This is a genomic window from Myxococcus eversor (genome assembly GCF_010894455.1).
In the GTDB taxonomy this organism is placed as follows: Bacteria; Myxococcota; Myxococcia; order Myxococcales; family Myxococcaceae; genus Myxococcus; species Myxococcus eversor.
The window spans coordinates 1-57671 of record NZ_JAAIXY010000003.1 but is presented as its reverse complement, the minus strand read 5'-3'; the positions used below and the strand labels follow the sequence as shown (position 1 = coordinate 57671).

Annotated in this window: 47 protein-coding genes (1 of these 47 running past the window's edge); 26 read left to right on the top strand and 21 right to left on the bottom strand. The window is 69.1% G+C overall.

Annotated elements, in window-relative coordinates; genetic code table 11:
- Positions 1-434 carry the 3' portion of a thiol peroxidase gene (gene tpx, locus G4D83_RS07025; RefSeq protein WP_163863905.1) on the top strand. The gene continues 85 nt to the left of window position 1, outside the view, so only the last 434 of its 519 coding nucleotides appear in the window; the start codon falls outside the window, past its left edge; its stop codon occupies positions 432-434.
- Positions 435-483: 49 nt separating this feature from the next.
- On the opposite strand, the gene G4D83_RS07020 is transcribed toward tpx, so the two are convergent.
- Positions 484-888: a hypothetical protein gene (locus tag G4D83_RS07020; protein ID WP_163863904.1), complete on the bottom strand. Its 405-nt coding sequence runs from the start codon at positions 886-888 to the stop codon at positions 484-486.
- Positions 889-1021: 133 nt separating this feature from the next.
- On the opposite strand from G4D83_RS07020, the gene G4D83_RS07015 reads away from it, so the two are divergent.
- Positions 1022-1828 (top strand): helix-turn-helix domain-containing protein, encoded by an 807-nt coding sequence (locus tag G4D83_RS07015; protein ID WP_240356198.1) that lies wholly within the window; start codon positions 1022-1024, stop codon positions 1826-1828.
- 36 nt (positions 1829-1864) lie between these two features.
- On the opposite strand, the gene G4D83_RS07010 is transcribed toward G4D83_RS07015, so the two are convergent.
- The 3 genes from G4D83_RS07010 to G4D83_RS07000 are packed head-to-tail and all read right to left on the bottom strand — an operon-like array spanning position 1865 to position 6856.
- Complete coding sequence (locus tag G4D83_RS07010) at positions 1865-3199, bottom strand: hypothetical protein (RefSeq protein WP_163863903.1); 1335 nt, start codon at positions 3197-3199, stop codon at positions 1865-1867.
- Positions 3196-5418 (bottom strand): hypothetical protein, encoded by a 2223-nt coding sequence (locus tag G4D83_RS07005; RefSeq protein WP_163863902.1) that lies wholly within the window; start codon positions 5416-5418, stop codon positions 3196-3198. The genes G4D83_RS07010 and G4D83_RS07005 overlap by 4 nt, the downstream gene beginning before the upstream one ends.
- Positions 5408-6856 (bottom strand): hypothetical protein, encoded by a 1449-nt coding sequence (locus G4D83_RS07000; protein ID WP_163863901.1) that lies wholly within the window; start codon positions 6854-6856, stop codon positions 5408-5410. The genes G4D83_RS07005 and G4D83_RS07000 overlap by 11 nt, the downstream gene beginning before the upstream one ends.
- Before the next feature lie 170 nt (positions 6857-7026).
- Between G4D83_RS07000 and G4D83_RS06995 the strand changes: the two genes are divergently transcribed.
- Positions 7027-7248, top strand: coding sequence for a hypothetical protein (locus tag G4D83_RS06995; protein WP_240356197.1), 222 nt, complete (start codon positions 7027-7029; stop codon positions 7246-7248).
- Positions 7249-7313: 65 nt separating this feature from the next.
- Here G4D83_RS06995 and G4D83_RS06990 read toward each other — a convergent pair whose 3' ends face one another.
- The 3 genes from G4D83_RS06990 to G4D83_RS06980 are packed head-to-tail and all read right to left on the bottom strand — an operon-like array spanning position 7314 to position 10065.
- Complete coding sequence (locus G4D83_RS06990) at positions 7314-7862, bottom strand: M23 family metallopeptidase (RefSeq protein ID WP_176435197.1); 549 nt, start codon at positions 7860-7862, stop codon at positions 7314-7316.
- Between the two features lie 50 nt (positions 7863-7912).
- Positions 7913-8899, bottom strand: a complete 987-nt coding sequence (locus tag G4D83_RS06985) for a HEAT repeat domain-containing protein (protein WP_163863898.1) — start codon at positions 8897-8899, stop codon at positions 7913-7915.
- Positions 8899-10065 (bottom strand): HEAT repeat domain-containing protein, encoded by a 1167-nt coding sequence (locus G4D83_RS06980; protein ID WP_163863897.1) that lies wholly within the window; start codon positions 10063-10065, stop codon positions 8899-8901. The genes G4D83_RS06985 and G4D83_RS06980 overlap by 1 nt, the downstream gene beginning before the upstream one ends.
- A 207-nt stretch (positions 10066-10272) precedes the next feature.
- On the opposite strand from G4D83_RS06980, the gene G4D83_RS06975 reads away from it, so the two are divergent.
- Positions 10273-13122: a cation-translocating P-type ATPase gene (locus G4D83_RS06975; protein ID WP_163863896.1), complete on the top strand. Its 2850-nt coding sequence runs from the start codon at positions 10273-10275 to the stop codon at positions 13120-13122.
- A 6-nt stretch (positions 13123-13128) separates the two neighbouring features.
- Here the strand turns inward: G4D83_RS06975 and G4D83_RS06970 are convergent, their stop codons facing one another.
- On the bottom strand, positions 13129-13965 hold the full coding sequence (locus tag G4D83_RS06970) for a DUF547 domain-containing protein (protein ID WP_420826626.1): 837 nt from the start codon (positions 13963-13965) through the stop codon (positions 13129-13131).
- A gap of 414 nt (positions 13966-14379) precedes the next feature.
- Here G4D83_RS06970 and G4D83_RS06965 point away from each other — a divergent pair, with 414 nt between their 5' ends.
- Both G4D83_RS06965 and G4D83_RS06960 read left to right on the top strand, forming a co-directional pair.
- On the top strand, positions 14380-17577 hold the full coding sequence (locus G4D83_RS06965; protein WP_163863895.1) for a TonB-dependent receptor: 3198 nt from the start codon (positions 14380-14382) through the stop codon (positions 17575-17577).
- A gap of 27 nt (positions 17578-17604) precedes the next feature.
- Positions 17605-18357, top strand: a complete 753-nt coding sequence (locus tag G4D83_RS06960) for a hypothetical protein (protein ID WP_163863894.1) — start codon at positions 17605-17607, stop codon at positions 18355-18357.
- A 55-nt stretch (positions 18358-18412) separates the two neighbouring features.
- Here the strand turns inward: G4D83_RS06960 and G4D83_RS06955 are convergent, their stop codons facing one another.
- Both G4D83_RS06955 and G4D83_RS06950 read right to left on the bottom strand, forming a co-directional pair.
- A complete protein-coding gene (locus G4D83_RS06955) occupies positions 18413-19621 on the bottom strand; it encodes a right-handed parallel beta-helix repeat-containing protein (RefSeq protein WP_163863893.1) in 1209 nt (402 codons plus the stop codon).
- Between the two features lie 275 nt (positions 19622-19896).
- The gene (locus G4D83_RS06950; RefSeq protein ID WP_163863892.1) at positions 19897-21090 is read right to left on the bottom strand and encodes an LLM class flavin-dependent oxidoreductase; all 1194 of its coding nucleotides are present in this window, start codon (positions 21088-21090) and stop codon (positions 19897-19899) included.
- 293 nt (positions 21091-21383) lie between these two features.
- Here G4D83_RS06950 and G4D83_RS06945 point away from each other — a divergent pair, with 293 nt between their 5' ends.
- From G4D83_RS06945 to G4D83_RS06915, 7 genes are all read left to right on the top strand, one after another.
- Positions 21384-23711 carry a Kelch repeat-containing protein gene (locus G4D83_RS06945; protein WP_163863891.1) on the top strand — a complete coding sequence of 776 codons (2328 nt, stop codon included), beginning with the start codon at positions 21384-21386 and terminating at the stop codon, positions 23709-23711.
- Positions 23712-24084: 373 nt separating this feature from the next.
- The gene (locus tag G4D83_RS06940) at positions 24085-24819 is read left to right on the top strand and encodes a DUF6310 domain-containing protein (RefSeq protein WP_338041910.1); all 735 of its coding nucleotides are present in this window, start codon (positions 24085-24087) and stop codon (positions 24817-24819) included.
- A 5-nt stretch (positions 24820-24824) separates the two neighbouring features.
- A complete protein-coding gene (locus G4D83_RS06935) occupies positions 24825-25592 on the top strand; it encodes a DUF5953 family protein (RefSeq protein WP_163863890.1) in 768 nt (255 codons plus the stop codon).
- Between the two features lie 103 nt (positions 25593-25695).
- Positions 25696-26340, top strand: coding sequence for an HAD family hydrolase (locus G4D83_RS06930; protein ID WP_163863889.1), 645 nt, complete (start codon positions 25696-25698; stop codon positions 26338-26340).
- Between the two features lie 23 nt (positions 26341-26363).
- Positions 26364-27419 (top strand): Rieske 2Fe-2S domain-containing protein, encoded by a 1056-nt coding sequence (locus G4D83_RS06925; protein ID WP_163863888.1) that lies wholly within the window; start codon positions 26364-26366, stop codon positions 27417-27419.
- Positions 27420-27426: 7 nt separating this feature from the next.
- Positions 27427-27996, top strand: coding sequence for an RNA polymerase sigma factor (locus G4D83_RS06920; RefSeq protein WP_163863887.1), 570 nt, complete (start codon positions 27427-27429; stop codon positions 27994-27996).
- Between the two features lie 88 nt (positions 27997-28084).
- Positions 28085-28720 (top strand): methyltransferase family protein, encoded by a 636-nt coding sequence (locus G4D83_RS06915; RefSeq protein WP_163863886.1) that lies wholly within the window; start codon positions 28085-28087, stop codon positions 28718-28720.
- Positions 28721-28784: 64 nt separating this feature from the next.
- Here the strand turns inward: G4D83_RS06915 and G4D83_RS06910 are convergent, their stop codons facing one another.
- The gene (locus G4D83_RS06910) at positions 28785-28997 is read right to left on the bottom strand and encodes a hypothetical protein (protein ID WP_163863885.1); all 213 of its coding nucleotides are present in this window, start codon (positions 28995-28997) and stop codon (positions 28785-28787) included.
- A 141-nt stretch (positions 28998-29138) separates the two neighbouring features.
- A complete protein-coding gene (locus tag G4D83_RS06905; protein WP_163863884.1) occupies positions 29139-30566 on the bottom strand; it encodes a TolC family protein in 1428 nt (475 codons plus the stop codon).
- A 309-nt stretch (positions 30567-30875) separates the two neighbouring features.
- Here G4D83_RS06905 and G4D83_RS06900 point away from each other — a divergent pair, with 309 nt between their 5' ends.
- Entirely contained in the window at positions 30876-31373 is a 498-nt protein-coding gene (locus G4D83_RS06900) for a MarR family winged helix-turn-helix transcriptional regulator (protein WP_163863883.1), read from the top strand.
- Between the two features lie 51 nt (positions 31374-31424).
- On the opposite strand, the gene G4D83_RS06895 is transcribed toward G4D83_RS06900, so the two are convergent.
- The 5 genes from G4D83_RS06895 to G4D83_RS06875 form a co-directional block, all read right to left on the bottom strand.
- Positions 31425-32228 carry an energy transducer TonB gene (locus G4D83_RS06895; RefSeq protein ID WP_163863882.1) on the bottom strand — a complete coding sequence of 268 codons (804 nt, stop codon included), beginning with the start codon at positions 32226-32228 and terminating at the stop codon, positions 31425-31427.
- Between the two features lie 15 nt (positions 32229-32243).
- On the bottom strand, positions 32244-32678 hold the full coding sequence (locus G4D83_RS06890) for an ExbD/TolR family protein (protein WP_163863881.1): 435 nt from the start codon (positions 32676-32678) through the stop codon (positions 32244-32246).
- Between the two features lie 3 nt (positions 32679-32681).
- Entirely contained in the window at positions 32682-33392 is a 711-nt protein-coding gene (locus G4D83_RS06885; RefSeq protein ID WP_163863880.1) for a MotA/TolQ/ExbB proton channel family protein, read from the bottom strand.
- A 210-nt stretch (positions 33393-33602) separates the two neighbouring features.
- On the bottom strand, positions 33603-34802 hold the full coding sequence (locus tag G4D83_RS06880; protein ID WP_163863879.1) for a PQQ-dependent sugar dehydrogenase: 1200 nt from the start codon (positions 34800-34802) through the stop codon (positions 33603-33605).
- Between the two features lie 178 nt (positions 34803-34980).
- A complete protein-coding gene (locus tag G4D83_RS06875) occupies positions 34981-35985 on the bottom strand; it encodes a hypothetical protein (RefSeq protein WP_163863878.1) in 1005 nt (334 codons plus the stop codon).
- 102 nt (positions 35986-36087) lie between these two features.
- On the opposite strand from G4D83_RS06875, the gene G4D83_RS06870 reads away from it, so the two are divergent.
- Positions 36088-36564 (top strand): hypothetical protein, encoded by a 477-nt coding sequence (locus tag G4D83_RS06870; protein WP_163863877.1) that lies wholly within the window; start codon positions 36088-36090, stop codon positions 36562-36564.
- A gap of 63 nt (positions 36565-36627) precedes the next feature.
- Here the strand turns inward: G4D83_RS06870 and G4D83_RS06865 are convergent, their stop codons facing one another.
- From G4D83_RS06865 to G4D83_RS06855, 3 genes are all read right to left on the bottom strand, one after another.
- Positions 36628-36855 (bottom strand): hypothetical protein, encoded by a 228-nt coding sequence (locus G4D83_RS06865; protein ID WP_163863876.1) that lies wholly within the window; start codon positions 36853-36855, stop codon positions 36628-36630.
- A 158-nt stretch (positions 36856-37013) separates the two neighbouring features.
- The gene (locus tag G4D83_RS06860; RefSeq protein ID WP_163863875.1) at positions 37014-38009 is read right to left on the bottom strand and encodes an aldo/keto reductase family protein; all 996 of its coding nucleotides are present in this window, start codon (positions 38007-38009) and stop codon (positions 37014-37016) included.
- An 11-nt stretch (positions 38010-38020) separates the two neighbouring features.
- Positions 38021-39988 carry an alpha-amylase family glycosyl hydrolase gene (locus G4D83_RS06855; RefSeq protein ID WP_163863874.1) on the bottom strand — a complete coding sequence of 656 codons (1968 nt, stop codon included), beginning with the start codon at positions 39986-39988 and terminating at the stop codon, positions 38021-38023.
- Positions 39989-40247: 259 nt separating this feature from the next.
- Between G4D83_RS06855 and G4D83_RS06850 the strand changes: the two genes are divergently transcribed.
- From G4D83_RS06850 to G4D83_RS06805, 10 genes are all read left to right on the top strand, one after another.
- The gene (locus tag G4D83_RS06850; RefSeq protein ID WP_163863873.1) at positions 40248-41501 is read left to right on the top strand and encodes a zinc metalloprotease; all 1254 of its coding nucleotides are present in this window, start codon (positions 40248-40250) and stop codon (positions 41499-41501) included.
- Positions 41502-41750: 249 nt separating this feature from the next.
- Complete coding sequence (locus G4D83_RS06845) at positions 41751-42992, top strand: zinc metalloprotease (protein ID WP_163863872.1); 1242 nt, start codon at positions 41751-41753, stop codon at positions 42990-42992.
- Positions 42993-43105: 113 nt separating this feature from the next.
- Positions 43106-44692, top strand: a complete 1587-nt coding sequence (locus G4D83_RS06840; protein ID WP_163863871.1) for a hypothetical protein — start codon at positions 43106-43108, stop codon at positions 44690-44692.
- 19 nt (positions 44693-44711) lie between these two features.
- Entirely contained in the window at positions 44712-45710 is a 999-nt protein-coding gene (locus tag G4D83_RS06835; protein ID WP_176436234.1) for an AAA family ATPase, read from the top strand.
- Entirely contained in the window at positions 45703-47454 is a 1752-nt protein-coding gene (locus G4D83_RS06830; RefSeq protein WP_163863870.1) for a hypothetical protein, read from the top strand. Before G4D83_RS06835 ends, G4D83_RS06830 begins: the two co-directional genes overlap by 8 nt.
- A complete protein-coding gene (locus tag G4D83_RS06825) occupies positions 47451-48434 on the top strand; it encodes an ABC transporter ATP-binding protein (protein WP_163863869.1) in 984 nt (327 codons plus the stop codon). The genes G4D83_RS06830 and G4D83_RS06825 overlap by 4 nt, the downstream gene beginning before the upstream one ends.
- Positions 48431-49912 (top strand): ABC transporter permease, encoded by a 1482-nt coding sequence (locus G4D83_RS06820; protein ID WP_163863868.1) that lies wholly within the window; start codon positions 48431-48433, stop codon positions 49910-49912. The genes G4D83_RS06825 and G4D83_RS06820 overlap by 4 nt, the downstream gene beginning before the upstream one ends.
- Positions 49909-50769, top strand: coding sequence for a DUF58 domain-containing protein (locus G4D83_RS06815; protein ID WP_163863867.1), 861 nt, complete (start codon positions 49909-49911; stop codon positions 50767-50769). Before G4D83_RS06820 ends, G4D83_RS06815 begins: the two co-directional genes overlap by 4 nt.
- Before the next feature lie 70 nt (positions 50770-50839).
- Entirely contained in the window at positions 50840-52573 is a 1734-nt protein-coding gene (locus G4D83_RS06810) for a vWA domain-containing protein (protein ID WP_163863866.1), read from the top strand.
- Positions 52570-55350 carry a VWA domain-containing protein gene (locus G4D83_RS06805; RefSeq protein ID WP_163863865.1) on the top strand — a complete coding sequence of 927 codons (2781 nt, stop codon included), beginning with the start codon at positions 52570-52572 and terminating at the stop codon, positions 55348-55350. The genes G4D83_RS06810 and G4D83_RS06805 overlap by 4 nt, the downstream gene beginning before the upstream one ends.
- A 33-nt stretch (positions 55351-55383) precedes the next feature.
- Here G4D83_RS06805 and G4D83_RS06800 read toward each other — a convergent pair whose 3' ends face one another.
- On the bottom strand, positions 55384-56625 hold the full coding sequence (locus G4D83_RS06800) for a calcium-binding protein (protein WP_163863864.1): 1242 nt from the start codon (positions 56623-56625) through the stop codon (positions 55384-55386).
- 271 nt (positions 56626-56896) lie between these two features.
- Here G4D83_RS06800 and G4D83_RS06795 point away from each other — a divergent pair, with 271 nt between their 5' ends.
- The gene (locus G4D83_RS06795) at positions 56897-57589 is read left to right on the top strand and encodes a hypothetical protein (RefSeq protein WP_163863863.1); all 693 of its coding nucleotides are present in this window, start codon (positions 56897-56899) and stop codon (positions 57587-57589) included.
- The last annotated feature ends 82 nt before the right edge of the window (positions 57590-57671 follow it).

Here is a 57671-nt window from a genome sequence, read left to right as displayed (position 1 = left end):
CGCCTGACTTCACCGTGTTCAAGGGGTTCTTCGAGTCCCACCAGCTGTCGGAGCTGAAGGGGCAGGTGGTGGTGTTGAGCGTGGCGCCCAGCGTGGACACCAAGGTCTGCGCCATCCAGCTGCGCATGTTCAACAAGCAGGCGACGGACATGGGGCCGGACGTGAAGGTCTGGTACCTGAGCCTCGATTTGCCCTTCGCCCTCAACCGCTTCAGCGCGGCCGAGGGCATCAACAACGTCGCGGTGCTGTCGGACTACAAGAACCGCGAGTTCGCCCGGAAGTACGGCCTGTTCATGAAGGAGCTGGGCCTCTTGGCGCGCAGCACCTTCGTGGTGGGGCGGGACGGCCGCGTCGTCTTCCGGGAAATCGTCCCGGAGATGATGCACGAGCCGGACTACGACGCCGCGCTGGAAGCGGTCCGCAAGGCGCTCTGAGTCGTCGAGCGCCGCGCCGCTTCCAGGCGCGGGTGTTGTGTGAAGCGCTTCAGGCGGGCACCACGCGGGCCTGCTTGACGGCCATCAGTTCGAGGCAGGTGAAGCCCGCCACGGCGATGGCCTGCACCAGGGTGAAGGCCTGCCCCCAAATGGTGGGCTGCACCCAGCCCGAGGCGAGCAGGACGAAGCTGTCCACCGTCCACAGCACGTTGGCGACGATGACGGCCCAGACGAGCGCCCGGTGGACGAGCGGGCGCATGGCCAGGAAGACGAGCAGCGCGGCGAAGGGCAGCAGGCTGAGGCCCGCCGAGCGCAGCAGCGTGACGTGCAGGCCCAGGAAGTCACTCAAGGGCCCCGCGGCGAAGAACATCAGGGCCCCGGTGGCGCCGCTGATGAGACCGTCGGCGAGCAGGACGTGGCCCAGCAGGGTGCGGGAAGCGGGAATGGCGCTCATGGAGGTGTCCTTGGGAGAGCGGCGCCGGAGAATCCGGCCGCCGTGTGAGACACAAATTGCGCGCCGGGGGATTTGAAGTCGATTACGTGCGAGGTAATTGGAGCGCTTCCCCCGCGTTCCTAGTGTCAGGGGCATGATGATGCCGAGCCGTCCGGTGGGAGAGTTGCTGCGGGAGTGGCGTCAGCGCCGCAGCTTGAGTCAGCTCGATTTGGCATGCCGCGCGGACGTGTCGGCGAGGCACGTGAGCTTCCTGGAGACGGGGCGCTCCACTCCGAGCCGGGACATGCTGCTGCATCTGGCCGAGGAGCTGGACGTGCCGCTGCGCGAGCGCAACGCGTTGCTGGTGGCCGCGGGCTTCGCACCGGTCTATTCGGAGAACGAGCTGGATGGGCCGAGGATGGGCGCGGCGCGCGAGGCGGTGGAGCTGGTGCTCTCCGGACACGAGCCCTATCCCGCGCTCGCGGTGGACCGGCACTGGCAGCTCGTCACGGCCAACCGCGCGGTGGGCGTGTTGTTGGAGGGTGTGCCCGTGGAGCTGCTCCAGCCTCCCATCAACGTGCTGCGGCTGAGCCTGCATCCAGAGGGCTTAGGCCGGCGCATCCTCAACCTGGAGCAGTGGCGCGCGCACGTGCTGACGCGGCTGCAGCGACAGGTGTCGAGCACGGCGGACGTGACGCTGATGGCGCTGCTCGACGAGCTGCGCGCGATGGGGGCTCCGAGCAGTTCGGCGGAGCCGGACTACGCGGGCGTGGTGGTGCCTCTGCGAATCCAGACACCGAGAGGTGTCCTGTCCTTCATCGGCACGACGACAGTGTTCGGCACGCCGGTGGACATCACCCTGGCGGAGTTGGCGATTGAGTCGTTCTTCCCGGCGGACGCGGCGACGGGGGAGCTGTTGCGCAAGGCCGCGGCCGAGGCAGCGCGTCACTCCGACGCGTGATTCCTGCTCGACCCGGCGAGGAGTGGCAGTGCCAGATCAGCCCCGGTACCGCTCTGCCTCACGGAAGAACTGGGTGAGCGAGTAGTCGAGTAGCGACTGGCGGGACTGCATGTGCCGGCGGGCGCGGAGGAACGGCAGCCAGACGCGCTTGCCCACCCGCACCTGGGACTCCTCCCTCTTCTTGCGCAGCACCCACGTCCCGCCCAACCGTCGCACCAACACGTCTCCCAGGTAGGCCCCTAACGCCGGAGCGGTGTGACTGTCGATGAGTTCGCGCGTGTACCGCTCTGGGAAGTTCTCCCTCCAGAAGTAGAAGTCCAGGTCCGTGAGGGACTCAGGCGTTTCATCCATGATGGAGGGCAGCTTGGTGTGCAGCGCTGCCACGAGGCCCTCGGACAGGTCTCCATAGGAAGTGAGGACGCGCTCCGGATTCTCCACGTCCGATGGAAGGGCGGCAGGGAGCCACTCCTCCGGCTCGGGTGGCCGGAAGGCGTTGAGTTCGGCGATCTTCTGTTGCCGCTCGCTGATACCGAACTCGTCCGGAAGCCGATTCAAGAGCGGCGCCACGTCAGGGTGGAAGCGCGGCTCGACGGGGACGAGTGCGGCGCTGCGCTCCCTCAGCGTGCGCAGCACTGTGTCGAAGTCGAGGTCCGGCCTCAGGTGGACATGGGCGCGGGCCTGCGCGACACGCGCCTCGTCACTATCGAAGTCAGCGGCAGTGGGGCGCAGCACCAACAGGACGGCGCCATTGGGGAGTTCCTCCACGAGGTGCGCAGGCGTCGAGAGCATCCGCTCACGACCTACGCTTTCTACGAGCTTGGGGCCGAAGACGTTCAGCCAGCACAGCTCATAAATCTTGTCGAACCCGTCCCGCCGCCGTGTCGCATCGTCACGACCGAAGGAAGGAGCGCCCGCGAGGCTCAGGTCGGCAAGGCTGTGTGCTGCGGCATAATCCGAAGGATACAGGGAGGTCCAAGCACGGGCCGCTGCCACAAAACCACGACAGGTCTCCACGTCAGCGAAGACTGAGAGTGGCTGCACACTGATGCTGACCCACAACATGGCCTGTTCGTCCTCCGGCCCGAGATTGAGCACCAGCGACACGCTGGGATTCTCCGAACGGACAAGCCCGATGATCGTTCCGTATTCAGTGCGGCGCTCCTCCATCGCTCGCCACACCGCATCTCGGGAGTATTTCCGAGTGCGACTCGACTTGACGAAAGTCGGCATCCACCCGTTGGCGCTCTCTTCAAGAGCATCAAGGAAGGGAGCCACTTCGCGCTTCAACCCGTTCCTCGGGTCGTAGGCTCCAGCAAAGGAGAAGTGCAGACTATCCACCCTGCTCAGGTCACGCAGCGTCAGCACTTTCATTGAAACAGCACCTCCACGCCCTTGATATTGCGCTGCGCCGCATCTGCCGCGTTGTCCAACGCGAATCGTCCTTCAGGCAGAAGATCCTTACCCTCATAGACGAGGCGTACCCTTCGAACATCCGCCTGCTGTCTCATGCCAGCCCGAAGAATCTTCAACGTTCCTCCGTAGAACGCCATTGCGTTACTGGCGTCCGTATTCAACTGCACCGCCAGCGCATTGCGGTCCAGAGCGGCGAGGTTACGACTCTTGAAGCTGAACGTCTCCACCCGAGGTGGCTGACCCGGTGAGGGGCGCTCCTCGATGACGAGGACGTCGACGTAGCGAAAGTCCACCTTCGACACGCCCACGTGCGTCTCGATGCGAGGCTGTTCGAAGTCCCCAAGCCAGCGCCGCTGTGCGCGGGGCAACGCGGCGTCCGCCTCCAGGATGGCGACCATGGCATTCTCGAAGGCCATGCCCCGAGCATAGTAGGCGCGCATCCCTTCGTAGCCCTCCCACTTGAGGGGGCCCTTGACGGCTTCACCATCTCGAATCTCCTTCAGCCGTCTCTTGCGGTAGGCCACGTACTCCCGCCAGAGCGCGGCTCCCGTCTCGACTCCTGGCGGCGGTTCATTCAGCTGGGACGCCAGCTTCTTCAGCAGCTTCACATCCTTCGGGAGCCGTGGACCCGAGGACTCCAGCTCCGCCTGGAACAGCTTGGCCTTCGCTGCCTCCGTGGCGGACACCTCTGCGTTGCGCGCGAAGAGGTCCGAGCCGCCAGCCCGCTTCTCCGCCGCGCCCTTCGTGGCCGCGGGACGGGCGGACTCGCGACTGGCAACACCTCTCGTCGATGCCGCGCTGGGGGACTCGCGGCTGGCCTCCGCCAGCATCGCCTGCGCCTTCGCGGGGTTTCCGCGCGCCTCGTACAACGCCAGCAGCCCCGCCTCGCCCCACTCGGCGGCCACCAGCGCGCCCTCGCGGCTCGCCTGGAGGTAGCGCAGCAGCTCGCGCGCGGCGTTGATGCCCAGTTGCTCTTCCAGGCGCGCCATCAGCGCCTTCATCCCGCCCACGTCGAGCGCCGGCATCTGGAGCCGCCGTGGCCCTCCGCGCGCCTCTACCAGGGCCCGTGCGCCCTTGCCCCCGGCGTACACCGCCACTGCCAGCGCGGCCGGCGCCAGTTCGCGCGTGGCCTGTTCGTACCTGCCCTGCGCCAGCGAGGACGCCCCGTGCCCCGTCCCCACCACCAGGTGGTAGAAGCCCACCGGCACGCCGAAGGTGAGGTGGTCGAAGACCCCCGCCGAGACGCTTCCCGGCGAGTAGTGCCGCTCCATCAACGCCTTGTGCACTTCGTCGAGGGCGGCCTGGTAGGGCGGTGGCAGTTGCCCACGCAGCGCCATGAGCTCCGTGTACCGGGCCTCACCGCTCACCAAGGTGCTGGAGAGCATGTCCCGGCCCGCGCGTCCCAGCCCGCGCAGCACGTCGCGGCCCTGCTCTCCCCGCTCCGGGAAACCTTCCAGCACCAGGCCCCGCCGCTTCAGCTCCTCGCGAACGGCGGCCATGGCGCCCAGCGTCTCCGCCACCTGCTTGTCGCGCGCCAGTAGTTGCACCAACTCACGCAGTTCATCGTCGAAGGCGGAGTGAAGGACGAAGAGCGCGAGCACCTCGGCGTGCGGCACGCCGTACTTCTCAGTGGCCGTGACAAGGAAGGCCGCGCGCTTGCGCCCGAGGACTTCCGAGGCTCGTGCATCCAGCGGACCGAGGGCGCCCAGGCGGACGGAGTCCCAGTCCGTGAGGGACTCCACCAGTGCGGCCATGTCCACGCCGTGTTGCATGGCCACGAACTCCGCGGGCGAGGCACACGCCAGGAATGGCGCCAGCACCTCACGGCTGGAGTCCAGGTGGGGCCAGCCCGAGGGCAAGGCCTTGCCTCCACAAGCGACATGCCCACGCCCCCCTGACACTCTCGGGCTCTGCCCTTCCCCATGCTCGCCGTCATCGGCGACGGGCTCTCGTCGACGGAGCAGCGGCTCCTCATCTCCCTCTGCCTCGGAAGCGGAGCCTGTCTCTCCCGCCACACCGCCCACCGCGCTCCTCACCCCCTGGGCGGAAGCAGCGAAGGGCCTGAAGGCCAACGTGCCCCCATGGCCAGGACGAGTGGGAGATGAGGCACAGCCCGCGCTGACCACCACCGCCAGCAGCAGGCTCAGGCGCGCACGCACCAGACGCTCAGCGCACATTGTCCATCCCCAGGCCCACGGCGACGAAGGCGCCAGGCCGAAGCGTCCCCTCCGCCGTCGGGAGCAGCAACGTGCCGCCTTGCCCGACCGCGTACAGCTTCCCTCCGAGGAAGCGCCAACGTGCCTCTCCCGAAACGAGGTAGCGCCCCCTCGGCTCGCCGATGCCCACCGCCAGCCCAGCGACTGCCACCGTGACGTCTCGGTGGAAGACCTGCACCTCCAGCCGGCCGTCCACGTCCACGCGGCCCCAGTTGAAGACCTCCGCGCCCATCGTCAGGCGCAGGTGGCGATTGCCCAGGGTGCGCAGGCGCTCCGCGTCCCAACTCAGAATCACCTCGCCATAGGCCGAGTACCCTTTCGGGAAGGGCACGTCCGCCAGCGGCACGGAGACCGGGCCCGCCACCTGAAAGCGTGCGAGCTCGTAGTCCGGTCCAAAGGTGCCCTGGCGAAAGCCTCCGCGCTGCATGCGCCCCTCCAGGCGAGCTCGCAGGTCCATCGTCGACGACACGGACTCAACGCCCACGCCAGCCACCGCCCCCCACGCACCCCCCTCACCTGGACGCCCACCCCAACCGCCCACCCCATGCAACTCGAAGTCGCGGTCCTCCCGCCTGCTCCTCACGAGGATGGCGGTGCCGTCCAGGTGCGCCAGCGTCAGGGGTTCCGAGGCGCCACCTGCCCGCCCCCAGTCGTGCACCGCCGACAGCGCCAGCGTGTAACGCGAGGACTGACGAGGCCGACCGAAGAGGACGTGTTGCACATCCAGGGACACCTCCGCGCCCGCCAGCCGCGCGCCCCGCACATCCGAGGCGAAGGCTTCCGCGTACACCGGTCCCAACCTGCCCGTCGCCACCGCACCGGCGGGGTGGTAGTCCGGGTTGCCACGGTTGTTGTACCGGCGCACCAGGTGTCCGGACAGCAACGTGTAGGACTCCAGGGCGCCCACCCACAAGAAGTTCGGCGCGTCGCCGCCCACGGTGAGGAGGCGCACCACCTGCCCCCAGTCAGACAGCGTGTCCCAGTCTTCCTTCCTCACCGGGCCGGCGTCTTCTCCGCCGCCCCACAGCCGCAGCCGCACCGGTGCCCCCAGGTTGAGGCGGAACGTCCCGCGCTTCGCCATTCGCACGGTGGGCTCCAGTTGCACGAAGCCCTCGTCCTCCCGCGCGCCGCGTCGTGGCAGGAGCGTCAGCGACGTCGCTTCCATGCGCAGCAACCGCGTCCACCGCGAGCCCACCTCGGTGATATCTGCTGCTGAAGGGTCCTCCTTGGGGGCAATCTCACCATCCTCGGAGGCCGGTTCGAGCGGTGCTTCCTCAGCCCGCTCGATGGAGGGGGCGTCTCCTTCCGGCACGGCCTGGGGCGCGCCGATTTCCTCCGCCCACGCCACTCTGGGTAGGAGCAGCAGCAACACCACGGCCCAGCTTCGACGCATGAACATCGATGCCCCTTGTGCCTGCCCCAGCAGGGGACGGGAAAGACAGAGGTTCCCTGGCCGGTCCGACACGACGTCGGGCGGCGGACGGATGCACGAAATGGAGAGAGCCGCTGACCGCCTGACCGGGTCAGGTCGCCCTTGTGCGATTCGAGCGCCGTGACGGACCGGGGTCATTGAATCGCAGGCGGAACCCGACTGCGCGGGCGTGGTTGCCGCTGCGAATCCAGACACCGAGAGGTGTCCTGTCCTTCATCGGCACGCCGACGGTGTTCGGCACGCCGGTGGACATCACCCTGGCGGAGCTGGCGATTGAGTCGTTCTTCCCGGCGGACGCGGCGACGGGGGAGCTTTTGCGCGAGGCCGCGGCCGACGCGGCTCGACACACCGACGCCTGAAAAGAGGGACGCCCCGTTCCGGCCATAGGGTAACCGGAGCGGGGCGCGGGGTGTGGCGACCGCGACTACAGCGTGGGGGTACCCACGCGATTGCTGCAGTACGCATTGGTGCCGCACGTGGTGCCGACGCTGGTGTACCAGGCGGTCATGCGGGTGCCGTACTGACGGTTGTCCGCGTGCACGTGCGCGCCGGTGCTGTTGCCCGTGGAGCCCACGAGGCCGAGCGCGCAGCGGTCACACGTCTTGGAGCCGGAGGACACGTTGGAGTTCAGGTGGAGCTGACGGAAGTCCCAGCCGGTGGCGCCGGTGACGACGTAGTAGTTGCCCGCGCCGCCGTTACACGTGGTGCCTCCGCTGCAGTTGTTCGCACAGCCGCCGTAGTAGGCGTAGTACCGGCTGACGTTGATCATCCCCCGGTGGTTCCACTCGCCGCACGTGCCGTTGCTCATGTCGAGCGCGTTGTGGCTGCTGCCCGAGCACGAGTAGTACGTCGTGGAGCCCACGCGAGCGGCCGTGTCACAGATGGCGCCCACCGCCGTCGCGGACAGCGCGCTGGTGGTCCATCCCGCCACGGTGAGGGCCACCGTGGCCAACATCCACTTCATTGCCTTCATGAAAAACCTCCTCTGGGTTGTGTCGCTGCGGCACTGCGGTGATGCAGGGGTCACCTCCGCAGCCGCTGCTTCTCGCGCAGCAGCAGGTGCCACTCCTGGAGGTTGAGCTTCAGCGCGGACAGCCACGCGTCGATTTCCAAGTCCATGCTCGCGTCCACGCCGCGCAGCGACTCCAAGAGCGGCCGCGCGGAGGCCTGACCCAGCCGGGCGATTCCCTCCAGCGCCGCCTTGCGCACCGCCGGATTCGCGTCACGTCGGAAGGCCTCCTCCAGCGAGCGCCGCGCCCCCGCCGATTCGGCTCCCGGCACGCCGCCCAGCGCCGTGGCCGCCGCCGCGCGCAGGCTCGGGTCCTCTGATTTCAGATGCCCGGTGACGCGCTCCACCGCCTCGTGGCCCACGGCCTCCATGGAAATCTCGCCCAGGAGCTTCGCCGCCACCGCCGGGTCCTCCGTCGAGGTGGCCACCGACACGGCCGTCTCCGACACCGCGCGGTCATGGCCCGAGTACACCTGCGCGCTCTCTTCAATCAGGTTGTCGGCCACGGCCCGGCGCACCTCGGGGGACGCGTCCCGCGCGAGCTGCTCGTACGTCACCACGCCGCCGTTCTTCGCCATGAACTCCACGGAGGGCGTGGCCCTCAAGGCGCGCACCGCCGCCGCGCGCGCGGCCGGGTCCGCGTCTCCAGCGGCTCGCGCGAGCAGGGGCTGCACCAGCGTGGGTGACTCGGCGTGGCTCGCCTTGGTGGCCAGCGCCGCGCCCAGGGCCTCCAGGACCTCCGGCTCGCGCTCCCGTTCCAGCGCGGCCTGCAGCTCCGCGACGGGCAGGGCCAGCGCCGCCTCGCGCAGCCGCACCTTCACGTAGCGCCGCAGCGCGGGCGAGCCGTCCTTCAGCGCCGCGCGCACGTCCACCAGCATCGTCTCCACCGTGCACGTGGACGGCGTCAGCAGGGGCGGGGCCGCGCTCGCGGACAGCGCGCCGGACATCAGGGCCGACACCAGCAGCGCGCGCGCCAGGTGCCTCCTCACGAGGGCGTCCATCAGTGCGGCGCTCCTTCCTCGACGAGGCACGCGTGGTGCTCGCCCTTGCCCAGCCAGATGCGGGCGAAGTCCACCGTGCCCGAGGCGTAGAGCTGCTCGAACTCCGCGTAGTCGCGCTGGAAGCGCGGGTCCTTCGCGGCGAACCTCGCCAGCAGCGGCAGCGCCTGCTCACCGGCGGCGCGCACGGCGAAGCGGAAGATGGCCCAGCGCACGCAGACGTCGTGCTCCTTATCGAAGGCCGCCTCGTAGATTTTCAGGGCCTCCTCCGGCTCGCGGGTGACGCCGAGTCGGAAGGCGGCCATCTCCCGCACGTCGCGCTCGCGGTCCGTGGTGAGGATGCGCTTCAACTCATCGAACGACTCCGAGCCGATGAGCGGATTGGAATACGACGGCATCTCCAGCGCGAGCAGCCGCACCGCCATGTCATCCGACTGTCCGGCGATGGAGAGCAGCTCCTTCCAGTACGGGGCATGGGTGCCGGTGCGCTCGAAGTCCTCCTTCATCACCCGGCCCAGGGTGCGCGTGGCCACCCACGCCGTGGAGTCCACCGTCTCGTCCAGCGCCACGGCCTTCAGTCGCGCGAGGTCGCCGGGGGACAGCCGACGCTGCGTCTCCAGTGCGTCCAGCGCCGCCGAGCGGTTCTGCAGCGGCATGCTCTTGTCCTCGCCCAGCTTCAGCAGCGCCTCCGACACCTTGGCGTCATGCACGGCCGGCGCGGCCTTGAGGGCATCCATGTAGAGCCCCAGCTGCGGAGGACTGGCTTGCTTCGCCCACTCGATGACTTGGAGCGCGCGGCCCGCGTCCTGGCCCACCAGCTCCGTCAGGCGCTCCTGGAGATACGCCGCCAGCAGGTTGTCCCGATTGCCCACCGCCACGGCCAGCGCCTCGCGCAGCGAGTCCAGCGTGGCCGTCTTGTCGAGCTGGCGCAGCCCATCCCAGCACCCCGGTATCGGGAGCTGCTCAATCGCGGGGGTCGGTTCAGTGGGAGGCGACGCGCCCGAAGGCGCGCCGACGAGGACACCGCTCGAGGTGGGTTGCCTCGCGGCACTCACGGAGTCGGTGCTGTCCGGGGAGGAAGGAGGTGTCCCGCGGAAGAGCAGCAGCGCGATGGCCGAGGCCACCAGCACCGCGCCCACCAGGGCCCAACCAGGCTTTCTGAAGGTCATCAGGAGAAAGTCGATAGGTGGTTAAAGTCGTTAATTCTTGATTACTTGGAAAGTGCGCGAAGGGCAACGCCTTTGTCACGGGTGCGTGCCGATGCCTGCTCCCCCCGAGAGCGGGCGCGGCGCGCGTTGAGGGGGCGGACATAGCTTTCCCGGGTGAGGTGGAGGTGAAGCCTCCCGTCACCGCCGAGGTCTGTCAGGGGGAGTCCCATGCACGAGCCGCCACCCGCCGCGACTGGAGAGGACGGCCGTGCGTCCTCACGCGGAGCCGTGCCCTGGCATGCCCTGCCGCCCGAGCGGGTATTCGAGCAACTGGAGAGCGGCGCGCAGGGGCTGACAGACGAGCAGGCGCGAGAGCGGTTGCTGCGCCACGGGCCCAACGTGCTGGAGCGCCAGAAGGGAGAAGGGCCGCTGCGGCTGCTCTGGCGTCAGGTGAACAGCCCGTTCATCTGGGTGCTCATCGTCTCCGCGGTGCTCGCGGTGGTGATGGGGAAGGTGACGGACGGGCTGGTGGTGGCGGCGGTGGTGGTGCTCAACACCGTCATCGGCTTCGTGCAGGAGTTCCGTGCGGGCAAGGCCATCGAGGCGCTGAGCCGGATGGTGCCGGAGAACGCCACGGTGGTGCGTCACGGAGACAAGCGCGCGGTGCCGGCCGCGGAGCTGGTGCCGGGTGACGTGGTGGAGCTCGCCTCGGGCGACAAGGTGCCCGCGGACATGCGGCTGGTGTCCTCCCGCAACCTCCAAATCGAGGAGGCCGCGCTCACGGGCGAGTCGGTGCCCGCGGCGAAGCAGCCCTCGGCCGTCGAGGAGGACGCGGAGCTGGGCGACAGGACGAGCGTCGTCTTCGGAGGCACGCTGGTGACGTCCGGCGCGGCCACGGCGGTGGTGGTGGCCACGGGCGGTGCCACGGAGCTGGGCCGAATCTCCGAGATGCTCCGCGAGGCGACGGACCTCCAGACGCCGTTGACGAAGGCGCTCGCGAGCATCGCCAAGGTCATCACCGTGGCCATCCTCGTCGTGTCCGTCCTGCTGCTCGGCGTGGGGTTGTGGCGCGGCTATGACCTCAGTGAGGCCGTGGTGGTGGCGATTACGCTCGCGGTGGCGGCGATTCCGGAGGGCCTGCCCGCCATCGTCACCATCGCCCTGGCCATCGGCGTGCAGCGCATGGCGGCCCGGCGCGCCGTCATCCGCAAGCTGCCGGCGGTGGAGACGCTGGGCAGCACCACGGTCATCTGCTCGGACAAGACGGGCACGCTGACGCGCAATGAGATGACGGTGCAGGCGCTGTGGACGCCGACGGGGCGCTACACCGTCACCGGGGTGGGCTACGCGCCTCGGGGCGAGCTGCGCCGGGATGGGCCTCCGCTCAGCGCATTGCTGGTGCCCGAGGACGTGCGGGAGCTGTTGCTCGCGGGAGCGCTGTGCAACGACGCCGCGCTGCATGGTCAGGATGGCGACTGGCGGATGACGGGAGACCCCACCGAGGGCGCACTGGTGGTGGCGGCCCGGAAGGCGGGGCTCGGCGTGGACGCGGCTCGCGCGCGCTTCCACCGCTTGGACGCCATCCCCTTCGAGTCCGAGCACCAGTTCATGGCCACCCTGCATGACGACGGACGGGGCGGCCGCGTGCTGCTCCTCAAGGGAGCGCCCGAGGTCGTCCTGGCGCGGTGCTCACCGGGCGGCGCCGCGTCGCACGAGGAGGTCCTCGCGGAGGTGGAGCGGCTGGCGCGGCGGGGGATGCGCGTGCTGGCCGTGGCCTCGCGCGAGCTGCCGGAGGCGCGGGACCGTGTGACGCCGGAGGACGTGGAGGGAGGCCTGGAGTTGCTGGGGCTGGAGGGGATGATGGACCCGCCGCGCGAGGAGGCCATCGACGCGGTGCGCGCGTGTCACGAGGCGGGCATCGTCGTGAAGATGATTACGGGCGACCATCTGGCGACGGCGGAGGCCATTGGCGCGCGGCTGGGGTTGCACGAGCCGGGGACGCCCGGTGTCGCGGGCGCGAGGCTGGGCGCGCTGGACGATGAAGAACTGGCGGACGTGGCCGAACGCACGAATGTCTTCGCGCGCGTGGCACCGGAGCACAAGCTGCGGCTGGTGCGCGCGCTCCAGCAGCGACGGCACGTGGTGGCGATGACGGGGGACGGCGTCAACGACGCGCCCGCGCTCAAGCAGGCGAACATCGGCGTGGCGATGGGCATCACCGGTACGGCGGTGTCCAAGGAGGCGGCGGACATCGTCCTCACGGACGACAACTTCGCCTCCATCGCCGCGGCGGTGGAGGAGGGGCGGCGCGTCTACGACAACCTCATCAAGTCGCTGGCCTTCGTGCTGCCCACGAACCTGGGCCTGGCGCTCATCCTCCTGTGCGGCGTGGCCTTCTTCCCCATCCAGGACTTCGGCGGGGGGCCGGTGCCGCTGATGGCGATGCTGCCCACGCAGTTGCTCTGGATAAACCTGGTGGCCACGGTGTCGCTCGCGCTGCCGCTCGCGTTCGAGGCGCGCGAGTCGGACATCATGCGACGCAGGCCCCGGAGTCCGGACGCGCCGGTGCTCAGCCACTTCATCGTGATGCGCACGGGGCTCGTGGCCCTGTTGATGGCGGCGGGCGCCATTGGTTTGTTCCTCTGGGAGTACTCGCACGAGGTGCCGGAGGTGGGGCACGCGCGGGCGCTGGCCGAGGCGCAGACGATGGCGGTGAACACCGTCATCAGCTTCCAGATTTTCTACATGGTGATGTGCCGCACGTTGACGGGCTCGCTGCGCAAGGTGGGGCTGTTCAGCAACCCCTCCGTGTTCATGGGGATAGGGACGCTGGTGCTCCTGCAGCTCGCCTTCATGTACGTGCCCTTCATGCGGCGCATCTTCGGTACGGCGCCGCTGTCGCTGGAGGCCATTGGCCTGTCCGTGTTGGTGGGCGCGGTGGTGGTGCCGGTGGTGGGGCTGGAGAAGTGGCTGCGCGGGCGCAACAACGGGGGGCCGGCCGAGCACTCGCGCGCGCACGAGGACGACAACGAAGAGCACACGCCACCGCCAGGGCCTCGTCAGCGCCTGCCGGCGTGAAGGACTTCAGCGCGCCGTGCGAGAGGGCCGCGCGGCGGCGTCCGGGAGCGCGGTGTCTTCCGGCTCGAAGACGATGTGGCAGCGGTCCAGCTTGGGGCCGCAGGCGTGGTCCAGGTCGGCGCGGGTGTCGCAGCCGGGGCGTTCCTCGCAGGTGTCGGGCAGGAAGGCCCAGACGAACTGGAGCACGTTGCCCCGGCGGCCCTCGGGCAGGGCGGCGAGGAAGTCCTCGCGGTAGGTGTCGAACAGCCGCGCCAGGTGCACGGTGTCCCGGTCCAGACGCACGTGACGCTTGTCACCCACGAAGCGGCGGCTGGCCTCGTTGAGCTGCGCGTCGAGATACTCGGGCTGGAAGTGGGAGCTGTCCATGCGCGGGCCGCCCCGGGTGGCGTGGAAGAGCGCGAGGTGGACGCGCGGGTCGGCGAACTCCCCGGACAGGATGCGATGGCGCAGCGACCACAGCGTCATCCGCCGGCCGCCCACCGGCCATGAGCGGGCCCAGAAGAAGCGTCCCGGCCACGGCTGCTCGACGCTCTCCAGATAAGGATACCCATCCACCACCTGCTGGAGCACGAGCGCGTGGTAGGTGTTGAGCCAGAACGCGAGCGCGTCCTCCGACGTGGGAAAGACATCCGGCCGGTTGTGCGGAGAGAAGGCGGCGAGCGACGCGACGAAGCGGTCCAGCTCCGAGCGCTCCAGCCCCATGGAGGAGAAGTCCACGTCGCCGTCCGGCCGGACATGCCGGAGCACCTTCTCGAAGCCCTGGTAGTGGAAGGGCTCATCGGCGGAAGGCACGGAGGCGGGGAGCAGGCCCTGCACGTACAGCGTCGCCAGTGCCGCCAGCATGCTCACGCTGGCGAAGAGCACGGCGGCCACCAGGTAGCGTCGTCGGGAGGGCAGGGGAGCGTCCACGCGGCGCGCAGCATAAACCACCGCGCTCCCGCGACGTGGCCCCACCTGGCTCCCGCTCGGTGACCTCACGCAAGTGTGCCCGCATCCCGTCCAGCAAGCCCCCGTCGAGCGTGGCCAGCGATGTGAGGGGCCTTGCCGGGGTCATGCAACCAGGGGGCTGCCGGGACGTGGACGACGGAGCTTCATCGGGCGTGCCCGTCCCACGCGGGCCTTTGGTCCAAGGCACCCCCGCCTGCGCCCCCTCCCGCGAGTGACGCGACCCGTCCGCCTGTACTGTTTAATTAGGGATTGTTGCTTTCTCGCGTCTTGAGACAGAGTGCCTCCCCGAATCACGGGAGGGAGTCAGCTTTGTCCATACGTGTAGGTCTTGCTCGCGGGCTGTGTCTCGCGGTCCTGCTCATTGGCGCGGGGGCATTCGCGCAGGGCGTCTCGGTCATCACCGGCACCATCACCAGCGCGGATGACAAGCGCACGCTCGCGGACGCTGTCGTGACGGCGACGTCGCCGAAGCTGCAGGGTGAGCGCGTGGTCGTCTCGGACACGAGCGGCCTGTACCGGCTCGCCCAGCTTCCGCCGGGCACGTACACGCTGCGCGTGGAGCGCGAGGGCTTCGAGCCCTTCGTGCGCAGCGACATCGTCCTGCGGTTGGACCGCACCATCCGGGTCAACATCCAGCTGCTGCCCTCGTCCTTCGGCGAGGAGATTTCGGTCAGCGCGGCGCCCACGGTGGACGTCGGCTCCAGCACGACGGGCCTGAACGTGGACGCGGACTTCCTGCGCACCATGGCCGTCATCCGCCCCGGCACGAAGGGCTCCGCGTCGCGCTCCTTCGAGTCGCTGGCCGAACTGGCCCCGGGCGCCACGGAGGACCGCTACGGCGTGAGCGTCAGTGGCAGCAGCTCGCCGGAGAGCCAGTACGTGGTGGATGGCCTGTCCGTGAATGACCCGAGCGTGGGAACGCTGGGCACGCCCCTGTCCGTCGAGTTCGTCCAGGAGGTCAACGTCATCACCGGTGGCTACATGCCGGAGTACGGCCGCTCCACGGGTGGCGTGCTCAACGTCGTCACCAAGTCCGGCTCCAACGAGTTCCACGGCTCGGTGTTCGCGAACATGGCGCCCGGTGCGTTGCAGCGCAACGGCACGGTGGTCCGTCAGGAAGGCACCGTCATCTCCGCGCAGGGACAGCCGTGGAACCAGGGGGACTTCGGCTTTGATCTGGGCGGTCCCATCCTCAAGGACAAGCTCTGGTTCTACGTGGGCGTGGCGCCCTCGTTCAATCGCATCCGCGTGGACCGCCAGCTGAGCACGCTGGACTTCTGCACGGAGGTGGACCCGGCGGCTGGCTGCGCCGCGGTGGGCCAGCGCCGCAGGGACCCGGAGACGGGCTTCGGACAGGTGACGCCGATTGAAGGCTCGCAGACGACCCGCTTCGCCGACGAGCGGAGCATCCAGTACATGAGCAAGCTGACGTACCTCTTCAACCCGGACCACAACCTGTCGGTCTCCGTCTTCGGCACGCCGCGCTCCTCCGGCGGCGACGGCAAGTATGCCTTCAGCGACGACGGTGACCCGGAGGTCTGCGTGGGCCTGTCCTGCACCGGCTTCGTGCAGGGCTCCTACGACTCCATCGCCACCCGCCGCTCCAACGGTGTCATGGACATCGTCGCCAAGCAGTCCTCGTCGTTCTTCGACAAGAAGTTCCTCGTGGACGCGACGCTCGGCTGGCACCACCAGTCGGACAGCACGCTGCCGTCGGATGGCTCCGGGCTGGTGTCGGACACGGGCCTGGCCTCCCGGCCCAACATCGCCTGGCGTCGCACCCGCAACCCCGGCCCCCACACCATCACCGAGTTCGAGTCCCTGGTGGACCCGTCCGTCTGTGGCGCCACCGACGCCGAGCAGCGCCGCAACTGTCCCGTCACCGCCTACTCCACCGGCGGCCCCGGCACCATCAGCGAGCAGGAGCTGGACCGGGTCCAGGGCAAGGTGATGGGCACGTACCTGTTCCAGGCGTTGGGCCACCACATCGTCAAGGCGGGCTTCGACGCGGAGCGGATGAGCTTCTACAACAACCGCGCGCGCACCGGCGGCACGCCCTGGCAGGAGTGCACCGGCGGCGACTGCTTCTACACCCTCAACCAGTACGGCTACCTGGAGGGACCGGACTCGCCGGTGTTCCTGGCCAGCAAGGAAGGCACGTCCACGTCGATGACGGTGGGCGGCTTCGTGCAGGACAGCTGGTCCATCATGGACACCGTCACGGTCAACGCGGGCCTGCGCTACGACGTGCAGACGCTGTGGGGCCTGGACGACAAGGTGGGCCTGCACCTGCCCAACCAGTGGTCGCCGCGCGTGGGCGCCGTCTACGACTTCACCCAGCAGGGCCGCTCCAAGCTGTTCGTCAACTTCGCGCGCTTCTTCGAGAACGTGCCGCTGGACATGGCGGACCTGTCCTTCCCGCAGCAGCAGTTGCTGTCGGCCACGTACGACTCGCCGCCGTGCAACCCCAATGACCGCAACTCGCTGGTGACGGACTGCGTGGCCAGCCGCAACCGCCAGCTCATCGGCAACCGCGAGAGCCCCAACCAGGCCTGGGACGCGCAGGGTGGAGACCGCGTGCCGGTGGACCCGAACATCCGCGCCCAGTCCGCGGACGAAATCATGGTGGGCGGCGAGTACGAGGTGCTGCTCGGCCGCTTCGGCCTGCAGTACACCCGCCGTCAGCTCAACGACGTCATCGAGGACATGAGCCGCGACGACGGCAACACCTTCTTCCTGGGCAACCCCGGCAAGGGGTACTCGGCCGACTTCCCGGAGGCGGTGCGCAAGTACGACGCGGTGAACCTGTACTACCAGAAGGGGTTCTCCAACGGCTGGCTGGCCCAGGCCAGCTACACGTGGTCCCAACTGCGCGGCAACTACTCCGGCCTGTTCCGCGCGGACACCGGCCAGCTGTCGCCCAACCTCACGCGCGACTTCGACCTGCTGTCGCTCACCACCAACCGCGACGGCCCGCTGCCTGGAGATCGCACGCACTCCATCAAGGTGTTCGGCGCGCGCGAGTTCCAGTTGACGAAGGGGACGAGCGTCAACATCGGCGGTGGCTACCGCAGCCGCTCCGGCACGCCGCTCAACTACCTGGGCGCGCACCCCCGGCGCAGCGGCTCGGAGACGTTCATCCTTCCGCGCGGCAGCGCCGGCCGGCTGCCCTGGGTCCACAACATCGACACCCACGTGGGCGTCAACCAGAAGCTGTCCCAGGACTACACGCTGAGCATGTCGCTGGATGCGTTCAACCTCTTCAACTTCCAGCAGTACACCGCGGTGGACCAGACGCTGACCTTCACCCGCGTCTATGCGATTGAGCAGGGGGGAAAGCCGGCGGATTTGACGGCGTGCCTCACGGCCAACAACCCGGGCTGCAAGGTCATCTCCACGGCGACGAACCTGCCCATCACCACCTCCGACATCAACCCCAACTTCAAGCGCCCCACCGCCTACCAGGCGCCGCGCTCCATCCGTCTGGGCGCGAAGCTCAGCTTCTAGGCCCCCACCATGAAAGGACAATCACCCATGAAGACTCGTTGGATGGGATGGGGGCCAGGCGTCGCCGCGCTGGTTCTGCTCGCGGGCTGTGGCGTGGAGGACCCGGAGCCTCAGTGTGTCGTGGCGCGCGCGGTGAGCGATGGCTCCATCGGTTCGTTCGCCGCCGTGTACACGCTGTTGCCCGGACAGAATCCGGACCAGCAGTGCGCACAGCTCAAGCCAGAGTCGCTGGGCCTGCAGAAGTACTACAGCCAGGACCCCAACGCGCGGGACACCGTCGCCGTGCGCAGCGCGCGCCTGGGCAGGCTGCTGGAGGACTTCGACGAGCGGCCGGACCTGGACGCCTCGCACACGCCCTACTCGGTGGGCGCGTTCTCCAGCGAGGGCCCTGGCGAGGACCACTTCTGTGACGTGCCCACGCTGAGCCCCACGCGGCTGGAGGTGCCCGCCACGGAGACGCTGCCCGCGCAGAGCTTCCGCTACGAGTGGTCCAACCTGCGCATCTACAACACGCCTGGCATTCCGGGCACGCAGTTCAAGGCGGACCTGAGCTACACGGAGAACGGGTGCACGGCGACGTACCAGGCCAAGGGCATCTGGCCGGTGGTGGGTTGTGCGACCGGGGGCAAGCCGGACGAGGCGAAGTGCGACCCGTACGCGGACTACTCCGTGGGCCGCCTGCGCGGCTCCGGCATCAACCCGCTGTTCCCCGTGAAGTGCGACCCGGACGCGCTCATCTGCGTGCTCACGGGTGACGTGCCGTCCGACGAGACGCCCTGAGCCGTGGTGTGGAGCGGGCCCCTTCCGCTTTCTCGAGCGGAGGGGTGCCCGGGGCTCACTGGAGCGGGGTGGACTTCAGGTCCACGCCGGAGACCGCGCGCCAGCGTCCCAGGTCCTGCGTCTCCTCGGGGTCGACCTTGAAGGTCCCCTCGGTGGCGTACCGGTTCCGGTCCATCTTCAGGCCGGGCCGGTGCTTGCCCAGACGCACCAGGTTGCGGCCCTGGATGACGTTGCCACGCACCGTGAGGTCCTCGCTGGGCGCGCCGTTGGAGCCCAGGCCGAGCATCATCCCGTAGCCCTCCGCGTTGGCGATGGTGTTGTCCACCACCTCCACGCCGCGCGAGTTCTCCACGCGGATGCCCGCGCCGTCGCTCCCGCCGCTCTGGGTGATGTTCCGGATGTCATTGCCGCGCACCACCACATTCACGGGGCTGGGCTGGTTGCCCTCGCGCGAGCCGCCCACGGAGATGCCTCGCCCCGCGTCGGAGATGCGGTTGTCCTCCACGCGCACGTCGCGCGCGGAGAAGTGGATGACGACGGCCTCGCCCGCGGAGGTGGGCGACTTGCGGAAGCCGTACATCGTGTTGTCACGGATGACGACGCCCTGACACGTCTTGATGTCCACGGCGTTCTCGTCGTTGTCGTGGAGTTGGTTGCCTTCGATGAGCACGTCGCGCGCGACGGCCTGGCCCTTGTGCTCGGGCAGCAGGCACTGCACGGAGTCGCCGGAGTTGCCGTGGATGTCATTGCCGCGCACGGTGATGTTTCGCGACGTGGCCTGGATGACGACGCCGTGCGAGTCGCCCTTGGGGCGCCTGCGGAAGTCGTGGATGTGGTTGTTGTCGATGAGGACGTCCCGGGCGCCGCCGTGGGTGCTGACGCCGCCGCCCAGCGTGCCGTGGTGGATGTCGCAGCCGGTGAGCCGCGCGCCGGTGGTGTTGCCCTCGAAGATGACGGCGAAGCGGGGCTGACCGCGCACGTCGATTTCGAAGCCCTCCACAATCCAGTGGGGCTTGCGCACCTGCACCAGCGTGCCGCCGCGCGCGGCCGGGACGATGCGAGGCTTGCCCTCGCCCAGCAGGGTGATGGGCGCGTTCGCCCGGCCTTCCTTCACGGCGGCGCCGTCGATGAGCACGCCTTCCGCGTACTCGCCGGCCTGGACACGGATGACCTCGCCGGGGCCCGCGCTCCGCACCGCGCGGCCGATGGTGCGCAGCGGCGCCGCCTTCGTCCCCGGCGCGGAGTCCGAGCCCGACGGACTCACGTACCACTCGCGCGTGAAGTGCCTGGGGCGGCTCGGGGTGTGCTGCCGTGAGGCAGGGGTACTCGCCTGGTTGCCCTGTGTCCGGGCGGGCACGAGCGGGCCAGACGCCCATGCGGGGCCCGACGCCCACAGCGCACAGGCAAGTCCCCATCCCAGTGTCAGCTGGCTGACCCTCATCCCCATCCCCTCCCCGCGAGACGAACCCCGCTCCCCAAGGTGCGCACGATGGCGCGCCTGGGAAGCGGGGGGAGGGGCCCTTCATCGTCCTCCGAGGTTCAGGGAGGCGCGGGCGTCTTGAACTCGGGGATGAGCTCGCCGGTGAGGCGGATGCTCTTGAGGACGGCCTCGTGCGAGAGGGCGCCCACCTGGTGGAAGGACATCAGCGCGTCGATGCCCAGCGACTCGTAGCGCTTGAGGCCCTGCCGCACCTGGTCCTTCGTGCCGACGATGAGCGAGTCCTGCGCGCTCAAGACTTCCCAGACCTGCTCGTGCGGTACCTCCTCGCCGGACATGATGCGGCCGAGGATGCGCTGGGCCTGGGACACGGGCGCGTTCGGGTCCTTGCCGCGCAGGTACTGGCCGGTCAGGCCACCGCCCGCGGGGTCCTTGGCGAGCGCCTCCAGCTCCGCGGCCGTCCTGACGAAGAGCTCCTTGGCCTCGAAGAAGGTGAAGGAGCCGTTGGTGTACCAGGCCGCGGCCTGGGCGGCGCCGTTCTCCATGGCCTCGCGCTCCGAGTCCGCGCAGTGCACGAAGGTGAAGAAGGCCACCTGGTCGTTCACGAACTCGCCCACGGGCTCACAGCGCGTCTTCAGCGCCTCTCGGTAGATGTGGATCATCTCGCCGACCTGCTCGGGAGATGCCCACAGCGTCACGCCGAGCGCGCCCACGCCGTTGCGTCCGGCCTGCTCGAAGGACGCGGGGCTGGAGCACGCCTGCCACAGGGGAGGGTGAGGCTTGCGGTAGGGCTTGGGGATGACGTTGATGTCCTTGATGCGGAAGTCCGGCGTGTCCCAGGAGAACTTCTCCTGTGTCCACATCTTCGGAACCATCTCGAAGGACTGCTGCATCTGCGAGCGGGTGGAGTCCGCGTCGATGTTGAAGACGCGCCACTCGGGGATGGTGCTGCGGGCCATGCCGAGCTGGAACCGGCCGCCGCTCAGATGGTCGATGAACGCGGAGCGCTCGGCGATGCGGATGGGGTGGTTGAAGCGCGGGAGCGCGAGCGCGGCCGAGTGGCCCACGTGGATGTTCTTCGTGCCCATCGCGATGGCGGTGAGCATGATTTCCGGCGCGGAGCTGTAGCTGAACTCCACCGCGGTGTGGTGCTCCACCTGCCACCAGACGCCGTAGCCCATCTCATCCGCCAGCCGCGCCTGCTCCAGCGTTTCACGGATGAGCCGGTGCTCATGGTCCGGCTGGGTCCAGTGTTCCTTCGGGTGCTGCATCTCCGAGAAAATATCGAGTCGCATGTCGGGTCCTTCCCCCTGTAGACCTTGGGTCGCTGCGACTGTAGCACCAGGACCGGGGCTGTCTTGTCCCATGGGTCAATCCTTGCCATGCGAGGGTCGGGGCTGACATCCATTGTTTGTGTTGCATGAGTTCGCCCGCAGTGCCGAGGGAATGCTCTACTCCGCCGGCCCGCACCTGCCTCCCTCGGGGTGGTGCGGGCTCACCAACGGCCTGTCTCCCTTTCCTCACCTCGCGCCCCAACTCGTCGGGGAGCCCGGCCGATTCCTGCTCACGCTGGGAAAAGGAAGCTCGAATGCAAATGCAAGGCAAGACGCGCTGGGGCTGGGTCTGTCTCATCATTGGAATGCTGGGGGCCTCCCTGGGCTGTGGCGCGTCGGGAGAGGCGCAGTCGCTGGGCGCGGTGGAGTTCGTGGGGGCGGTTTCGGAGGCGCTCGCGGGAGAGGACGTCACGCGCGTCACCGTCACGCTGACGGCCACGGGTGTCCCTGCGTCCACGGTGGCGCTGGTCCAGGACGCTGGGGCGTGGCGGGGGACGTTCCACCAGATTCCCGCTGGCACCGCGCGGACGTTCACCGCGGAGGCGTTCGATTCACAGGGCGCGCTGCGTTATCGCGGCGTGGCGGAGGGCGTCACGGTTGTGGCGGGTGAGACGGCGGTGGTGGCCATCACGCTGCAATCCCTCTCCACGGGGACGCCGTTCGACAACACGGTGCCTTGCATCGACTCGCTGGTGGCTTCGTCGAGTGTGGTGTTGCCGGGTGGCAGCATCGTGCTGCGGGCCACGGCGCACGACAAGGATGTGACTGACACGTTCTCCTATGCGTGGAGCGCCACGGGTGGGACGTTCACCACCACGGGCACGTCGACCACGACGTGGACGGCGCCGCAGGTCTCCGGGGAGTTCGCGCTGACGCTGACTGTCACGGACTCGCGCGGCGCGGCGACGAGTCTTCGCATTGATGTCCGCACGATGTCGACGGATGGCGGACCGAACTCGGGCGGGGCGACTGTCAGCGTGGCGTTCAACATGGCGCCGACGGTGCGGGGAATCACGGTGACTCGTTCGCCGGTGCCGGTGGGACAGAGCACCACCGTTACGGTGGATGCGGTGGACGCGGATGGGGATGTGTTGACCTACCAGTGGTCCACCGTGTGCGCTGGGGCTTGGACGCAGGCGACGTCGTTGTCCGCGTCGTTCACGCCGAGCGCCGTGCCGTCGGGAGACCCGTGTGGCAACTGCGCGCTCAACGTGACGGTGTCGGATGCGAAGGGTGGGCGAGGGCAGGGCACGCTGCGCGTCTGTGTGGGACCGGGCACGGGCCCGAGTGTGCCTCCTCGCATCGTCCTGGCGAACCAGTCCGCGAGCACGGTGGCGGGTGGTGAGGCTGTCACGCTGCGCGTACTGGCCGAGGACGGGGATGGTGCGGCGCTCACGTTCGGCTGGGCGTCCAGTGTCGGCACGGTGGGCACTGCGACGAACAGCTTCACGTCCAGCGAGGTCCGTTGGACGGCGCCGGCCTGCGTGGCCCAGGGCAGCGCGCCGACTGTCACGGCGACGGTGACCAACGCGCGAGGCTTCTCCGTGGCGCACACGTTCAGCGTGAGCGTGGTCAACGGGCCTGACTGTGGCAGCGGCACGGTGGCGCGGTGGGATGCCACGGGCAGCATGCTCACGGCGCGAGTCCGATATGGCGCCGTCCTGCTTGCTTCGGGCAAGGTGCTGGTGGCGGGGGGGTTCAATGCCCCGGGTACCCCCTTTGCCTCGGCGGAGCTCTACTCCCCAGACACAGGCGCGTGGAGTGCCGCGGGCAGCATGAGCAGGGGGCGCTTCAACCCCACGATGACGGTGCTTCCGTCAGGCAAGGTCCTGGTGGTGGGGGGGTTCCACAACACGAGCAGCTCGGGCGGAACGCGTGATGCGGACATCTATGACCCCCAGTCGAATGTCTGGACGGTCGCGGCCCCGATGACCTTCGAGCGGAGTTCGCACACCGCGACGCTGCTGCCCTCGGGCAAGGTGCTCGTCGTCGGTGGCGCTGCTGACTCCACGGGAGGGGGCAGAATCCCGGAACTCTATGACCCCGAGACGAACTCCTGGGTTCCTGTCGCGAGCGCGAGTGTGACCGGTCGGGCGAACCACTTCGCGCTCCTGTTGCCCTCGGGCAAGGTGTTGGTGGCTGGAGGCAACTCCACCGCCGAACTCTATGACGTGGCCACGAACTCCTGGGCCGCCGCGACGGGGCTCACGGGGGGCTGGACGCAGGCGTTCCTGTTGCCCTCGGGGAAGGTCCTGATGCACGTCAGCACCTCGTTGTGGGAGTACGACCCAGCGCTCAACGTCCAGCGGAGTGTGGGGACGTGGATTCACAATCGGACCTCGGGGTACGTGGTCATGTTGCCCTCCGGTCGGCTGATGTTGACGGGAGGCACGGAAGGCGTGGGGCTCACCACGGAGGTGTTCGACCCCACGACGGGAGTCACCGCCTACTCAGTGAGCCTGCCGAGCCCTCGGGCCGGATTCCGATCCATCGTGCTTCCCTCCGGCAAGGTGCTCGTCGCGGGAGGTGTGGTGAACGACTCGACCATCATCGTCAACACCGCGGTGCTTTACACACCGTAAGCCTCATGAGGCCGCCGCCCTCGTGTGACACGACGCGAGGGTGATGTCCTCCACCCGGGCACCCGTCCTCCTCCCAGGCCGGGTGCCCGCGAGTGCTCACGTCGGGAACACGTGCCCAGCCCCGACGATCAGCGGCAAACACAGCTGTGTTCCACGACATCTTGGCATCCCCGAAAGGACGGACGTGGCCTTGCGTCTTCGCGCTTGTCTCGCACTCCTTCTCCTCCTTCTCTCGGCCTGCGCTACATCCACGCCGAGTCCAATCGCCCCCGAGGCCCGGAGCCAGAGGCTCGCCAATCTCCAGAAGGCGGCGACGCTGCCCTGGAGCGATGAGGGGCGGTGCGCCGTTCAAGAGGCTTCTCATCCGTGGCCCGTGGTCGCGGAGCGGTGCTTTCACGCGCTCGACCACGAGAGAATCAGGTTTCGAGACCCGACAGGAAGGTGTGCCGTCGCCTCCGCGGGTGCGGCTGCAATGGGAATCGGAATCTGCATCCTGGCTGCACCGGAAATCGTTGTCGGCGCGGTGGTCATCACCGGTGCAGTGGTGGTGGCGGTCGTCATCAAGGAAGCGCTGGATGCCTATGATCTGCGACGAGGTCATTCGGAGGAAGCGAAGCCCGTGTCCCAAGCGGTGCCCTTGCCGAGGGAACCCGTGGCGGAGCGAAGACAGAAACCCGAGTCCTCAGGACAGGACGAGCCTCCCACGACGCCACCTGTTTCTCTGGAGCAGGAGCGCCGCCCGGATTGCACTCCTCGGCCCGTGCGACATCTGGGCGGAGATGCCTTGCACAACAGGTGCGCCGACAGGGTTCCCCAGAATGGATTCCCCGGCTCGGATGTGCTCGTCAACGGGAAGCGTTTCGACGCGCTTCAACCCCGCGCACGCGTGCTGTGGGAGGTGAAGACCGACAACTTCGATACGTTCTCGGTCTATCTCCAGAGGACTGTGCCTGGAAAACAGGTGGCGGAGCTGCGGCGAGAGCGGGCCCTCGCGCTGGCCTGCGGATTCGACTTCCGGGTCGGCGTGCGCAGCGCCGAGCACAAAGACGCGCTGGAGGTCGAGGCACCGGAGCTTGAGGGCATCATCGTCATCATGGAATGGTGCTGAGCGAGATGGCCGCCACGCGACGCAACGACCTTGGCATCATCGTCTACGCCCCAGCGCTGGTGCGCGATGATGACCGCCCCCTGGCCATCGTCCGTGCCATGGAGCGCGGGTGTCCTGGTCTGCGCCTGGAGTGGACGATCTCCGACGAGGGGCAACCCGTCCCACTGCCAGAGCGCGATGCATGGGTCGCCCAGGAGCGCCCGGACTCGCCAGGCTTTCCGCTCGTATGCAACGGTGGCGAAGAGAGCGACCTCGTGACGCTCTATGGGCTGGAGTTGCCGGCGGACTTCGGACCGAGAGGTCAGCCGCTGTTCGAGGTCCATGCGGCGCTGCCACTCAATGACGCCAGCCTCGCGGTCGCAGCGGAGGTGTTGGCCGATGTCGCGGAGAGCGCTCGCGCGTTCTGGGGGCAGATGACGCCGTTCCGCGCGGGGGTGGACATCGCGCGCCAGACGAAGAACTGGGCGGCCAGTCCGCAGCCACCACCACGCGGGCTCCCTGCCCTCATGCTCCCAAAGGACCTCGGCTCACCAGAGATTCCGCATCGACTGGGGTGGCTGAACTACTGGTCGGACGCCGCCGCACGGGCCATCGGATTCCCAGACCCGACGCGCCACGCGGAGCTGCTTTCACGGGCGCGCCGTACCGCGACGGGGGGATGGGTGGTCGGACTCACGGACGCGCCGCTCGACCTCGACAACCCAGTTCACCTCAAGACGCTCCTGCACGCCTACGAGCACCTCCCGGAACTCGGCGGGCGCCCAAGAAGGTGACGACCTCCACCCGGGCACCCGTCCGCCTCCCAGGCCGGGTGCCCGCGCGGGCTCACATCAGGAACACGTGCCCCGAGCGCACGAACCACGTATGCAGGAGCGCATGAGCCGCGCTGACTCCCGTGGAATCCTCTTCGACCTCGACGGCACGCTGGTGGACTCGCTGCCGGACATCATCGACACCTTCCTGCAAGCGTTTCCCCTGAATGGCCTCACCGCCCCCACCTACGCCCAGGTGCGAGCCCTCATCGGCCATCCGCTCGACCTCATGTATGCGGAGTTCGCGCCCCAGCACGTGCCCGCGCTGTGCGCCACCTACCGCGAACACTACCCACTCAATTACATGAACCGCTCGCGCCCCTATCCCGGTGTGCTGGAGGCCCTCGGCACCCTGCGCGAGCGCGGTTATCTGCTGGCCGTGGCCACCACCAAGAAGAGCCCCATGGCCCGCCGCTTCGTGGATGCCATGGGTCTGGGCTCCGTGCTCCACCATGTGCAAGGCACGGATGACTTTCCGCACAAGCCCGCACCCGACGTGCTCCACCGCGCCCTCGCCGAACTGAAGACAGGCGGCTTGTGGATGGTGGGAGACACCACGCTGGACTTGAGGGCAGGCAAGGCGGCCGGACTTCGCACCTACGGTGTCACCTGGGGCACTCACCCCGTGGAAGAACTGGCTGCTGAGTCACCAGACGAACTCCAGCCGGACCTGCGGCGGCTGCTGGAGCGTCTTCCTCCCCTGTCCTGAGTCCCTCGCTATACTTGGAAAGTATGGAGCCACTGCCTGATGTCCTCCGTCATTTCCATCCCGTGCTCCCCGCCGCGTCGCTCCGAAAGAAACCCGTCCGAGTCGAGGTAGCCGGTCGCGCCTACGCCCTCTTCCGGGACGCGGAGGGGCGCCCCGCGGCGCTCGCCGACAAGTGCCCCCACCGCTTCGCGCCGCTCTCCAAGGGCCGCGTGCGTCCAGATGGACGGCTCCAGTGCCCGTACCACGGCTGGCGCTTCGACTCGCAGGGGCAGGGCGCCAATCCCAGCCAGCCGGAGCTGCGTCACTGCACCGTGAGCAGCTTCCAGGTGGCGGAGCACCGAGGCTATCTGTGGCTCGCCCACAAAGACACGCCGCTGTCCGCGCTGCCGGAGCTGCCCGCCACCGACGGCTACATCTTCGGCGGCAGCTTCTCCGTCCTCTTCGAGGCGCCGCTGCACGTCGCGCTCGACAACTTCAGCGAGGACGAGCACACGCCCTACGTCCACACCCGCCTGGGCTGGGATGACCCTCACGCGGACCAGGTGCAGTTCGAGGCGCACAACCGCGAGGACCACACGGAGGTGCGCTACCTCGCCCCGCAGCGGCCCGCGGCCCTGATGAAGCTTCTGGGTGTGCGCGACGGCGACTTGTTCCGCAACGAGTGGGTGACGCGCTTCGACCCGGTGCACAGCCAGTACACCGTGAGCTGGGAATCCCCCACCGGCAAGCAGCGTCCCTTCATCACCCGCGCCAACATCTTCTTCGTGCCGGAGACGGAGAAGACGACGCGCCTGCATGTCTTCTCCTTCCTGCGCTGCGTGCAGCCGCTGCTCACGCCCTTCCTTCCGGTGGCGGCCCGCGTGGCCATGGAACTCACCCGCTGGGAGGTCGTCGACGACGCGCGCTTCATCCCCACCGTCGCGGGCACCCCCTACAGCCACAAGGGCATGCGCCTGGACCGCTTCGACAAGCCGCTCGTGCACCAGCGTCGGCTGATGGAGCGCATCTACTTCCACCAGCCGCGCGCCACCCCGGAGGACGAAGCGCCCGTGGCGCTCGCCCGCGAGGCCGTGGGCTGAGGACCGCATGAGCCTGGACGCGCGCGTCGTGGAGACCCTGGTCGCCCAGAGGCGCCGTTTCCTCGCGTTCCTCGCGCCGCGCGTGGGCAGCCCCGAGGAGGCCGAGGAGGTCCTCCAGCTCGCCCTGGTCAAGGGGCTGGAGAAGGGCGAGGGCTTGCGCGACGAGGAGAGCGCGGTGGCCTGGTTCTACCGACTGCTGCGCAATGTCCTGCTGGACCGCCACCGCCGCGCCCGCCGTGAGGAGCGCGCCCTGGCCGCCGAGGACGCGCAGGCCCCCCGCTCCACGGAGGACACCGAGGACCTGGAGTCCTCCGTGTGCGCGTGCGTGGCGGGGCTCACGGACACGCTCAAGCCCGAGTACTCGGCCGCCATCCGCCGCGTGGACCTGGAGGGCACCAGCGTGACGACGTTCGCCCGCGAGGAAGGCCTCACCGCGAACAACGCCGCCGTCCGCCTGCACCGCGCCCGGCAGGCCCTGGGCCGTCGCCTCATCGAGCTGTGCGGCACCTGCTGCACCCACGGCTGCGTGGACTGCGCCTGCGAACCGGGCCGCCCCCGCGTCACCGAAAGTCCCTGACGAATGCCGGTGTAATGCCGCGCGTGGGCCGAGCGTCAGCCGGGGCATCAGGGGCGGGCGGGTGCTCGCCCTTTCGTCGAGGACACCCATGGACACCGAATCCCTTCACCGCCTCGCGCTGCCCGCCAGCGCCGTCGCCTTCCTGCTCTTAGCCCTGGTGCTGCCCACCGCGCGGCTGCGCCGCCGCACGGGGAGCGCCGCCTTCGTGCTGCACCGCCGCGCCAATCCCTTTCAGCGCGTCATCGGCGTGTGCATGGGCCTGTTCATCCTCGGGCTGACGGCCTGGAGCGCGCTGTACGCGGCGCTGGGCCCGGGGCGGCTCGGCGTGTGGCCCGTGCCCGACGCCGTCCGGTGGTTGGGCTGGGCCATGATTGCCGCGGGGCTCGTCCTCGTGCTGGTGGCCCAGGTGCAGATGGGCGCCTCGTGGCGCATCGGCATCGACCGGGAGCCCACGGCGCTGGTGACGGACGGCCTGTTCTCCGTCGTCCGCAATCCCATCTTCGCGGGCATGTCGTGGGTGGTGGTGGGGATGGCCTGCGTGACGCCGAGCGCGTGGACGTGGATGGCGTGCGCCGACTCCGTGCTGCTCGTGTCTCTTCAAGTCAGGCTGGAGGAGGAGCACCTCGCGCGACTGCACGGCCCGGCGTATCGCGAGTACGCGGCGCGGGTGGGGCGCTTCCTGCCTGGGGTGGGGCGGTTGGAGTCGAGGGAAGTCGCGGCCTGACGGGCCGTCATGCTTCGTGGAGTCTCGTGCTCCACGAAGTCTCGACGGGAACCCAGGGCCGGTGTCAGTGCGCCGGCTGGACGGGTTCCTGCTGCTGCGGGAGTCCGACGCCGGTGCGGGCCTCGAACGCGTTGCAGCCGCTGGCGCCAGAGACCTTCAGGTCGTACGCGCTCAGGTCCGCCTGCATGCAGCGTTGTGTCTCGTTGTCACTGGGATTGGCGTTGCCGCTGGCGAAGTAGCGACAACTCTTGCAGTTGCCCCACGGTCCTTCCGCCATGATGACCTCCTCGGAAAAAGGGGTGCTGCTGTCTTCCTTCCGAGGGTGGGGTCGGTGGACGTGCCTCACAAGCGGGGCTCGCCACCGCCCCGGGAGGCGGTCGGTCCGGCGCCTGGGTTTCAGGCGCCGGACGGTGATGCCTTACGGCTGCTGCGCGGGCTGCTTCTGCTGCTCGAGCTGCGCGTCCGGCGGCACCTGCATCCCCGCCGGGTTCTCTCCCGTCGCGCCGGGCAGGGGCTGCACCGTGGGCGGCACCGCCGTCTCGTCCTTCAAGTCGGAGTCGAGCGGGCGGGCTTCGAAGGCACCCACCGAGCGCAGGAGGCGCAGCGCGGCGACCGAGGCCTGGAGGCGCTCGCTCACCAGGCCGATTTCGGCGTTGGTCAGCGCGGTGTTCGCGTCCGCCACTTCCAGGTACGTGGCCACGCCGGCCTTGAAGGAGACGTCGGTGAGGCGCTGGGACTCGCGCGCCAGCTCCACCGACTGCTCCGCCTTGAGGCGGTTGGCCAGGGCGCTCTCCAAATCCAGCTGCGAGCGCTTCACTTCCTCGCGCGCCGTCAGCTCCGCCTTGCGGGCGTTGGCCTGGGCCTCGACAATCTTGGCCGAGGACTCCGTGAGGTTGGCCTCGCGCAGACCGCCATCCCACAGCGTCCAGTTGGCGCCCAGGGTGACGAGCCACACGTCCGCCCGGCCCGCGAAGCCCGCGGCGTTGGCGATGCGCCAGGTGCCGGTGAGGCCCACGGTGGGCAGGTAGCTGAACAACACGCCGCGCTTGTTGATGCGCGCCAGCTCCGTCGTCTCACGGGTCGCCGCCACGTCCGCGCGCTGCTCCAGCGCGCGCTGCACCAGCACGTCCGAATCCGTCTTCACCGGCACCTGCGGCTCCGGCGGCGGGGCCACCTCGAAGTCCGGGCTGTCCAACGCCAGCAGCGTGGTCAGCACCAGCTTCGCGGACGCCAGCGCGTTGCGGGCGCGGATGAGGTCCTGCTCCGCGCGGGACAGGTCCTGCTCCGCGCGCAAGAGCGCCACGCGCGTCACCGTGCCCGCGTCGAAGCGGACCTTGGTGTCCTTCGAGCGCGCGCCGTTGAGCTCCACCAGCCGCTCCTGCACCGTCACGGCCTGGGCCTGCGCGGCGGCGCCGTAGTAGGCCTGCGCCACGCCGAAGAGGATTTCGCGGCGCGCCTGCTCCACGTTGAGCGCGGCGACCGTCTCGCTCTTGTAGGCCGCCTGGATGCCCGCCCACAGCTGGGGCGCGATGATGGCCTGGCGCAGCTCCGCCTGGAACTGCCGCTGCACCAGGGGCTGGATGACCACGGGCTCGGGACCCAGGGGACCCGGAGGAATGACGGCCGCGTTGGAGTTGCGGATGATGGCCGCGCCCACGGCGATGGTGGGCAGATAGCCGGCCCACGCCTTGCGGGACGCGGTGTCCGCCTGACGCAGGCGCGCCTGCGCCGCCTTCAGGTCCAGGTTCTCTTTGCGCGCCTGGATGAGTGCGTCTTCAAGGGTCAACACGGGGGGCGGTGCCGCGGCCAGGGTGGCCGCCAGGGTCAACGCCAGAAGTGAGCTCATAACCGCCTCTGCCTCCTCGTGGGGTCCGCGCCGGCGCGAGCCCCATGGGTCCTAGGTGGACTTGCTACGGGTTGTGTCTTGGGTCCGCGTCCCGGGCTTCTTGCCCGAGCGCGTCATGAACGTCAGGAATTCAGCGCGAAGGGCCGCACCGGCTCTTATGAAGGTCATCCGCCGGCGCATGGCTTCTTCCACGGTCCTGTTTCGAGTCGGCCCCACATAGGCCATGTCGTTCGATTTTGGAAGCTCCGGAATGTAGTAACCCTCAATAGTTGATGAAGTCAATTGTTTAGGTGCCGGGGGTGAATTACCATGAGCGACATGAGTGGAAGCAGCGAAAATCTGGAGCGACGGGGCAAGTCACCGCACTCCGGGCCGGAGGCCCGGGGGGACGAGCCGGGGGACCTGCCCAAGCAGGCGTGGACGCTGCTGTTCGAGCTGATGCACGCCCACATGAGGAACTTCCCCGCGCTGGCGGCGGAGTTCGAGCTGTCCCCGGTGCAGGCGCACGTGGTGCGTCAGCTCGGCGAGGGCCCGCTGGCGATGAGCACGCTGGCCAACTACCTGTCGTGTGACGCGTCCAACGTCACCGGCCTGGTGGACCGCATGGAGGCGCGGGGCCTGGTGGAGCGGCGCAGCAGCGAGCAGGACCGGCGCGTGAAGATGCTGGTGCTGACGGAGCAGGGTGTGGCGCTGCGAGAGCGGCTCCTGGAGCGGCTGGCGGAGCCGCCGGAGCTCATCGCCTCGCTGTCGGACGATGACCTGCGCGCGCTGCGCGACATCATGCGCCGGGCGCTGCGTCCGCAGTGACCTGCGCGCGGGCCCGCCCCTCCATGAGGGGGAGGCGGGGCCCGGGGCGCCTCAGTCCAGGAGGAACGTGTACGAGTACTTCATCTCCGTGGAGACGGCCTCGCCCTTCTTGATGGCGGGCTTGAAGCGGAAGCGTTTGATGGCGTCGCGCGCCGCTTCATTGAGGCCGTAGCCGGGGCCGGAGAGCACCTTGGCGGCGACGACGCGGCCCTCGTTGTCGATGGTGATGGACAGCGTCACCGTGCCTTCGATGCCGGCGCGGCGGGCCTCTTCCGGGTAGGGGACCTTCACCTCGGAGGCCACGGTGGGCTCGGAGTCCACCTGGTAGATGGGCGTGTACTTGGGCGCGGAGTAGCCCTTCACGTCCTTGGGGTCCTTCGCGGTGCCCTCCGCCTTGCCGTAGGCCGTGTTGCCCACGGGCGCGGCGAACGAGCCCGCGCTGGTGGTGGAGGACATCGTCATGCCCACCACCAGCGGCGGCGGCTTGGCCTGCGGCGTGGGCGGCGGCTCGTTGGGAGGAGGCGGCAGTTGCTCTGGCGGAGGCGTCTGGGGCTTGGGAACTTCCGCCACCTTGATGGGCGGCGGCTTCACCGCCTTGGGCTTGGGCGGAGGCGGCTTGGGCTCCTCCTTCTTCTCCTCGGGAGGAGGCGGCGGAGGCGGCTTCTGGACCTCCACCATGACCAGCTCCACCGGGCGCTGGACGACGGGGCGCGGGCGCTCGGCCATGAGGTTCAGGTACCAGAACCCCACGCCGTGCAGCACCAGCGACACGAAGAGGAAGATGCCCACCACCATGAGCGAGCGCTCACGGCGGGGGAACACGGGGGGAGAAGTGTCGACGGCCGCCTGGCTCATGCGCTGGGCCTTGCGTCAGGGTGTGGCGGGCGCGGCCGCGGGGGCCACGTCCTTCTCGATGTTGAGCGCGAACTTGGCGATGCCCTGGCCCTTCACCGTGTCGATGAGCCGCATCACCTGCCCGTAAGCAATGCTCTGGTCGGCGCTGATGATGGCGCGGGTGTCCTTGTCCTTGGCGATGGCCTCGGCGACCTTCGCCCGGAGGTCCGTCTCACTGACGGCGGCTCCGTCGAAGTAGAGCTTGCCCTCCTTGTCGAGCACCACGTTGACGAGCCCCTGCACCGTCTCGCCGCCGTTGGCCGCGCGGGGCAGGTCCACCTCCACCGTCTCGCGGACGATGAAGTTGGCCGTCACCATGAAGATGATGAGCAGCACCAGCACGATGTCCACCAGCGGGGTGACGTTGATGCCGGTGATTTCCTCGTCGTCCTGCTGTGCGCCTCCGGCCATGGGCTAGCGGCCCTCCGCCGTGCGAGCCGCCGCGTCGGGCGTGCGGCCCTCGGCGCGCATGCTGCCCACCAGCGCGTAGCCCAGGGCGTTGGCGCGGCTGGTGAGCGTCTTGAGCTGACGGTTGAAGATGTTGAAGGCGACGACGGCGGGAATCGCCACGGCCAGGCCCACCGCGGTGGCGACGAGCGCCTCCGAGATGCCGGCCATCACCGTCTGCTGAATCGCCGCGCCCTTCACTCCCGCGGAACCCAAATCATGGAACGCCTTGATGATGCCGAGCACCGTGCCGAACAGGCCGATGAACGGGGCGTTGTTGCCCAGCGTGCCGAGGAAGGACAGGAAGCGCTCGTACTGGGGACGCTCGCGGGACATGGTGGACGCAATCACCTGCTCCACGGTGTCCGCGCCCTGCGAGGCGGAGGCGAGCGCCTCGCGGATGATGGCGGCCTCCATGCCCGTGCGGCCCTGCACGGCCTTGCGCGCCGCCTCGAAGTCACCGCGCGCGAGCTGCACCGCGAGCGCCTCCGAGTTGGGGAGGCGGTTGCGGGCGAAGTACACCGTGCGCTCCAGCATGATGGCGATGGAGAGCACGGAGAGGACGACCAGAATCCAGAGGACCCACTCGGCGGAGGTGAGCGTGACGCCGAGCAGCTTGCTGCTGAGCCAGCCGAGCTCGGGTTGCCCTGTCTGGGCCAGGAGGAGGGAAAGCATCATGAAGGGAAGCCTGGGGGGAAGTGGGTGACGGGTGTCGGTAACCCGGTTGCCAACTCGCGCGCCCATCTCTTGTTCCGTCCGACCCTAAAGTCAAATGGATCGGCCGGTTTGTCCGCTTCCCGGGTCATTGGGCTCCGACTGGAAACACATTTGTCGCCTGGCCGTCGCCTCCAGTTCCGGTGGGCTTCCCGCGAGGGTTCAGGCCCTGGCTCAGAAGGGAGCGCCGGCCCGAGGGGTCATCTTGAGCAGCCGGCCGTTCGGCGCGTCGGTGAGCAGGTAGAGCGCGCCCTCGGGACCTTGGACGACGTCGCGGACCCGGGCGTTCCCCGCGGGCTTCAAGCGCTCCTCGCCGATGACCCGGTCGTTCTTCAGCACGAGCCGGACAAGGGCGTGGCTGGACAGACCGCCAATGAAGAAGTTGCCCTTCCATTCAGGAAAGAGGTTCCCCGAGTAGATGGTCAGCCCAGACGGGGAAATCACGGGGTCCCAGTAGTAGACGGGCTGCTCCATCCCTGGGCCCTGGGAGCTCTGGTGGATGGGCGCGCCGGAGTACTCCTTGCCGTAGCCGATGGTGGGCCAGCCGTAGTCCTTGCCCGGCTCGACGAGGTTCAACTCATCGCCGCCCAGCGGCCCCATCTCCACTTCCCAGAGCCGGCCCTGGCCGTCGAGCGCGGCGGCGAGCACGTTGCGGTGGCCTCGCGAGTAGATTTCGGGCCGGGCCCCGGCGGTGTTCACGAAGGGGTTGTTGGCGGGCACGGTGCCGTCGGTGTGGATGCGGACGACCTTGCCGAAGTGGCTGTTGAGCTGTCGGGCCTGGACGCGGCCGGTGAGGATGGAGCGCTCGCCCAGGGTGACGAAGAGGGTGCCGTCGTTGGCGAACACGAGCCGGCCTCCCGCGTGCCACAGCGAGTCCAGCGTGGGCTTCATGCGGAAGATGATTCGGAGCGCTTCGATTTTCGGCTGCGGGCCGTCCTTGAGCTTCCCGCGTCCCACCGCGAGCCCGTTGCCGCCTTCGCGCGGCTCGTAATAGGTCCAGTAGATGAGGCCGTTGGTGGCGAAGTCGGGGTCCACCTCCACGTCGAGCAGGCCGCCCTGCTCGCGGCCGTCCACGGGAGGCAGCCCCGCGACGGGCGCGGACTTCACGCCCTGGGGCGTGACGATGAAGAGGTTCCCGGTGGGCTTCTCCGTCACCAGCATGCGCCGGTCCGGCAGGAACGCGACGGCCCAGGGGTAGTTGAAGTCGCCGGCGATTTCGGTGACCTGGTACTGCGTCTGGGACTGCACCGCGGGCGCGCGCGTCTGGCCGGGGAAGGCCGGGTCGAACGCGGGCGCGGCGTCCTGGGCTCGCGCGGCTCCGGCGACGGACAGGACGACGGTGGTGCAGGCCAGGGTCATCCACAAGACACGCATGGGCATGGGGCTCCTCACGGGGCGGGTGAGAGGGTGGAACCCGACGGGTATCGGCCCTGGAGCGCGTGCTGCCCATTGGACTCGCGGAACGGTGTGCGCGGTCCAACACGGCATGCGTGGAGGAGTCAGCAGTAGAGGGGCTGGAGGCCGCGCGAACCGAGGACGCGGGCGGGGAGCGTCACTCCGGATAGGAGGTCTTCGCCCGCTCCTTGCGTTCCTTCTCCACGCGGTCCCGTTCGCGGGCCTGTTCGTCCAGGTGGCGGTCCATCCTGTTCGCGTTGTCGCGCTGTTCGCGGAGCTTCTCGGGATATTGCGCGGCGATGAGCGGAGCGAAGTGCTCCAGTGCTTCCTTGAGGTCGGGGAAGGGCACGTCGTTCTTCTCGACCATGATTTCCCAGGGCTCCGAGCTGGAGCTTCGGAGCATCTCGAAGCCGACGCCCCGGGCCGCCCAGGTCGCGGGGACGGGGATGGTGACGGAGATGTATTCGCCCAACGTGCAGGTCCGGATGAAGACCGTGGTCGGGTACTTGCGCTGGCCCCGCCGGTCCCGCTCCTGGTAGGTGAGCGAGCATGCCTCGAGCGGCCTCAGTTGCTCCTGGATGCGGGCCAGCTCGGGGAGCCCGCCTACGTCCGAGGTCGTCAAGAAGCCACCCTTCTTGAGCCCCGTGTTCAGCATGCCCAGGCCCAGTCCGACGGCAATCGTGCCCGTGATGACGAGGTACACCTTCATGTTGGAGTGCTTGTTGACGGGCTGGCCGTTGCCGGCACCGGACACGGTCGCTCCTGGCGCGCGGGCGAGGTCCCCCGGGGGCTGTGGTGTGGAGGCGCCCCTGGGCATGGCCCCGCCGGTGTAGCCAATCATGAAGGCCGCGAACAGGGAGACTCCTCGCAGCAGCCCCAGCGAGGGCTGGATGGGCAGCGCTCCAAGCGACTGGAGCCACGCGAGCGTCTTCGGAGCCGCCATGCCGCTGCATGCCATCATCACTCCCGCCCAGGCGATGATGAGGAGGATGTTCACCACCGTGGTGGCGCCCGAGTTCGCCGTCCTGCCGAGGAGCCTGGAGCGTGCCATCAGCTGGGGGTGCACGTGCTTCCTGAGCCACGTCCCGACGAACACGCCCAGCAGCAGGGGAACCCACAGCAGCAGCATCCAGAAGACCATGTCGGACTCTTGCCGATTCATGGACCGACCTTGCTCCAATCCCGGGTGAATCCCAAGGGTCGGTTTGTCTCACGGAGACATCAGGAACTTGAGAACGTGAGAGTCGGAGTACCCTGCGGCCCCATGGCCCGATACACCGTTCGACTCGACACCGTCCCCACAGGTCACTCGCTCCCCCCGCTGCTGGCGGACTTCGGGAAGTGGCTTGGTACGAAGACCTACGGGAGCCTTGGCTACTTCGAGCTCAGCGCGACCGAGGTCCCCCGGGAGTGGAATCCGGAGGTCGCCGAGCGGCTCCAGCGGGACGCGGTCTGTTTCCTGAACCTGCCGGATGGCTCGTTGCTGGCGCTGCTCCGGTTCGACGCGGAGGCGCCTCCGGCGGTGGTGCTGCTCGGCTCGGAGGGCGAGGCGCGCACCGTCTCCTCCAGTCTGGAGGGGCTGCTGCACGCCATCGCCGGAGGGAACACGGACCTCTCCGATATCGACGAGGACGGTGACGGGCGCCAGGCGTTGTCGGACTGGCTGGATGAGACAGGCGTGGATGTTCCCGACGTGGCCGACGCGCCTGACTTCAACGTGTATCTCGCGGACGGCGCGTGAGAGCGATGAATCGAAGAGCGCGGACCTTCGCGTCCGCGCCCTCCGACGTCAGGGTGGTGTCACTCAGCAGGACATGACGCAGACGTTGTAACAACCCCTGACGGTGTTGAAGCAGGCCGTCTCGCAGGCCGCGGTTTCACAGCCGGCCACGCACCTGTCGACCCTGGCATCACAAAACGAGCAGCACGGCGCCAGCGATTCTTCCGCGGCCGCGACCTCCGTCACTGAAGCCATGGACGCACTGACACCCATGACGACGCCCAGGAATCCCATCAGCAAGGTCTTCTTCATGTCTCCCCCTCTGCGCGTGATTGTGATTGCGTCCAGGGCGCCCCACGCGGGCGCGCCTTGGGAGGGATTAGTCCATGTCTTGGGTTGGCGCTTTCAACCCGGTCCCCTCTCGAATGTCGAAGAGGGGACAGAGGTGTCTGTCGCGCGACCGCCGTGCTTCAAATCTTCCGGTCGGGCGCGTCGGTGAGGGCGGGGTTGCGCTCGACGACGGGGCCGAGCACCTCGTCGATGCGGCGCATCAACTCCGCCTCCAGCTTCACGCCGGCGGCCTTCGCGGTGTCGTGGACCTGCTCCGGCCGGGAGGCGCCGATGATGGCGGAGGAGACGCCCTTGTTCTGGAGCACCCAGGCGACGGCGAGCTGCGCCATGGTGAGTCCCGCCTGCTCGGCCAGCGGGCGCAACTGCTGCACGCGCGTGAGGACGTCGTCCTTCATGAAGCGGGCGATGAAGCGCGAGCCGGTGGGGTCCGTGGCGCGGCTTCCCGACGGAGGCGGCTGGCCGGGGAGGTACTTGCCGGTGAGCACGCCCATGGCCATGGGGGACCAGACAATCTGCCCCAGTCCCTCATCGAGCGACGCGGGGATGACCTTCTCCTCGATGACGCGCCAGAGCATGGAGTACTGGGGCTGGCTGGAGACGAAGGGGATTCGCAGCTCGCGGGCGAGCGCGGCGCCCTGACGAATCTGGTCGGCGGTCCACTCGGAGACGCCGATGTAGTGCGCCTTGCCCTGACGGACGATGTCCGCGAAGGCGACCATCGTCTCCTCCAGCGGCGTCGCCGTGTCGAAGCGGTGGGCCTGGTACAGGTCCACGTAGTCCGTCTGGAGGCGGCTCAAGGAGCCGTGGATGGACTCCATGATGTGCTTGCGCGACAGGCCCCAGTCGTTCTTCCCCGGGCCGGTGTTCCAGAACACCTTGGTGAACAGCTCATAGCCGGCGCGGCGCTGGCCCTTGAGGGCTCGGCCGAGCACGGACTCCGCGCGGGTGCCGGCGTAGACGTCCGCCGTGTCGAAGGTGGTGATGCCGACGTCCTGCGCTGCCTTCACGCAGGCCACCGCGGCATCCTCTTCCACCTGGGAGCCGTGCGTGAGCCAGTTGCCGAAGGAAATCTCACTGACGGCCAGACCACTGCGACCAAGATGACGGAAGTGCATGGGGCCCAATCCTACCAGCGATTCCTCGACAGGATGACCGCGCTGTAGGCCCCGAGCGAGAGCGCCCCGCGCGCGGGCAATCCATCCCGTCCACCCCATTCCCCCCAGACGTCATGCACGGCGGTGTCTCCGAAGTCCGGCGAGTAGCCCCGCCAGTCCCCGTTGAAGCGCACCCGCCACAGCCCGTCCGAGGGCAGGCCCAGCTCGTACCCCGTGAAGGCGCGGTGCCCCAGGTTCACGATGACGACCACGTCGTCTCCAGGCCCGCCGTGCTCCCAGCGATGGAACGCCATCACCTTGTCCACGTGGTTCAGGTGGAAGACGTTGACGTGTTCGCCACGCAGGCCCGCGGTGGTGTCGTGCCAGTTGCGGCGCAGGCGGATGAGGTCCCGGTGCGCCTGGAGGACGCCGCCGAACCAGCCCGCCTTGTTCCAGTCGAGCGGGTCTCCGTCGTCGAAGTGGCCGTCCTCCAGGAACTCCTGCCCCATGAAGAGCATGGGGATGCCCGGCGCCGTCAGCGTCAGCACCGCGCCCAGGAGCGTCTTCTTCTTCGCGAGCAAATCGCCCGGGTTGTAGGGCGAGACCTCCGTGGGCAGCCGGCTGCGGCCGTTGGCCACCTCGTCGTGGCTCTCCGTGAAGATGACCCGCTGGGTGGCCGCGCCGTTGTAGCGGAAGTACAGCGCGTCACGGACGGCGTTCAAGTCACGCCACTCGTCGAAGGGGGTGACGAGCGCGGCGCGGACCGGGTGCACGAAGGCCGCGTCCCACTGCGCGTCGAAGCCCGCGCCCTGGGGATGGGTGACGGCGGGGTCGGCCGCCATGTCCTCCGCGATGAGCAGCTTCCAGGGGAACTCGCGCTTCACCGCCTCGGAGATGGCGCGCAACAGCTCCCAGCCCGCCGGGTTGTCCACGCCGCTGGCGGTGCGAATCTCCTTCGTCGCATCCAGTCGCAGGCCATCCATGTGGTACTCGCGCAGCCACATCAGCGCGTTGTCGCGCAGGTAGTCGCGCACCTCGGCGCGGCCGTAGTCCGGGCGCGTGTCTCCCCACGGCGTGCTCGCGCGCCAGTCCGCGTAGAAGTACACGCCGCCCCGGCCGAACGTCTCTCCGTCGAAGTCCCAGTGCGGCAGGTCGCTGGGCCCCAGGTGGTTGTAGACGACGTCCATGATGACGCCGATGCCACGCCGGTGCGCCTCGTCCACGAAGCGCTTCAAGTCATTGGGCGAGCCGTAGGAACTCTCCGGCGCGAAGGGGAAGGTGGAGTTGTAGCCCCAGGAGAAGTCCCCCGCGAACTCGGCCGAGGGCATCAACTCCACCACGTTGACGCCCAGCTCGCGCAGGTAGTCGAGCTTGTCGATGGCGCTCAGCCAGTGGCCGGGCCCCCAACCGGGCGCGTCGTTGAACGTGCCGATGTGCAGCTCGTAGAGGACGGCCTCGCGGAAGTCCGGCATCCGGAACAGGCCGTCGTAGCGCCAGTGGAAGTCGCGGTGGTCCAGGATGACGCTGTTGCCCGTGGAGTTCGTCACGTCGGCCGCGCGCGGGTCATTGCGCCAGCGCCAGTCGCCGTAGCGCCCCTGGATGATGAACTGGTACTGCTGGCCGTTGCCCGCGCCGGGGATGTCGCGGGAGAAGTTGCCGGAGGGCTCGCGCGCCAGCTCCACCGCGTGCCAGTGGCTGAAGTCGCCCACCACCTGCACGCGCTGCGCATGGGGCGCCCAGACACGGAACGTCGCGCCGCCGTCGAAGGGGATGGCGCCCATGCCCGGCCGCCACGACGGCTCCGGCTGGGGCTCCAGCGGCACGAAGGCCGTGAGGAAGCCGGGCGCCTGGAGCTGGTCCGCGGGCCCGAACAGCTCCGGCGCGGAGCGTGAGCGCGTGGTGCGCTGCAACACCTGGTTGCCGCGCTGCTTGCACGCGGCCTCGCTGAAGTCCTTGCGCGACCCGCGTGACTCGTCTGGTTTCGTTTCTCGGTTCGACATGCTTCCCCCGCTCCGTGGACGCCGCGCGATGCGCCGCATTCCGACAGCGGGAGGGTCCCAGGGTAAATCCTCCCCAGGGGGCCGGCCCTCGTTCAATTCAAGGCACTGAGTGGGTTCGTTCGCACCTGCTCAATTCCTATCGTCCCAAGATGCAAGGATTGGTCTGGAGTGGTGAAATTGGTAAATCGAAAAATCTACGAAAATCGTATGAAGGGCGTTGCGCGACGTGATGCAACTCCTCGCAGCACAAAGGAAGCGTATGAACCTGCTTCAGAAAAGTCTGTTGTCAGCGTCCCTGATGTTCCTGGGGGGCAGTGGTTGTGGTGTCGCCGAGATGCCGGAGGCCGAGACGGCGGCCACCATGGCCCAGGAGCTGGCGACCGCGGACGCCGTGCCCCTGCCGCTCCCGGTGGGATGCCTGCTCTCCTCGCTGGACACGGACAAGGACGGCATCTGCGACATCGTCGAGATGCTTCTGGGCACCAATCCCAACAGCACCGACACGGACGGGGACCGGCTGAGCGACTACGCGGAGTCGTTCGGCTTCGGCGGGATTGACCTGGCCACCCTCGGGGCGAACGCGCGCAAGAAGGACATCTTCGTGGAGATGGACTACTACCCCGGCCTCCGCCCCACCCAGGCCACGTTGAACCGTGTCATCACGGCGTTCGCCAACGCGCCGGTCAGCAACCCGGACGGTACGACGGGCGTCACGTTGCACCTGGTGGTGGACCAGCAGATCGCCGCGGCGGACGCGGACGCGGACCTGAACCCCGTCTGGACGGACTTCGACAAGATCAAGTCCAAGTACTTCGCGGCGAGCCGGGGGCCGTTCTTCCACTACATGCTGATTGCGACCCGCTACGACGGCGGCAACTCCAGTGGCATCTCTCGCGGCATCCCCGCCCATGACCTCGTGATGACCCTGGGCTTCGCCGGAGGCGGCACGTCGCTGGACCAGGCCGGCACCATCATGCACGAGCTGGGGCACAACATCGGCCTGCGTCACGGCGGCACCGACCACGCCAACTTCAAGCCCAACTACCTGAGCATCATGAACTACGAGTACCAGTTCTATGGGTTCAGCATCGGCGGGGTGGCCAATGTGCTCGACTACTCGCGCGTGCAGGTCGCCGCCTTCAACGAGCTGGCTGTCAACGAGGGCTCCGGCTTCGCGCCCGTTGCTCCCACCACCGAGGCGGACCTCGCCCGCATCAGCGGGCTTCGCTTCAACGGCGTGTCGGTCGTCGGCAACGCGAGCACGAACACCGACTTCAATGGCAACGGTGTCCTCGACGCCGCGACCTACAGCCGGGACTTCAATCGCAGCGGCTTCGCGGACGTGTTCCCCGCGACGCAGAACGACTGGACGGCCCTGCTCTATGACGGAGGCGGGCAGATTGGTGACCCCGGCCTGGGCCTCCTCCGGAGCCTGAGCCGCGCGGAGCGGTTCCTCACCACCCCGGAAGAGATGGAGCCCTGCCAGCCCCTGGAAGTGAGCCGCATGCCGTAGTCCCTCACCCCAAGGGAAGCCTCACATCCCAAGGCCGGGTCCTCCTTCGTGGGGGGCCCGGCCTGTTGTCTTTTTTGCCCGAGGCGGAAGTCTGGCAATAGGACGGAAGTGCGCTGTCCGATTTCGGACGGTGACGGATTTGTCAGTGTTGTCCGGCCTTTGGATTGCCTTGGATGTGACAGGGATTGCGCGCCGCAACGGAATGCGCTGCCCGATGTGAGTCAAATCCTCGCTGTACAAAGGAAGTGTATGAGCCAGCTTCAGAAGACGCTGCTGACAGCCTCTCTGATGTTCCTTGGGTTGAACGGCTGTGGCGACGCGGAGGTCCAGCAAGAGCCGACGGCGAGCGCCCGTCAGGACGTGGCCCTGGCCCCGCCGCTGCCGCCCGGGTGTCTGGCCACGGACCGGGACGCGGACCAGGACGGAATCTGTGACGTCGTGGAGGCGACGCTGGGCACCAACCCCAACAGCTCCGACACGGACGGTGACCGGCTGAGCGACTACGCGGAGGTGTACGGGCTCGACGGAGTGAACCTGCCCGCCTTCGGAGCGAATCCGCGCAGGAAGGACATCTTCGTGGAGGCGGACTACTACCCCGGCCTCTTCCCCGCGCAGACCACGCGGGACCGCGTCACCTCGGCGTTCGCCCTCGCGCCGGTCAGCAACCCGGATGGCTCCACGGGAATCACCCTGCACCTGGTGGTGGACCAGCAGATCGCCGCGGCGGACGCGGACCAGGATTTGAACCCCGTCTGGACGGACTTCGACATCATCAAGGCGAAGTACTTCGCGGCGAACCGGGCGCCGTTCTTCCACTACATGCTGTTCGCGAACCGCTACAGCGGCGGCAACTCCAGCGGCATCTCCCGAGGCATCCCCGCCCATGACTACGTCGTGACGCTGGGCTTCATCGGCGGTGGCTCGGCGGCGCAGCTGGCCGGCACCATCATGCACGAGCTGGGGCACAACATCGGCTTGCGCCACGGCGGCACGGACCACGCCAACTACAAGCCCAACTACCTGAGCATCATGAACTACGAGTACCAGTTCTACGGCTTCACCATCGGCGGCGTGGCCAACGTGTTCGACTACTCGCGCTTGCAGATTGCGTCCTTCAACGAGGCGACCATCAACGAGGTCGCCGCCTTCACGCCGGTGGCTCCGACCACCGAGGCGGACCTCGCCCGCTTCGGCGGGCTTCGCTTCAACGACATCCAGGTCGCCGGCAACGCGAGCGCCAACCTCGACTTCAATGCCAATGGCGTCATCCAGGCGGCGAGCTACGCCCGGGACCTCGACCGCAATGGCGCGACGAACAGCGTGTTCCCCGCGTCGCAGAACGACTGGCTGGCCCTGGTCTATGACGGGGCCGGTACGATTGGCGACTCCCAGTTGGGGGCCCTCCGGAGCCTGAGCCGCGAGGAGCCGTTCCTCGTCGCCCCGGACAAGATGGAGCCCTGCCTCACCGTGGAACCGGGCCGCACGCCGTAATCCGTGCGGTCGAATCCCGCCGCCAGGTCCCGCTGTCCTGGGGACCTGGCGCGCGGTTACCGCTTCGCGTGGCTTGTAGGGGCCGTCCGAGTGTCCGACACTGGCTCTCCCTCATGGCCGCCAGCGAAGAACGTCGCCTCCAGGCTCTCGTGCTCGCCCCGGTGCGACGCGTGCAACGGCGTCTCAACGCCGTGGCCTGGGCCCAGGCGAGCCTCGTTCCCCTGTGGGCCACCGTCACGGCCTGTGTGCTCGCCCGGCTGCTCTTGCGTGACGCGTGTGTCTGGCTCCTGCCGCCGTTCGTCCTCGCGGGGCTGACGTGGGGGTGGCTCCGGGCGCGTGCGCGCGGCGTCTCGCTGGAGCAGGCGGCCGTGCTCGCGGACCGCTCGGCCAACGCGGGAGGGCTGCTCCTGACGCGGCTGGAGCGACCCGTGGGGGAGTGGGAGCTGACCGTCAATCAGCTCGTCCGCGACGTGAAGCCGCCCGTGGTGGAGTGGCGCCGCCCCGTGGGCGCCGTGCTGGGCGCGCTCCTGTTCCTGCTCGTCGGCTTCCTGCTTCCGTTGCCCGCACCCCGGGGGCCACGCGCTCCCCACGCCGCCGCCGCCGCGAAGGTGGAGGCGGTGCAGGCACAGGCGGAGGCGCTGGCTCGGGAGGAGCCGTTGGGCGAGGCGGTGGAGGACGAGCTGCGCCGGCTGGCCGAGGAGGTCGCCGCCGGTCGCTTCGACTCCGGTGACTGGGAGGCCGCTGACTCCCTGGAGCGACGACTCGCCGAGCGCGCCGCCGAGGCCGCCGCCGAGCTGGCCCAGGCCTCCGAGGCCGCGCGAGATTTGGAGGAAGCCCTGGGCGCGGCGGGGAGCGCCGAGTCCGCGTCTCGCGAGCGCGAGGCGCTGGAGCGCGCGCTCATGGGACTGGAGTCCTCGGAGGCTTCGAGCGGCGAATCCCAGCCGGAGGGCGAGGACTCCCAGGCACAGGCTTCGGCCCGCTCGGGTGAAGGGCAACAAGGACAGCAGGGGCAGGACCCGAACGGGACGCAGGGCACCTCTCCGTCGGAGCAGCAGGGCACGGCGGGCTCGAAGGAGCAGCAGGCCCAGGCCCAGGCCCGCGCACAGGCAGCGGGCTCCCCGGACCAGATTTCGGAACTGCGCCAGTCGCTGGAGCGTCGACAGCAGTCACTCGCGCAGCGCTTCGAGCCGCGCGAGGGCCAGGGACAGCAGGCGAGCTCGCGACGTTCGGGCCCGCGTCAACGGCAGGGCGCGGGCGAGCGCGGTGAAGGTGCGTCCCGACCCGGGCAGCAGGACGGCGAGCAACGGGGCGAGGGCGAGGGACAGGGGCAAGGTGAGGGGCAGGGCGAAGGCGCCGGACAGGGGCAAGGCGAGGGGCAGGGGAACACGGGCCATGCGAGTCGGGGGACGCGCAGTGGCACGGGGACGGAGGGCGGCGGGCCCAGCCCGCTGGTGTTTGGAGGTGAGGCGGAGATGGACCCTGGCCGCCTCGCGTTCGAGCCGCTTCCGGAGGGACAGGGGGGCGAGGCCGGAGAGCTCTGGGGGCTCGAGGCGGCGGACCCTCGGCGGAACACGGGGGCGGCGGGAGGGGCGGGCTCGCGGGGAACGAGCGCGCGCGGTGAGGCGACAGCGGGGCCGGGAGCGCAGCCGTTGTTGCCGCGCAATCGCGACCTCGTGAAGCGGTACTTTGGTGGCAAGTAGCCTGGAAGGGGAGACACACGTGGCAGCGGAGCTTCTCAGTCCCGCCGAGGCACAGGGGGCGGCGGAGGTGGCGGCCCGGCTCAGGGACAGCCTGAACACGGTGCTGTTGGACCAGGAGTCCGTCGTCGAGCAAGTCGTCGTCGCGGTGCTCGCGCGCGGGCACGTGCTGCTGGAGGGCCTGCCCGGCCTGGGGAAGACGGAGCTGTGCAAGTCGCTGGCGAAGCTGCTCGCGCTGCCCTTCCGTCGCATCCAGTTCACCCCGGACCTGTTGCCCGGCGACATCACCGGCACCTACGTGCTGGAGGGAGAAGGGCGCCGCGAGTTCGTCTTCCGCGAGGGGCCGCTGTTCGCGAGCCTGGTGCTGGCGGACGAAATCAACCGCTCCAGTCCCAAGACGCAGTCCGCGCTCCTGGAGGCCATGCAGGAGCGCCGGGTGACGGTGCTCGGCCACACGCGGACGCTGCCGGACCCGTTCTTCGTGCTGGCCACGCAGAACCCCATCGAGCTGGAGGGCACCTACCCGCTGCCCGAGGCGCAGTTGGACCGCTTCCTCTTCCGCATCCAGGTGCCGCCCGTGGGCGCCAAGACGCTGCGCGCGCTGCTCACCACGCGCGTGCGCGGCGCGCCGCCGGAGCTGTCTCCCGTGCTGGATGGCGAGGGCCTCGCGCGCCTGTTCGCCGCCGCCGACCGCGTGCACCTGCCCGGGCCCGTGGCGGACTTCATCGGCCGGCTGGTGGAGGCCAGCGACCCGCGTCAGGCCTCCGCGCCCGATGCCGTGCGCCGCTTCGTGCGCTATGGCGCCAGCCCCCGTGCCGCGCTCGCGCTCGCCGCCGCCGGACGCGCGCGTGCGCTCTTGAACGGCCGGCCCAACGTGGGCTTCGACGACGTGGTGGCCGCCGCGCCCGCCGCGCTCAATCACCGGCTGGTGCTCGCCTACGAGGCCTCCCTGGAGAAGGTGTCATCGCCGGACGTGGTCCGCGCGCTGCTCCAGGCCGTGCCCGAGGTGTCGCGTGACTAGCGTCGCGATGCTCTCGCTGTGGCTCTTGCTGGGCACGTCACCACCCCCCATCAAGAGCGCACCCGTCGCCGTCGAAATCGCCGAGGCCGCGGAGGCCGCCAAGGCGCCCTACGGCTATCGCGATGCGAGCGGCAGCGCGGACTCCAACACCACGGGCCCCCTGCGCGTCACGCTGCACGGCGGCGCGCTGAAGCCCCAGCGCGGGTACTGGGCGACGCAGGTGGTGCTGAACAACAGCGGGCCCCAGCCGCTCCCGGTGCGCCTGTCCTTCAGCCCCGCCTACGGCGATGTCACGCGCTCCGCGGTGCGCGAGGTGGAGGTGGGGCCCCGGCAGCGCGTCGTCGCGTGGGTGCCGCTGCCCGTGGCGTGGCACTCGGTCGTCGTGCGGATTGTCGCCCCCGGGGTGGCGCCCATCAACGAGTCGCTCTATGCCGACTCCGACCGCTTCGAGCCGGTGATGGTGGTGGGGACCGCGGCGGACTTCGAGGCCGCCACCACGCTGACGAAGACGGGGGAGCAGGACGAGCCGTACTTCTCCGCCCGCTTCCTCGAAGCGCGGGACGCACCGCGCGAGCTGGCCGCCTACGTGGGCTTCGAGATGGTGGTCGTCACGGACGAGGCCACGGCGGTGCCGGTGGATGTGTGGGCCGTGCTGGAGGCCTACGCCGTGTCGGGAGGAACGCTGGTCATCACACGTCCCTCCAGGGACTTGCGTGAGCGCCTGCCGCTGCTTCCAGAGACGCTGGCCACGCAGATGCCCTATGGCTTCGGAAAGGTGTGGACGTGTGACGGCGTCGCGCTCGAGTGCCAGGCGAGGATTCGCGGGGGCGTCAGCAGCGTCGAGCCGACGGCGCGTGGCGCGGTGACTCCCCTGGGCGCGCAGCAGCGCTGGGTGGGGGCGCTGACGGGAGAGCGGCGCGAGGCGCAGCCCTTGCTGTCCAATGCCCGCACGCCGGTGGGACGCTTCCTGCTGGTCATCTCCGCCTTCGCGTTGGCGGTGGGCCCGGGGGCCTGGTGGCTGGCCAGGCGCCGGGGGCCGGTGGCGGTCCTCATCGCGGTGCCGGCCATCTCCGTGGTGACGTGTCTGGCGCTCATCTTCTGGTCGGTGCTGGTGGATGGCTTCGCCGTGCACACCGCGCGCTACAGCCTGACGTGGCTGGACGGAGCGCGCTCTCGCGCGGTGACGGTGGGCTTGAGCGCCTGGTACGCCAACCTGTCTCCGGACGCGGTGCGTCTGCCCTCCGCCAGCGTGCTCCTGCCACCCCCTGATGATGAGGATGCGCTGGCGGACATGGATTGGACGGGAGGACTCACGGTGGGCGACGGCTTCCTTCCGACGAGGACGTATCGCGAGTGGGGTGAGGTGGCCGTCCTCCCCTCGCGAGCGCGGCTGGTGGTGAAACGCGCCGGGGAGACGCCGCGCATCCAGAACGCCCTGGGGTCGCGGCTGGAGGAAGGGTTCCTGCGGCTGGATGGGAAGCTGTGGCGCCTGCCCGTCTTGTCGGAGGGTGAGGAGGGTGCGCTCACCGCCATCGAGCCGGAAGACGTGAAGGACTTCTCGGTGAGCCAGGGCCTGGAGGGTGGCGCGCTCCGGCTGACGAATGCCCTGGGGCCCTTTGGCGCGAACACTCCCGAGAATGGCTTCATCGCGCGGTTGAGCGGGCCGGGGCTGATGGCGACCAGCGGCTTTCCCGCCGAGGTGGATGCCGGGGTGCATTTCATCCGGGGAGAGGTGAAGCCATGAGCCCGCTGCTGGAAGTGAAGGGGCTGCGGCGCGACTACGGCCCGCTCAGGGCGGTGGACGACGTGTCCTTCCAACTGGAGCCGGGCAGCATCCTGGGCTTCATCGGTCCCAACGGCGCGGGCAAGAGCACCACGCTGCGCATCCTCGCGACGCTGGATGCGCCCACGTCGGGCGAGGTGCTGCTGGGCGGCCACTCGCTGGTGGACACGCCGGACCGGGTGCGTCCGCTCATCGGCTACATGCCGGACCGGTATGGCACCTACGACGACGTCACCGTCTTCGAGTTCCTGGACTTCTTCGCGCGCGCATATGGGCTGACGGGCGCGAAGCGGCGCCAGCGCGTGGAGTCGGTGATGGGCTTCACGGGGCTGGTGCCGTTGGCGGACAGGCTCACCACGGCGCTGTCCAAGGGCATGCGGCAGCGCGTGGCGCTCGGGCGCACGCTGCTTCACGACCCGAGCCTGTTGCTGTTGGACGAACCGGCGGACGGCCTGGACCCGCGGGCCCGCATCGAGCTGCGCGAGCTGCTGCGCGCGCTGGCGGACCAGGGCAAGGCGGTCATCATCTCCAGCCACATCCTCACGGAGCTGGCGGAAATCTGTGACACGTGCGCCATCATCGAGCAGGGGCGCCTGCTGGCCACGGGCAAGGTGGAGGACATCCTCCGGCAGGGCACGGGCGTCGCCGCCGTGGAGCTCACGGTGCGACTGGCGGCGGGCGCGGGCCTGGAAGCGGCGTGGGCGCGGGCGGAGCGACTGCTCTTGGAGCAGCCGCGCGTTTCGCGTGTCTCGCGCGAGGGTGACTCCTTGAGGGTGGAGCTGGAGTTGGAGGCCGGTGGTGGCGCGGGGCAGGTGGACGCCGCTGCCGCGGCGCTGCTGGCGGTCCTGGTGACGGCGGGCTTGCCGGTGTGCTTCTTCGGCACGCGGGAGCGCAACCTCGAGGACGCCTTCATGACGGTGACGAAGGGGAGGCTCGCTTGAGCGCGCCGGTGGAGTCGAGCGTGGGGACCGTGTCCCTCCAGGAGCGGTGGGGAGACCGCCTCAACCCGTTGGTGGTGAAGGAGGTCCGTCAGGGCCTGCGCACGCGCATCTTCTGGGCGAGCTTCGGGTTGAACCTGATTGCCTGCGTGGTGCTGGCGCTCGTGGCATTCGTCCAGACGCGGGAGCTGTCGTTCTCCCATCATGGCCAGGGCTACTTCTTCGCGTTCTTCATCTGCCTGGCGGTGGCGCACTACTTCGTCATTCCGTACGGCGCGTACCGCTCCCTGGCGCGCGAGCGCGAGGACGACACGTGGGTGCTGTTGGTGCTCACGGGGCTCGGGCCTCGCAGGATTCTGCGGGGCAAGGTGGCCTCGGCGCTGGTGCAGGCGGGGCTGTATGCCTCGGCGGTGGGGCCCTTCCTGCTCTTCAGCTACTACCTCAATGGCATCTCATTGCCGTCCATCCTCACGGTGTTGGGGTTGGGTGGGACGTGGCTCGTCTTCCTCACCGTGGTGGCGGTGTGCGCGGCGACGCTGGCGGAAAGTCGGATGGGGCGCGCCTTCATGCACTTCGTGGTGCTGGGGGCGCTGGGCATGGCCTTCAGCACGGCGCTGGGCGTCGGGGGTGCGTTGAGCGACTCGGGCAGCCGGCTGTTGAGCAAGTACGGGGTGCAGTTGGCGATGGGCGTGGGGCTGGGGGTGATGGTCCTGGATGGCTGGTTGCTGTTCGAGGTGGCCGCGTCGCGGCTGTCGCTCTCCACGGAGGACTACACGAAGGGGCCTCGGCGGGCGGTGGTGGCGCAGATGCTGGTGGCCCTGTTGGTGGGGCTTGGTTTCTGGTGGTACGAGGACCGCAAGCACGTGGTGACGGAGATCTTCTCCATCTGCGGCACGGTGCACCTGGCCTTCGTCGGGCTCTTCCTGGTCTCGGACGTGGATGGGCAGGCCCGCGCGCTGCGTGCTGGCACGGGGCCGTTGTCCCTGTTCCGTCCGGGGGCGCTGCGAGGCTTCCGGCTGACGGTGCTCCTGTTCGTGGCCTGGGCGGCGGTGTGGGGGGCGTTGGCGCTCGTGTCGGACGACCTGAACACCAACAGCGAGGCCATGCGGATGTTGATGATGGTGATGCCGGCCTACGCGGTGCTCTATCTGTCCCTGGCGTTGGTGTTGGGGAGGATGCCGCGCTCGGACCGGTTCTCGTCGCCCGCGTCGGTGCGGTTGCTCTTCGTGGCGGCGGTCGGAGTGGCGGCGGGCCTGCCTCCGTTGCTGGCGGAGCTGGCGGGGTTCGACATGGGGGACCCGCTGCTGAACCTCCTGAATCCGGTGGTGGGCATCGCGAACTTCGGGACGCATGACTACTCCACGAGCGAGCCGGAGATGACGTGGCCGCTGGCCACCTTCGTGGTGGGCGTGGCGTTGCTGCTCGCATTCCTGGCGGACCGGGCGCTCGTCGAGCGTGAGAAGCGGGCCCATCCGCCGTGAGCGAGCGTCTGGACGAAGCGGCGGTGGGACGGCTGGCGCCGGGGTTGGCGCTGGCGTTGCCGCGAGGGCCTCACCGGGGCCGCGTGGGTGAGGTGCGCGCGGCGTCCACCGGCAGCTCGCTGGAGCTGCATGACTTCCGGGCGTATCAGCCGGGCGACGACTTGAGGCAGCTCGACTGGAACGCGGTGGCGCGCACCGATGAGCTCATCCTTCGGGTGCGGCAGGACGAGGTGTCTCCGCGCGTGGAGGTGGTGCTGGATGGCTCGCGCTCCATGGCGCTGTCTCCGCGAAAGGCGGCGTGCGCGCGGGAGCTGGCGTTGCTCGCGTGTGAGGTGGGCGCGCGCCAGGGCTTGAGTCCCACGTTGCTCGCGACGGGGGTGAGGTCGGAGCGGGTGCAGGGGTCGGCGTGTCGGGCTGCGCTGCGGACGCTGGAGTTCGATGCGGGGGATGACCTGGTGACGGCGCTCGGGCGACTGCCTCCGCCGAGGGCCTGTGGGTTGCGGGTGGTGGTGAGCGACTTCCTGTTCGAGGCGGACCTGGCGGCGATGGTGGCGCGGCTGTCTCGGGGCGCGTCGGGGTTCTTCCTCGTGCAGGTGCTGGACGCGGAGGACCTGTCGCCGTCGGGAGGCGAGGGCGCGCGACTGGTGGATTCGGAGAGCGGCGCGGCGCTGGAGGAGTTGCTGACGGAGGACGTGCTGGCCGCGTATGCGCGGCGCTTCGAGGAGCATCAGCGCCTGTTGAGGGCGGCGGCCCTGCGCTCGCGGGGAGCGCTCCTGACGGCGCCCGCCACGGAGTCACTGGATGCCCTGGTGCGGGGCGCTCTGCGGCCCCTGTTCGTCGCGGGGGGGCACGCGTGAGCGTCCGCTGCCTATGGGCATCGCTGAAGTATGGCCCGCTGAGTTCCCGTGTCGTTGCGGGAGGTGAGGCGTGAGCTTCGGCTTCCCGTGGGGCTTGCTGACCCTGGGCGCGTTGGTGCCGCTGGTGGCGGCGTACTTCCTGCGGCGTCGGCAGAAGCCCGTCGTGGTGAGCGCGCTGTTCCTGTGGCGCACGCCACGCCCTCGCGCGGAGGCGGGGCCTCGCTGGGAGCGCTTCACGCGGGAGGCCTCGCTGCTGCTGGAGGCGCTGGCCGTCATCGCGGCGGCGCTGTACCTCGCAGACGTGCGCCTGGGCGAGACGGCGCGCACGAAGCACCTCGTGCTGGTGGTGGATGGAAGTCTGTCCATGTCCTCGCGTGGCCCCGACGGGGTGACGGTGCTGGAGCAGGCCCGCCGCGAGGCCGCGAAGCGCGTCGAAGACGAAGGCGCCACGCGCGTGACGGTGCTGGCCACCGGGCTGGCTCCACGTGTCGTCGCGGGCCCGGAGGCCGAGCCCTCTCGCGCCCTGGCGGCGCTGGAGTCGTTCGAGGCGCGAGGCGCGGACCACGACCCCATGCCCACGCTCCTGTGGGCTCAAGAGCTGGCGGGCACGGGCAAGCACGTGGCCTTCTTCACCGACGTGGCCCCGGTGGAGGGGCTGGTCATTCCCTCCCCCGTGCGATGGACGGCGCTGGGAACGGCGCGCGACAACGTGGCGCTCATCTCCGCGCAGCGCAGGGACGAGGGTGGCACGGCGACGGTGACGCTGCGAGTGGCCCGCTTCGGCCCAGGCCCCGAGTCCGTGGCCGTGCGGCTGCGTGCGCTCCCCGGCCCCGACGCGAAGCAGGGCACGGAGCGCGTGGAGAAGGTGTCGCTCCAGGAAGAGGGCTCCGCCACGCTGCGCCTCACGTTCCAGAACGCGGGCGACATCGAGGTCTCCCTCCCGGACGATGCGCTGCCGGAAGACGGGCACGCACGGCTCGCCGTTTCGCCCACGAGGCCCCTCGCGGTGAGTCTGGCCCAGGGCATGGGTTCGCTCGAACGGGACGCGCTGGAGCGCTTCCTCGGAGCATCTCCTGAGGTGGCTCGAGATGGCGCATCGGGCGACGTGTTGCTCATCGGTCCACGGGGCACGGATGCGAAGGTGACGGTGGGCGCTTCGGGCAAGTCGCGGACCTTCGTGGGGCCGTTCTTCTCCGAGAAGGGGCACCCGCTGCTGGACGACGTGCAGCTCGCGGGAGTGCGGTGGTCCGCGGGTGAGAATCCTCCCGGACGGCCGCTCGTCACGGCGGGAGACGCGGTGCTGGTGTCCGAGGAGGACGATGGCCGCGTGCACCTCAACGTGGACCTGTCCCGCTCCAATGTTCAACGCGTGTCCGCCTGGCCCGTGTTGCTCGGCAACGTGGTCCGAGAAGCGCGTCGTGCACGCGAGGGCTTCGTCCGCCGGCAACTCACGCTGGGCGAGCCGCTCCAACTGGTGACGTTGCCGGGGAAGCGCTACACGCTGGTGGGCCCGGGTGGAAGCAAGCCGGTGTTCGGTGCCGGTGCGGTGAGTCTTTCTCCCCCCGCGGCGCCAGGGCGCTACGTGCTGGAGCGCGATGACTCGGACGCGGTGGACTCGGCGGAGGTCCTCGCGCTGGATGCACGGGAGTCGGACCTGCGTGGGCGCGCGAGCGCTGACGTGCCCGCGAAGGACTCGGGTGAAGACGAGGCGCGCGCGAATGCCTCGGACCGGGCGCGCTGGCCGCTGGTGTTATTGCTGCTCGCGCTGGTGGGCGACTTCTACGTCACGAGGCGGGCGTCATGACCTTCTCCCTCCCCCAGGCGTGGGTGCTGTTGCTGCCGCTGGGCCTCTTCCTCTGGAAGTTCGGCCGGCGACCCGGCCCGCCCATGTGGCTGCGCGCCGCGCTGCTGGTGCTGACGGTGGGAGCGCTCTCCGGCCCGGAGCTGCGACGAGCCGATGCGGGCAGCGACGTGGTCGTCGTCGTGGACCGCTCCGCCTCGATGCCTCGAGACATCGACCGCACCGCGCAGGAGCTGGTCTCCCATCTGGAGTCACAACGGCGTCCGGGTGACAGGGTGGGCGTCATCGCCTTCGGCCGCGAGCCGCGCGTGGAGCAGCCCCTGTCCACGGGTGGCGCCTTCGGTGGCTTCTCGCGCCCGGTGGACGCGGAGTCGTCGGACCTGTCCGCCGCGCTCGATGCCGCCAACGCCCTCATTCCCCAGGAGCGCACCGGTCGGGTGCTCGTCCTCTCCGATGGACGGGCCACGGGCACGGACGCGCGAGGCTCCGCGCGAAGGCTCGCGGCCCGCGGAATCGCCGTGGACTGGCGTCAGCTCGCGCGGCCCGAGCCTCCGCTCGATGTCGCAGTCGTCTCGGTGGATGTGCCCACCGCCGTGGCCGTGCGCGAGCCCTTCCAGTTCTCCGCGAGCGTGCACGCCTCGGCGGCGGTGACGGGCACGGTGCGCCTGGAGCGCAATGGCCGCCTGCTGGTGAAGGGCCCCTTCGACTTCCAGCCCGGCCCCAACGTGTTGCCCCTGAGAGACCTCATCGAGGAGCCCGGCCTCGCGCGCTACCAGCTCACCGTCGAAGTCCCGGGCGACGGCGTGGTGGAGAACGACAAGGGCCTCGCGGTGCTGCGAGTCGAAGGTCCCCGGCGTGTGCTGCTGGTGACGAACCAGCCCAAGGGCACGCTCGCGAAGGCGCTCGAAGCGACGGGGCTGCTCCTGGAGGTCCGCGCGCCGTTCCGTCTCACCCTGGATGACCTGGATGGCGTGGGCGCCGTCGTCCTGGAGAACGTCGACGCGAACACGCTGGGCGAGCCGGGCCTCAACGCGCTCGCGTCCTATGTGGAGCAGGCGGGCGGTGGCCTCGTGATGACGGGAGGGCGCGAAAGCTTCGGTGAAGGAGGCTATCGCCGCTCCCCCGTGGAGCCGCTGTTGCCCGTGTCGCTGGAGATGCGAGAGGAGCAGCGTCGCGCGGCCATCGCCATGAGCATCCTGATGGACTGCTCCTGCTCCATGGGCGCCACCGTGCCCGACGGCCGCACGAAGATGGAGGTCGCCGCCGAGGGCGTCGTCGGTGCGCTCACCCTGCTCAACCCGCAGGACGAGGCCTCCGTGCACATGGTGGACACGGAGACGCATGAAATCTTCCCGCTCCGCTCCGTGGAGGCGGGCCTCCCCTTCGACAAGGTGGCGCGAGGCTTCAGCGGTGGCGGAGGCATCTACGTGGGTGAGGCGCTGCGCACGGGCCGCAAGCAAATCCTGCGGAGCGACAAGGCCACCCGCCATGTCCTGCTCTTCTCCGACGCGGCTGACTCCGAAGAGCCGGATGACTACCGCCGCACCTTGTCGGAGCTGCAGGGCAAGGGCGTGACGGTGTCCGTCATCGGCCTGGGCACGCCCAAGGACTCGGACGCGGCGCTGCTGAAGGAAGTGGCCCAGCGGGGCGGTGGACGCGTCTACTTCGCGGAGGACGCGATGAGCCTCCCGCGCATCTTCAGCCAGGAGACGCTCGCCGTCGCCCGCGCCACCTTCATCGACGAGCCCGTGTCGATGGAGGCCGCGCCGGACCTGCCGCTCCTCGGGAATCTGCCCGTCGAGGGCCTGCCCCAGGTGGGCGGCTACAACCTCACCTATCTCCGGCCCCGGGCCAGCGTGGCGCTGCGCACGCTCGATACCCACGCGGCGCCCGTGCTCGCGATGTGGCCGCGCGGCGCGGGACGCACGGTGGCCTTCACCGCGGAGGTGGATGGTCCGTTCACCGGCGGCGAGCTGCGCCAGTGGGGCTCGCTGCGCGCGGCGTTGGAGGCGATGGTGCGCTGGACGTTGGCGGGCACCGCGCCGCTGGGCGAAGCGGTGGTGCGCTCCGAGCGGCGAGGGCACCTGCTGCGCGTGACGTTGGACCTGCCCCCGGACGAGCCGCTCCCCGCGACGCTGCCCACGCTGATGCTGCTGTCGGGGGACGGAAAATCCGCGCCCACCGAACACCCCATGCGCTGGGAGGACGACGACCGGCTGGTGGCGGAGCTGCCGCTGGAGGGAAGCGGAACGTGGCACCCCGTGGTGCGCGTGGGGACGCGCGCCCTGCGTGCCCCGCCCATCGCGCTGCCGTATGCCCCGGAGTTCGAGCCCGGAAGTCCGAAGGAAGGCCTCGCGCTGCTGCGAGCCGTCGCCGCCGTGGGAGGAGGCGTGGAGCGTCTGTCCATGACGGGCCTCTTCGAGGAGGCCCCCGAGTCCGAGGGCCACCTGGCCCTGGCGCCCTGGTTGGTGGCGCTGGCCGTGGCCGTGCTGCTGTCGGAGGTGGCCGTGCGCCGCTTCCTCTCCGCGCCGCGCGTGCGAAGGCCCGTCATGGCGACAGCTTCGTCGTCGAGCGCGCCGGCGACGCGGCAGGCGGTGGCGCCCGCGAGGACCTCGAAGGCTTCCGCGCGAGGCCCGTCGACGGAGCCCGCCGAGACTCCGGCGGAGACGAGCGTGGCGGAGGCGAAGCCTGCTGGAGCGGAGCCGAAGACCGGGGAGGGCGGCGTGGACTCCGCGCTGGATGCCGCGCGCGCCCGTTCCCGCCGACGACTGGACCGGTGAGCGGCCTGTGACGGGCCGCCCACCGGAGGTGCCTCAGTTGTACGGGATGGTACTCACGGGGGTGCCCAGTTCGCCTTGAAGCTGAGTGCGAATGCTGCTGCTCACCGGCCACCTCCACTTGTACTGGAACAGGTCTGCCAGGTTGGCGCCCGCGGCCCGGCTCGCGGCGAGGAGGAAGTTGTCCGCGGATTCGTACGGGGTCGTCACGTTGCCCAGCGCCTCGACCTGGCGCCACAGCACGAGGGCGAAGCTCCATCCGTGGACCCGCTTGAGGCGCAGCACGAAAGAGGCGAACAGGTCCGTGGTGCCAAGCCCGCTGATGCCTTGGTTCGCCAGCAGCGTGTTCGTCCAGTCATGCTTGAAGCAGTAGGCGCTTCCCGGGGAGATCTGCGTGCTGGTGGCTCCGGCCGTGCCGCAGAGGACGTTGGCGTCGCGGTACGTGTCCACCAGCGCCTTCGTGTTGGCGTACTGGGTATCATGCGCCGTGGTGACCGGCAGGCCGTAGTACTCCATGGCCAGGTAGCGCATCAGCACCGCGTAGCCCGTCACCATGGCGTCCCCGTAATTGGCGTTGGTGGACTTCAGCTCACCATCGTAGAACCAGAAGTTGCGGCCCAGTTCGTAGAAGCCCACCTGGTTGTGTTTGCCCAAAGCGGCCTCGGGGCAGATGTAGTTCTGGAAGGTGTCGAACTTGATTTCGATGCCTGTCTGTCCCACGTAGCCACAGGCCGGGGATGACGCCGCGCAGCCCGTCACCGCGCCCGAAGGCAGGGCGGTGATGCTGTCCCGGCCCAGGTAGTGCCGGCTCGGATAGGACGCGTTCAAGGTGGGCGTCTTGCCAGTCGCGTACTGGTAGAACGCGTAGCCCTTGTCGAGCCCATCGATGACGAGCGACAGCTGCGTCACGTTGCAGGTCGTCAGGTCGGGCGTCCTCAGCGCCACGTACTGTCCCTTCCACACGTAGAGCGTGTAGTTGGACGAGTTCATGGACGTGTAGCTCTTCCGGAGGACGCAGTACCAGGAATAGGGGTCGTTGAAGTCCTTGTAGGCGGCTTGATAGCCATCCGTGTGCTGGGTGCTGCAAGCCAGGTTGAGGTTCATCCCCTTGTACTGGCCGTTATGGAGGCAAGACCAACCATACGCATTGTTCTGGGTGAGCGTCGCGGTGGCCCCAGAGCCATACAACTGGACGCAGTGGGCCGTCAGGTTCATGCCCGGCAGGTCGATGGCGGCCAGTGCGCTCCCCGGCGCGGCCACTGCCAAGACCCACAGCACGGCACCTACGGCGTTACGACATGAGCGAGCAATCGCGGAGCGCTCAGCGCTCCACGGGTGGTTCTTCAACATGTAGGACTTCCCCCTCTACGGATGTGGCACGGGCCGCCCCCGACCTGGAGGTGTCATCACGATGAGGGGGGCGGCCCGCTCCCTATGAAGTTCACAGGGTAAAGACGAGATACACGGAAAGAATGGGCACCACAACTGGGTCAAAAAAATTCCCCCCTACCAGAATCTGGGAACGGGGCTTTCGAGGTATGAGGCGCCCATGACGTACGCACGTTGGGGGCGCCTGGGCCTCGCGCTGGCGCTCCTCGCACTGGCCCTCCAGGCCGCGCGCCTGGCGATGCACAAGGGCTTCAGCATCGACGAGTTCCAGTACGCGCACGCGGCCTGGCTCGTGTCGAAAGGGCAGGTGCCCTACCGGGACTTCTTCGAGGTCCACTTCCCGCTGCTCTACCAGGGGCTGGCCCCGCTGTTCTGGCTGATGGGGGATGCGCCTCGGGATGTGCTTGCCTTGCGTCTGGCCATGCTCGTCCCGCTGGCGGGGACGTGTGTCTCGGTCGCGGTGCTCAATCGCCGCGAGGGCCGTGTGTCGATGTGGCTGGCTCCGGTGCTGCTCCTGGCGCTGACGCCATTCACACGGTTCGCCACGGAGATTCGTCCGGACGCGCTGGCCTGTGCATTGTTCCTGGGAGGGCTCGCCGCGGTGTCGGTGCGGCCCGGTACGCGGACGCTCGGCTTCGTGGCGGGGTTGTTGTTCGCCGCCGCGCTGTGGTCGTCGCAGAAGGTCTTGTTCTACGGCGGGCTGGTGGGGGTGGTGCTCGCGGTGGATATCGTCTGGCGACGGGGCAGGGGGGCAGCGCTGGTGGCGTGGCCGGGTGCATTCCTCGCGGGCGCGGGCGTGGGGCTCGCGGCGGTGGCGGCATCTCTCACGGTGACGGGCGCACCACACTCGTGAGGACGGACGCGGTGATGATGCGGTCCGCGTTCTTGCTGCGACCGAGCGAGGGCAACGACAGCACGCACGCATTGGAATTTCC

Bases quoted from the DNA above. Each gene is read 5' to 3' on its own strand.
- G4D83_RS07020 (WP_163863904.1), bottom strand. From the start codon at position 888: ATGAGCGCCATTCCCGCTTCCCGCACCCTGCTGGGCCACGTCCTGCTC.
- G4D83_RS07015 (WP_240356198.1), top strand. From the start codon at position 1,022: ATGATGATGCCGAGCCGTCCGGTGGGAGAGTTGCTGCGGGAGTGGCGT.
- G4D83_RS07010 (WP_163863903.1), bottom strand. From the start codon at position 3,199: ATGAAAGTGCTGACGCTGCGTGACCTGAGCAGGGTGGATAGTCTGCAC.
- G4D83_RS07005 (WP_163863902.1), bottom strand. From the start codon at position 5,418: ATGTGCGCTGAGCGTCTGGTGCGTGCGCGCCTGAGCCTGCTGCTGGCG.
- G4D83_RS07000 (WP_163863901.1), bottom strand. From the start codon at position 6,856: ATGTTCATGCGTCGAAGCTGGGCCGTGGTGTTGCTGCTGCTCCTACCC.
- G4D83_RS06990 (WP_176435197.1), bottom strand. From the start codon at position 7,862: ATGAAGGCAATGAAGTGGATGTTGGCCACGGTGGCCCTCACCGTGGCG.
- G4D83_RS06985 (WP_163863898.1), bottom strand. From the start codon at position 8,899: ATGGACGCCCTCGTGAGGAGGCACCTGGCGCGCGCGCTGCTGGTGTCG.
- G4D83_RS06980 (WP_163863897.1), bottom strand. From the start codon at position 10,065: ATGACCTTCAGAAAGCCTGGTTGGGCCCTGGTGGGCGCGGTGCTGGTG.
- G4D83_RS06975 (WP_163863896.1), top strand. From the start codon at position 10,273: ATGCACGAGCCGCCACCCGCCGCGACTGGAGAGGACGGCCGTGCGTCC.
- G4D83_RS06970 (WP_420826626.1), bottom strand. From the start codon at position 13,965: ATGCTGGCGGCACTGGCGACGCTGTACGTGCAGGGCCTGCTCCCCGCC.
- G4D83_RS06960 (WP_163863894.1), top strand. From the start codon at position 17,605: ATGAAGACTCGTTGGATGGGATGGGGGCCAGGCGTCGCCGCGCTGGTT.
- G4D83_RS06950 (WP_163863892.1), bottom strand. From the start codon at position 21,090: ATGCGACTCGATATTTTCTCGGAGATGCAGCACCCGAAGGAACACTGG.
- G4D83_RS06945 (WP_163863891.1), top strand. From the start codon at position 21,384: ATGCAAATGCAAGGCAAGACGCGCTGGGGCTGGGTCTGTCTCATCATT.
- G4D83_RS06935 (WP_163863890.1), top strand. From the start codon at position 24,825: ATGGCCGCCACGCGACGCAACGACCTTGGCATCATCGTCTACGCCCCA.
- G4D83_RS06930 (WP_163863889.1), top strand. From the start codon at position 25,696: ATGAGCCGCGCTGACTCCCGTGGAATCCTCTTCGACCTCGACGGCACG.
- G4D83_RS06925 (WP_163863888.1), top strand. From the start codon at position 26,364: ATGGAGCCACTGCCTGATGTCCTCCGTCATTTCCATCCCGTGCTCCCC.
- G4D83_RS06920 (WP_163863887.1), top strand. From the start codon at position 27,427: ATGAGCCTGGACGCGCGCGTCGTGGAGACCCTGGTCGCCCAGAGGCGC.
- G4D83_RS06915 (WP_163863886.1), top strand. From the start codon at position 28,085: ATGGACACCGAATCCCTTCACCGCCTCGCGCTGCCCGCCAGCGCCGTC.
- G4D83_RS06910 (WP_163863885.1), bottom strand. From the start codon at position 28,997: ATGGCGGAAGGACCGTGGGGCAACTGCAAGAGTTGTCGCTACTTCGCC.
- G4D83_RS06905 (WP_163863884.1), bottom strand. From the start codon at position 30,566: ATGAGCTCACTTCTGGCGTTGACCCTGGCGGCCACCCTGGCCGCGGCA.
- G4D83_RS06900 (WP_163863883.1), top strand. From the start codon at position 30,876: ATGAGCGACATGAGTGGAAGCAGCGAAAATCTGGAGCGACGGGGCAAG.
- G4D83_RS06895 (WP_163863882.1), bottom strand. From the start codon at position 32,228: ATGAGCCAGGCGGCCGTCGACACTTCTCCCCCCGTGTTCCCCCGCCGT.
- G4D83_RS06890 (WP_163863881.1), bottom strand. From the start codon at position 32,678: ATGGCCGGAGGCGCACAGCAGGACGACGAGGAAATCACCGGCATCAAC.
- G4D83_RS06885 (WP_163863880.1), bottom strand. From the start codon at position 33,392: ATGATGCTTTCCCTCCTCCTGGCCCAGACAGGGCAACCCGAGCTCGGC.
- G4D83_RS06880 (WP_163863879.1), bottom strand. From the start codon at position 34,802: ATGCGTGTCTTGTGGATGACCCTGGCCTGCACCACCGTCGTCCTGTCC.
- G4D83_RS06875 (WP_163863878.1), bottom strand. From the start codon at position 35,985: ATGAATCGGCAAGAGTCCGACATGGTCTTCTGGATGCTGCTGCTGTGG.
- G4D83_RS06870 (WP_163863877.1), top strand. From the start codon at position 36,088: ATGGCCCGATACACCGTTCGACTCGACACCGTCCCCACAGGTCACTCG.
- G4D83_RS06865 (WP_163863876.1), bottom strand. From the start codon at position 36,855: ATGAAGAAGACCTTGCTGATGGGATTCCTGGGCGTCGTCATGGGTGTC.
- G4D83_RS06860 (WP_163863875.1), bottom strand. From the start codon at position 38,009: ATGCACTTCCGTCATCTTGGTCGCAGTGGTCTGGCCGTCAGTGAGATT.
- G4D83_RS06855 (WP_163863874.1), bottom strand. From the start codon at position 39,988: ATGTCGAACCGAGAAACGAAACCAGACGAGTCACGCGGGTCGCGCAAG.
- G4D83_RS06850 (WP_163863873.1), top strand. From the start codon at position 40,248: ATGAACCTGCTTCAGAAAAGTCTGTTGTCAGCGTCCCTGATGTTCCTG.
- G4D83_RS06845 (WP_163863872.1), top strand. From the start codon at position 41,751: ATGAGCCAGCTTCAGAAGACGCTGCTGACAGCCTCTCTGATGTTCCTT.
- G4D83_RS06840 (WP_163863871.1), top strand. From the start codon at position 43,106: ATGGCCGCCAGCGAAGAACGTCGCCTCCAGGCTCTCGTGCTCGCCCCG.
- G4D83_RS06825 (WP_163863869.1), top strand. From the start codon at position 47,451: ATGAGCCCGCTGCTGGAAGTGAAGGGGCTGCGGCGCGACTACGGCCCG.
- G4D83_RS06805 (WP_163863865.1), top strand. From the start codon at position 52,570: ATGACCTTCTCCCTCCCCCAGGCGTGGGTGCTGTTGCTGCCGCTGGGC.
- G4D83_RS06795 (WP_163863863.1), top strand. From the start codon at position 56,897: ATGACGTACGCACGTTGGGGGCGCCTGGGCCTCGCGCTGGCGCTCCTC.